Genomic DNA, 57,671 nt, shown 5'->3' with positions numbered 1-57,671 from the left:
TCTTTCTCCATTATTTTTGATTTTCGAAAGTTGTTGCACATCTAATCCACTAGAATAATTTTTCATTTATAAATATTGGCTGACAAATACCATTCGCTCGGCAAATCTCATTCAACTAATTTCCTTGTTGTTGTTCAGACAATATTTTAATAATCTGAACCTCTGTAAAGAAGCTGTTTTTCATATTTCTCCCAAATTAAAGGCTATATTTTTAAATGATCCATTTTTTGGGAAGATTAAAGTTCACTTAAATTCCTAACTCATATTTCTCTTCTAAAAAAACATCTACGATTCTCTGATCTGGTTCATTAATGATATACTGTTTATCTGCTTTTGTAAAGTCGTAAACTCCAAAATTCTTAATATAATTTCTACTCATAGAATAGTAATGAGAGCCATAAGGCTTACTCGTGTTTTTAATATAAAACCAAAATATTTTAGAACTCATGAGTTTTTGTAAAAAGAGCAATTCATTTTCATTTTCAGTGACAACAGCTAAACCATTATGAAATAATAAGTTTTCATCTGTATTAATTACGTAATTTGGTATATCAGGAGTTATATGAGGGAAAAAAAGTTTAAATTTTAATTTTTCTAATGATTGGTTTCTTCCGTAAGCATACCACTTTTCATATTTACCTTCACCTTTATCTCTTTGAGCAAGAACATTTTCTTTGGATTTTAAATACTTGTATGTCAAAGGAAATTTCTTTTTAAAAAAATCTTCTTTTATTAATTGCACTTTACCACTTTCGTGTTTATATGGAAATATTAACTTTCTATTAATTTCTTTTACATTATCAATTCTTGTAAACTTATTTGGATTAATAACGTTTTTACATATTCCTTTTTCAATTGGAAAGACTTCATCATTCATTTTTAAATAATAAAATTTTTTATCTTCATCAACAGGATTAAAAATATAGATATTATTTTTTAGTGTTGCTATACCATTTCTTGTTTTAAATAATTCTCCGAATGGCTTCCCTGTTTTTTCTATCTTATTTATTAAATTTGTTTCTTCTAAATTCCAACCTTTTTTAAACTCCAGCTCATCGTAAATCAATGAATTATATTTATAGTTAATTTTTAAACTATTAGTCTTTATATAATTTAAAAATTCACTTTGATTATTTTCAATTAAACAAATACATGTATATGTAGATTTACTTTTAAAAATTTGTTTTGTTCCAAAGTCAATTATTCTAAACATTAGTTTCTTCTTCTGAAAATATTCTCTTAATGCTCGACCATTTACGCTTTTGAAAAAAGTATTCATTGTTATATATCCAAGTATACCATCTATAGATAAATTTTCAATACCAATTTGAAAAAATGGAATATATAAATCAGGGTGTCCTGTAGAACAAACTTCCCATTTGGAAAGATGATTTTTTGTCGTGTCAGGAATATTTCTTGAGCACACATACGGGGGATTACCTACAATACACATAAATCCGCTAAAATCATTAATGCCATTAGTCCATTTAAATTCTAGTGCATCACCCGTATAAATATTATATTTAAGTAAATCATTGTCCTCTCCATTAAAAATAGCAAGTAATGTCAATACAATTTTTGTTCGATTTGTTGAATAATTTTGTATGTCTAACCCAAATATATTATCTCTGATAATTTCAAAAAAATTTTTGTTTGTGCTTTTGTTAATATATAAAGCGGCTTCATATAAGAAACTACCACATCCACATGAAATATCAGCTATTTTAAAATTTTCGTCAATAACTTTATTATGAAGAGCTTGTTTAACAATGTACTCTCTTATTTTTTTTGGAGTATATATTGCACCGGTTATAATTTTATCATCTGGAGAAATAACAAATTCAAATAACTGAATTAAAGTCTCAAAATCAAACTTTTTTATATGAACTTTTATAATTTCAATAAACTCACCAACAGCCTTATTTTCGTTTAGATCATTATCGAAAATTATATATTTCTTAATAAATTCGTTTTTGTAAACTTCTATTTTATTAAATCTTAAAAACGAGGAAACTATCAACCTATCTACTAGTAAAGTATCGGTAGTATAATTATTTTGTAAGTATTTAAATATTTCTTTATTCATTTTTAAATTATCGTTGGGCATAAATGTTGTTTTGACCAACAAATATTTGCAATATCATATGACCAATTACTGGCAATAGTATGATAGTATGGTTTTAGTATTTTATCTTGATATACTTTGTATATTGATGAAAAATAACCATCATCCATAATATTATCAAAAGCAAACGGAAAAAAATTTGAAGTTAACAGCCCTATTCCTAAAATTAAATCTACTGGATGATGTACTATTCTAGGAGTATCAAGAAACAAAGTATTCCCATATTGAAATTCATCTTCATCAAGTGGGTTACTTGCAATTTGAAGATGATATGTTGGATGTGGTTCTGTTGCTTCTTTTGAAGGATCATGTTTGTCGATATGAAAACAGAAGTAATGAGGTTGAACACCAATACCACGAATTACGGCATTAAAATTCAAATCTATTAAAGGGTCGTTTAAATCATTCCAATTTTTATAATTAGCGACTAATTTCATGTTTAATATTAATTCCACATTTTTATGATTTATACCCTTTGGACGCATGTGTTTTGTTGTGTCAACTGGGATTTTTAAGTCACAAATTTCATAACCCCATAAATCATTATTGGTGGTACCGTCTTTTAAAAAAGGAGCACCTTTTCTTAGTTCTTCTGCGGCTATATAAATTGGAGTAGTTAAAATACTTCCTGAAAAAACGCTTTCAATAATTTTAGCAGCAGTTATCAAGTCGTCTGCTCTCGATTGTCTAAATTGTTCAATTTTCATTTAAAGCTATCTTTCATTAATTGTATCTTTTCATTCTCACTAAAATGGGGTTTTAAACCTTTCCTTTTAATTCCTTCAATTGCTATTGCATAGAAAGATAAATATTTAGGTTCTTGCCATGGTTTTAAATCATCGCTTTGGAAAACTTTAAAACCTTCAATTGGGTCTAATGGTAATTTTGTTTCTTCACAAATAGCCCAAAAATTTGAACTCACACAAGATTCAATAGGTTCAGCTTCTTTTAAATTTTTAAGAGAAAAAAACTCTTTTAAAACTTCTACTCTTTGAACAGCATTGAGGTTTGTTAATCTTTTTCCTTTACTTACTTCTTTAAACAAAGAATTAATTTTATCCATCCACCATCTTTCCCAACCATCATTAAATAATCCTGAAAACCTAAATGCTGATAAATGCTCTTTTAAAGTATTCCAATCATCTCCTGAATCTTCAATACTAACACCAAGTCTAGATGCTAGTAGCCGTTCCTTAATTAATGCTCCGGGATGGTTAAATAGCTCCTTAATTATAAAGTGAGCGTAATCATATGCAATAACTTTGTTATCTGGGTCTTTAAATTTTTCCGTAATTCTTGGGTCAAAATTGTAAATATCTTCTCGTTCTAAAACATCTTCGATTGTTCTAGATTTTTCATTCAGCCATTTATAACCATTTGCTAAAGAATTTAATTTTTTTGAAAATCTTTCCCAATCTGGTTCGTCTCCTTTTAAAAACTTATAATCAAATAAATCATGACTTGTTTTATCAGCATCATAAGTAGCTCGCATTCTTTCGTCCGTTGAACATAAAATTATCGGTAATGATTTTAAATTCATTTCAGGTTCAGAGACAGCCATCCTAAGTTCTTGTGCAATAGAAGGAGCATTATATGCAACATCCAATTGCATATTTTGATTTAATCTGAAATCTAAAATTAGACCATCATAATGTTCCAATTTAGTTGACAAATCTTTTATTTGCTCTTTAAAATTCATTGGCTGTTCAACATCAATATCAATAACACCTTCATCTACAAAACCATCTCTAATAGCGGTAACGGATTGGTCATTTTCATCATCTATATATAAATATTTAAATTTGCTCATTCTTAATGTTTTCAGGGATTTCTACTCTTATTGTTGTACTAAAATTAGTTTCTGTTTCTGCTACATAAATAGCACCGTTATAACTTTCGATAATGTCTTTTAATATTTTAAGCCCAAGACCAGTTCCAGATAATGAATCCGAATCAATATCATGATGACCAGAGGCACTTGAAGTTGTAAAAAAAGCATTAAAAATTTTATCTTCGTCTTTTTCGCTTATTCCATCTCCATTATCAGAAAACTCTAAATAAACATTATTGTTTTCTCTGCCACATTTTATAAATAATTCACCTTTCACTCCCTTTCTTTTTATGGCTTTTTTGGAATTTGTATAAAAATTAAATAAAATTGAAGACCATTCAGAAGGATGCATTGGTATGGTATCTAAATCAAAATCATTATAAACTGGTTTATGAAGTATAATGCCAGATCTCTCTAAATCTTTTCTAACAACATCAGTAAAATCATTTACAGCATTTCTCAATTCAATAGGTTCTAATTCTCTGAAAACATTTCTTGAAATTGCTCTATCAAAATATGATGTATAAGCTGTGAAAGACTTAATATTTGTCTCTAATCTTTCAACTCGATTCAAAGCTTCATCATAATCTTTAACTGCCTTTTTAAGAAATCTAGTATCTGTGTCAAACCCAGGTAAAAATCTTTTTACTTCATGAACAAATTCACCAATAACCAAACCTAGAGCAGCTAATATTCTCAGCATATTAATTTCTTCAATTAATTTTTGTTTTTCTATTTTTTCTTCTTCTCTAGCCTGTTTAAATTCTTCAAATGCCTTATTAAATTTTTCTTTTTTATCCGAATGTTTTTTTGAATCTGAATTTTCATCTTTATTAGGTTCTTCTTCCTCAAAAATTTCTTTTATTTTTTCAATAGCTGTATCGACCTTTTTAGATGGATTTTCTGTTTTTTCCCAATTTCTTTGACCTGTAGTAGATTTTCGGCCTCTTAAATCCGCAATTTTTATCACAGCACTAATTAAACATCGTTGTGTAAAATTAACTAACTCTTGAAAAGCATCATTTTCGAAAAGTCCTTCCCTACTAGAAGTTTCATCAAATAATAATCCTGATTCATCAGTGATTTCTACAAATCCAAAAAAATTAATATTTCGATGAGAAGATAGAATTACTCTTTTAGCAGTTGATTCGTCAAGACCTAGCCAATCATTTAATTTTTCACCATAAGGAGGAACTCTAAAACCATTTCTATACATTCTTATACCTCCTCTTTCATTAGCAACTTCTTTAATGAATGTCATTGTTTGTGAAGGCAACAGAGAAGTCTCATATATAAAATAATAACATTTAAAATGTACTCCTTTTATAAAATTAAATTTTGACTCGGGTAAATCTTTTTCTTTTCCAATTAAAAAAACTTCTTGAGGAAAATTAAGTTTTTCGCTTTGTAATGACCAACATCCTTGTCCATCTTCTAATACATAACCTTCGATTTCTGCCAATGCATTCTTTAAAAAAGCTTCTTCTTCGTCGATAATTAAATTTTCATCTGATACAAACTCTCTGTAATATGAACTTTTAAAACCAGGATCTAATTTATTTTTTTCTTTTTCTTTTTTTTCTTTGGAAAGTGGAAAGGGCTGCAGCAAATCAGAGGTATACCTATATACTTTTTTAATCGTTGCGTTACTCCAACCTTCTCTTAAATTTTCAATAATTAAATTCGTTCCTTGTTCTTTTTGCTTTTCTATAATTTCAATTGAATTTGAAATTGTGGATAAATCTATGTCTGATGCAAATTTATCCCAGTCTATTGAAACTTTTAAGGCATAATCTAAATCTTCTTTTTGAGTAATAATAGTTAATTTATCTCCTAAACGTTGAGTAGCAAATCTTCCAATTCCTTTTCTTCCGGCTCTTATTCGTTGGTAATTATTTGAAATTGGGTTATGAATTTTATCAGATGAAGATAATCTCATAAAACCATTGACCAATTCTTCTTTATTCATCCCAGTTCCATCATCAATAATCTCTAAAGTACCACCTTTATTCCATGCATTTACATAAATCAATTTAACGTTTTTAGCATCTGCATCGTAGGCATTCTTTACTAATTCTGAAACTGCTGTTTCTTGCCGTCCAACAAGTTCTTTACCTAATCTATTTATTATTCCTGCATCAACACTAAATCGAACATTTTGCACATCAAAACTTGAAAGCTTAGAAGATAATTCTAAAATTTTACCATAGTTAGTTGGATCATCTATTAAGATTTTCGATAACTCTTCTCTTATAATTTTTTCTTCCATGATAATTATCTCTAAATTTTGTTGATAATTTTTTCTGTAACTGCTTTATAAGCCAAATCATTATTATATTCCAATCCTGGTCTTAAAATTGTAAAAATATCATTTCTAAATTCGTCGTCCTGCATTTTTTCTTCCATATTGATCTGAAACATTTTACCAGTTGGATTTACGCCGTCTGAAAAATTAATGTACTCTTTGTAGCATTTGATTAAATTCTCTGTATTGATTTCGAGGTTTGATAATGCAATATCCAAATCAAATAAATCTCTTCCTTTTCTTCGTTGATATAATGCTCTTAATTTCGTTCCTAGTAATTCTTCAATATGATAAGTTTTGATCATGCATTCTCCAGTAAACCAACCGTTTTTCATTTTAAAAGGAACTTTTTGAAGTCCTAAAACTGTAAAGTGTTCTCTACAATTGATTTCTATTTTTAATCGCATCTGAATAACTGGCGGAATTTCAGTTTCAAAGCGATAAGTTGCTGTATTATTGTGAATACTGCTTACAATTTTTCTTTTTGTCCCTAAAAATGTAGATAATTTCTCTCTGATTTTTACTAAAATTGGTTTTATAGGACCAGGTATAATCTGCACCAAATCTATATCCTCCGAATATCTTGCTTGTGGTTTTAAAAATAATTTGTGTAAAGCAGTTCCACCACGAAATGCAAGATTTTCATTTAAAAATGGATCAGAAAACAATTCTACAAGTGTTCTTTCTATAATTAAATCTTGTTCTACTTGTCCATTTTCTGGCCAAGGAGCAAATTCTCTCCACTCTTCTATATATCTTCTCGGTATCATAAATCGTTTTCGATATTAATATTATATATAATCCGCCATTTTGCATTTATCATTCCTTCCCTATTTTTTCCGGGCATCAATGGTATGTTTACTCCTTTTTTATTAGCGATTGTTACATAAATTACTTCACTCAACTTTTCATTTTTTAACTCGAATTCCAATAAATAACCCAATCTTTGTAGGGTGGCATTTTGAGAATAATTTTTAGCAGTTTTGGCTAGATGACTTGGTTTTATAACTTCCACTAATTCTTTTAATATTGTCACCACTCTGTTCATTCCTAATTTTTCTACATAGTACAACAAATCCAAAGCGGTGAGTTCTGGAGAAGAAACATTTACATATCCTGCATCTGTTTTCACTTGTATTATATCTTCTTTATTCCATTCGTTTTTTACAAAAAAATTGATTTTTAGTTTCTGGTTTTTTATATCCCTTAACGCTGGTTTTTCTGTTATTACAAAGGTTTCCATAGATTGTTGGTGGGATGCACCGTGAATTGCAGCCGCCGATATTAACCCTAAATAATATTTTTTATTTAGTGATAACATCATATCATCTAAAAACATTGTAGTAGGAATTACTCCATAATTTGAGTATTCTGCAGGAAGAATGGTATAAAAACCTTTTCGAATTTTCACAATCTTCTTTTTAGTTTTTAGCCGATATAGATTTTGGAGAATTGCTTTATCTGTTACATCAAATTTTTCCTTTAATTCTTCCAATGTAAATGCATATTTTCCTTTAGAACGTACAGTATCAATATATTCCTCTAAATAATTATATGTTTTAACTTCTTTTTCCACTTATATTTTATTTGCTATCTACTACACAATGTGTAGTGTTACGCAAATATAATATTTATTATTTCAAATATTACATTTCGTAAAATAAATTTTCAAACTATTGCCATTCTTTTAAATTGCTTAAAAACCACACATTCAGATCCTTAAAACTCCGATACAAAACAGAACAATCCTCCACACTTTCATATTTGTTAATTATCTCTTCAGTTAAATTTTTTCCATTCAAATCGTTATCCAGAAAAAGCACAATTTTTTCATACTCCTTTAATTCTTCTTCAATTTTAAAAAACATTGCAGTCGAATTTAAAATTAAAAAATCGGAATTTGAATTTTGAGCATTTGGCAAACGGAGATAGGTGAGAAAATCAAAATAACCTTCAAAAACGCAAATCTCTTTTTTCACATTATGATTCTTGATAAAAGTGACATCCTTTTTTCCCAAGCAGATTTTCAAATATTTATTTCGGATTTCAATTCCTCCGGAATTATTATAAAAACCAATTCCAAAGTACGGCTTTCCGTTCATTTGATAATGTATTTCTTTAACCAAATGTCTTTGTTCAAAGACTTTTCGAGCTTTTAAATATTGAACTAAAGCAGGATGTTCAATCTCTTTCACTTCTAAAATTTTGTAGTTTTTATTTGATTCATTTCTGTTTATATTTAGAGAATTTACAGGAATATCAAACTTTTTCAAATATTCTAACGCTTCAGAAACCGAACATTTATTCATTTGTTGTACGATAGAAACCACATCATAACTTTTTCCAGTTCCGAAATCAAATGCTTTGTTTTTTACAAAATCTACGCAAAGACTTGGTTTTTTTTCTTCGCGATCAATCGCGAAGTAGAAAGCAGTTTTAGAATTTTGTTTTTCAGGATATAGATTAAATGATTCTAAAACACTTCTAATACTTATTTTTTTCTTGATTTGTTCGCAATTCATTTTTTTCTTTTTTAAAGCAAATTTTTACCCCCAAAATCCTTTTAGATAAAAAAAAACTTTTATTTACTTTTAAATCCCTTTTACTAAACCACTGTATCGACTTATAGAAAGGAGTTTACAACATTTTTGAAATGAGTCCAAATCCGAAAGTTGCACGAGTCCAATTCCGAAAAAGAGATGAGTCCAATTCCGAATAAAAGCACTATTACACATGAGTCCCATTCCGAAAGCATAGATAATTGTCTATAAAGTTATCCACAATATCATTTCTAATCTGCAATGAATGAGTCCAATTCCGAAAAGTAGCACTCAAAATTCATAATTTTAACATTTCATTAACTTCAGCGAGTCCAATTCCGAAATGCGAATGAGTCCAAATCCGAAATTGAATGAGTCCAAATCCGAATTCAAATGATAACAGGATAACCATTTGGAAACAACTCTCCCATTTTTGTATCTGCATAATTCTTTTTGATGATGTTTTGAATTTCATTCAGAAAAGCACGACCTTGATAGTCCGTTGATTTTTTTTTCAGCATTCTGTTTGTTTTTACAAATTCAACAAATGCTTTTTCAATAAAATCTCTTGTTTGTGCAATATTTTTGTAATGATAAAAGAACTGGACCATTTCATCTTCCTTTAAGCCATATCTCTCTTTTAAATAATTCAACCTTTTGTTGATTTTTAAATTCACTTTTGAAACCTTTGAAATCTCTTTAGCAACTATTTTACTTGTATCGTATGGATAAATTGTAATCAAATCTTTGTCACATTTAAAATTGAAAGACAAATTGTTGTATTTATTTAGATTTAATCTTGCTGGTTTTAAAAATTTGAAGCAAAAATCATTGGCTGTTTTATAATTGAGACCAAATTTTTTATTGAGTGTAGAAAGTTTTACAGATGTTCCCATATCAGGGATTTTAGAGAGCCATATTGCAAATATGACGTGTTTATTGTTTCGAATATGATACACCAAATTGTACAGAACGTAATTGTATTCAGGTATAACCATTAATTTTTTCAACCAATAACTGCTGATCAAAAATGTGGTAAAACCTCTAACATCATAACTTGGAAGGGAAATAAGTCCACCAAAAGTTTTAATTTCTTTGCCTTTTGAGTTTTCAGATCTGTACCAAGCCATTTTAAATTTTGTAAGGAATTCGTAAGCAGCAACTACTTGTTTAGTAGATCCGCTTGGAGAAATTTTACTGTTCCTGATTTTTATGGAAGCAAAAGTATTGTTATCTGTTTCAAATTCTTCGTCAAAGAGAGAAAGTTGATGCGGACGATCTGTAGGGCGAAACTGCTCATTCCCAATGATGCTTACAATGTTAAATATCACCCTCAATGCATTGATAGGAATATCCGCAGCCTCACTATTTTCGAAAATAAAATCGTCCACAAAATGGTTTCCCAATCGAATTTTATCAGGCAATCTCTCACTACTATTTTCAATTTCTTTCCGGATGATCCGAAGATCTTTGTTTGGGACCGCCATATATCAAATACTCAAAAAATTATTTCAGTTCTGTTTGTAATTTGATTCCTTCGCTTTCTAAAGTTTTGGTTCCATCTTGTAAACTGAAATATTTATAAATTTCAATATCAATTCCTTTGAAAACACGCTTTTCTACTTTACCAAAACTGGAAACTTTTACTTTCTTAATTCCCTGATATTCGGTAAGCATTCCTTTGATAGTAACTGCCTGACCAACTTTTATCTCACTTATTATCATCTTATAAATTTTAAAAACTTTGCTTTTACCCATTACTATGAATCACCGTCAATCTTTATTCGTTTGATAATCGGGATTGTCTCGATTGATTTTTTATTTTTTAATGCACTATTATATAATTAAGGTAGAGAATTTTTTAATGCGGACTTCCAATTGGTTATAGGTCGATCGAAACTATTTTTCCAACCGTTATTTATCCAGGTTTGATGTTTGTTTTTAATTTCTAATAATAAATTATCATCATAAGTTTCTATCGATTCCGCATACTCGATAAATTCTTCAAGAGTTGGAAAATACATTATTTTCTTTCTTGAAATATCATCAATTTCTGAAACTGGAGTTTTAAAAATTATTGTTTGAACTAAAACCTCTTCATTTTGCTTCTTTGCTTTTCTTTTTTTATTTAAATCATCGTCAAAATGTTGGTTATCAAGAATTAAAGGATAATCTGATATCAATGTTATTTCTGCAGGAATGCCAGATATTGAGCGATAAGAAATAATTCCAAATCTTCGGAGTTTTTCTTTGCAAACTTTTACAGTTTTCCTTGTCATCTTAAGTTGTTTACTAACTTCAGTATCAGAAATAGTAAACTTTAAACTATCAATTTCTACACTTATCTTTAGTAAAAAAAAATAAATCGATAGCGTTGACAATCCTAATGCTCTGCTTTCATTAAACTTCCAAATACGTTCAGAAAGTTCCAGATTATAATTTTCCATGCTTGGCGAACAATTTTAGTGCTTTATCTATTTCTACTATAATTATATTGCCATTTTGCACTATTGCTCTGTCTAATATTCCGGAAGATTTTATTTCATTTGCTTTAGATAGAGAACAGCCAAGAATTTTCGCAATTCCTTTCAAGCCATATTCATATTTTTTTTCAGCATTCAATTTATTTGCAACTTCTAAAAATTCCTCAACAGTCAGTTGCCAGATTGGTGTTTTGGGATTTATATTTCTCATTTTTGATGATCGTTAAAAAGTTTCAAAGCCAACTCTGAATCAATAATAATCGTTCGTCCGTTTTGGCTAATTGCCTCATCAAATATTCCAGTTCTTTTTAATATTCCTGCATAATTTTTTGAGCAACCTATAAGTTTTGCTAATCCAGCTATGCCGTATACATACTTGGTGTTAGTTGTATTTTTTGAAATTGATTCGATTTTATCAACAGGTAATCTGGACTCTAATATTGCTACAAATTCGCCAATTGTTAACTGCCAGATTGGTTTGTCTCTGTCTTCCATATTAGTTAGAATTTATTTTTGGTTGCAGAAAAATCTCTTCCTCTGTAAATCCTTTTTCTTTATAAAATTGAACAGCGATAAATAATGTAAGTTTATTGCTGTTTCTTTTCGCAAGACCTAAAACCGATTGTTGCTGAATGTCAAGTATTTTGGCTAACTCTATGCTGAAATTATTCTCATTCAAAATCTTTTGAACTATTAATACACTCACTTTTTTCATTTCAATTATATTTTTATATAAATAATTTACTATATTTGTATTGCAATTAGATTACAAATATAGATTTATTTCTATATTAAGTGCAAATATATAGATATAAATCAATAAATAAATATTCATGACTATTACTGAAAGGCTGCAAAAGTATATGCTCCATAAAAATTTGAATGCAAATAAGGTTACTGTTGATGCCGGATTATCGGTGGGTTTAATAGGAAGAGCAATTAAGAATGATTCAGGATTAAATTCCGATACCGTCGAAAAAATATTAATTGCATTTACAGATTTGAATCCAGAATGGTTTATATCGGGAACTGGGGAAATGCTTAAACCAGTCAATCAAAATATTCATAGTAATGGATCGCCAAATAGTGTAAATAACAATATTAATGGAAATGTAAACGGTAATGGCAATTTTTCTATTACCCACAGTGAGTTTTCAGGTATGATTGAACTCCAAGCAGAAACGATGAATAGGCTGAAAACAAGTCAAGATCAATTAACTGAAAGTATGAGGCAAGTTAGTTTGCTCATAGAACTATTAAATAAGTAAACATGAGGAAGTTTTTACTTATTGGCTTTTTTACCCTTGGAGTTTCTTTTCATGCACAAAAACAAAAGCAAACTTTAAAGAAAAAAACTTCAACAATTGTTAATAACGCAAAAAATCAGAAATCAAATAAATCTCAACAAAATATAAAAGTTGAAATAGTTAATAGTGGAGATTGGAACCAATACGAGCAATCTTCTTGGTGGCGGATTGTAAAACGGAATGATAAAAATCTCTCTCAAATTTTAAATTTAGATAATTCTCAATTACAAATCAGCGAAAGTGCTATGGGCAATAATAATTGGAGAGATGAAAATGGAAATTTCAGTTTCAGGTCTATTTCTGAACCTTTAAAAATATCACAGGAATTTATTAATAAAAAAAATGAGAAAGGCGAGAACAGAGATTATGTAGCCGAAAATGAAGCATTTGAAACCACTGCACCAATTTCCTCATTATCTTTCAAAATTTTACTACACCCAAAAGACAATAAAGCCGATACATCTAAAGACATTACAAAAACTATTAATTTCTATTCTGATGGTCAACTGATTAAAACTATGATTTATTCGTATGATGATTTAGTTCAAAAAGGAGGTGTCTCCGTAAATAATTTTAATGTAGAAATTGATAAATCAAAAACTTATTACTGATGGAAATTAATTATCATTCTCAATTTTTGCTTGACAAAGAAAAAGACAGCACGACCGGAAAAATCCGATTTAGAATAAAATGGGATAAAAATATAATCGCTTTTGGTGTTGGTTACAGAGCGGAATTTGACAAATGGAGTTTAGAAACTCAACGTTGTAAAACAAACTCTACACATGGTGTAAAGAAAATTCCGGCAAGTGTAATAAATAAAAAAATCACTGATTACGAATTAGCATGCGAACGTGTTTTTAGAAATTTCTTTTATGAAAACAACACACCGGATAAAAAATCTGTAAAAGAGCAATTTAATTTAGAAATTGGTAAAAAGGTTGTGACAGAAGTTGAAATTGAGAAAACGGTGTTTGAAATTTTCGATTTATTCGTAATAGAAGAATCAAGGATTAATCTATGGACAAATACAACTTCCGCAAAGATGAAAACGTTTAGAAAACACCTTAAATCATTCGACCCAAAATTAGATTTCGAAAGCATAGATGAAGAGAAACTACTAAAATATCAATACTTCCTACAGGAAAAATTAGAACTTCAAAACTCAACTACTTTAAAGAATTTTTCATTTTTGCGGTGGTTTTTAAAGTGGGCTACTAAAAAAGGTTATAATTCAAATATGACTTTTCAACATTTTAGACCAAAACTAAAAACTGTTCAAAAGAAGATTATATTTCTTACTCAAGAAGAATTAAAGAGTGTGAAAAATTTAAAGATTCCAGCGAAAAAGAAATACTTAGATAGAGTTCGTGATGTTTTCCTTTTTCAATGTTTTACAGGTTTACGATATTCAGACGTAGAAAATCTCAAACGTAGTGATATTAGTGAAAATTTTATCGAAATCATTACTGTTAAAACATCTGATAGTTTAGTCATTGAATTGAATAATCACAGCAAAGCACTCTTAAATAAATATAAAGATTCACAATTTGACAATTATAAAGCATTGCCAGTAATTAGCAATCAAAGAATGAATGAATATCTACGAGAATTAATGGAATTAGCAAAAATTGATGAACCTATAAGAGAAACTTATTATAAGGGAAATCAGAGATATGATGAAGTTTTTCCAAAGTATGCACTCATGAGTTCTCATGCCGGTAGAAGAACATTTATTTGCAATGCATTATCTCTTGGAATTCCACCACAGGTTGTCATGAAATGGACAGGTCACAGCGATTATTCTGCAATGAAGCCTTACATTGATATTGCTGATCAAACTAAAATTAATGCGATGGAGAAGTTTAATATGCTGTGATGGTTACAAAATAAGTAATTATTTTAAGGCTTTGTACCTGATGCCACGAAAACACCGCCAAAATTAAAAGAATCAACCACTTTAAAATCTGAAACTTTCGTTTTTAAATATTGATAAATCGGTCTGTTCACTTCTCCTTTTCCAATCCATTTTACGAAAGCGCCTTTCAATCCGGGATCTTCTATAAACCAATCTAAAATTACTATTCTACCACCTGGCCTTAAAATCGAAATCATATTATCAATAATATTTTCCCATTCCGGAAGGCCGGAAAGTCCGAGGTCGCAAAATACAGCATCCACTTTTTCCGGAAAATTACCATTAGAAAAATCTTTCATCCAATCCTGGTCTATTTTTGTAGCATTTTCTATTATGAGATGCACATTTTTGTAATTATTTGCCTCTACCTTTTTCCTGGCTTGTGCCAGCATTCCACTTGAAAGGTCTATACCAATAATGTTTCCAGAGTTTTGCAAAAACTTTTGGAAATATTTTAAATTTTCGCCTGTGCCACAAGGCAGGTTTAAAACTGTATTTTCTCTATTAATTTTAAGTTCTGAAATAGCATATTTCCGTGCTTTTTTATAATACCAATTTGAGATGAAATCGTAAATTACAGATAACTTGTCATAATAGGTAATCGCTTTTTTTTGCGCCTCCTCTGTGCCGTCCATTTTAGTTGCCATATTTTATATTAATCATTTATCAAATTTTTCACTGCATTTTTAGAAGAAAAGATGTATTAGAATTTCATCTTCTGAATTCTTACTGCATTCAAAATTGCCAAAAGTGCCACACCAACATCCGCGAAAACTGCTTCCCACATTGTTGCCAAACCTCCTGCTCCTAAAACTAAAACAACGGCTTTCACGGCAAATGCCAGAATGATATTTTGCCAAACGATTTTTTTTGTCTGCTTTCCAATATTTATCGCCATTGCAATTTTACTCGGCTTATCATCCTGAATTACAACGTCCGCGGTTTCAATAGTAGCATCGCTTCCCAATCCACCCATTGCAATTCCAACATCTGAAAGTGCAACAACTGGTGCATCGTTTACGCCATCTCCTACGAATGCAACGCTTTCATTTTTACTTTTAATTGCCTTTAATTTTTCTACTTTATCTTCGGGTAATAGACCTCCGAACGCAGTATCAATTCCTAATTTTTTCGCGACAAGTTGTACAACGTTATCTTTATCTCCACTTAACATTGTTAATTTTACATTTAAATCATGCAGTTTTGATACTGCTTCCTGCGCATCTTCTTTTATAGAATCTGCGATAGTCAAATAGCCGGCAAATTTGTTGTCGTAAGCGATTGCAATCGTGGTGTAAACAATTGAACCTGGGTCTAAATCATACTTAATGGAAAATTTGTCTAATAATTTGAAATTACCAACCAACAATTCTTTGCCATTTACATTTGCTCTTAATCCATGCCCTGCGATTTCTTCTGCATTTTCCAAAGATATTTTTGAATCTATTTCTCCTACAAAATTGTGTATTGCAGTCGCAACGGGATGCGTACTTTGGCTTTCCAATTTGTTGACCATTGCCAAAGTCGTTTTTTCATCAAAACCTGGTTGCATGATAACTTCCTGAACTTTGAACACGCCTTCCGTCATCGTTCCCGTTTTGTCCATCACCACATTTTTTATGGTAGAAATAACATCTAAAAAGTTACTTCCTTTAAACAAGATTCCGTTTTTACTTGCCGCACCAATTCCACCAAAATAACCTAGTGGAATACTTATAACCAAAGCACACGGACAACTGATTACCAAGAAAACAAGTGCTCTATATAACCATTTGCTAAAAGTGTAATCCTGTACGAAAAAGAATGGAACAACCGTAATGAGAACTGCCAATAATACCACGATAGGCGTGTAGATTTTTGCAAATTTTCTAATAAATAATTCTGTGGGTGCTTTTTGTGAAGTTGCATTTTGCACCAATTCTAATATTTTGGAAAGTTTACTATCCTTGTATGCGGTAGTTACTTTCACCTGAACCACGGTGTTCAGATTAATCATGCCTGCTAAAACTATTTCGCCTTTTTCTTTAGAATCTGGTTTGCTTTCTCCTGTGAGTGCCGCTGTATTAAAAGAACCTTTTTCAGATAACAACTCGCCATCTAAACCCAACTTTTCGCCAGATTTTAGTTGGATTACGTCGCCAATCTCTACGGATTCTGCTTTTACGGTTTTTGATTGATTATCTTTAACAACGGTAACTTCATCTGGTCTTTGGTCTAATAGTGTTTTTATATTGGTTTTCGCTCGTTGCACTGCAAGTGTTTGAAAAACTTCACCCACAGCATAGAAAAGCATTACTGCTACACCTTCAGGAAATTCTCCAATGGCGAATGCACCAATCGTAGCGATACTCATCAAAAAAAATTCTGAAAAGAAATCACTCTTTCTTATACTATCAAACGCATCTCTTAAAACTGGTAATCCCACGGGAATATAGGCTGCAACGTACCAGACTATTCTTACCCATCCATTAAACCAATTTTGGGTAATCCAATTATCTAAAGCAATAGCAATTATTAATAATGTGAATGAAATAATGGCGGGCAAAAACATTTGTAACGTTGTTTTGTCCGAATTGTCGTGATTATGTCCATCATCGTGGGAATGCTCTCCGGAATGTTTTTCCTTGCTTAAATCGCGTAGGTCTATTTTCTTTTTTGCCATTTTTTATATTTTAATTTTTGAATATTTCGTTTGTATCTTATTATAATAATTTATCAAGTTTAAATTTTGAACCTAAAAATTTTATTTTAAAATTCATTTTTTGAACTTTACGATTATGCTTATTTTTTTAATCTTAATTGATTTAAACTACCATTCCTACAAGTAGAAATATTAAAAATCCTACAAAAAACATACTCGTCTGCAAAAGTGTTTCTTTTTCTTCGTGCGCTTCTTTCAATAATTCTTCAGTTACCAAAAATAGTAAAGCAGCGAGACCGAAAGACAGCACCAATTCCAGCCATTCCTGTGATAATCCTCCCAATAATGTAATTCCTAGAACGGCTCCTACAAAGAAGCAGGCGCCTAAAACTAATAAAATAATCAAATTTTTTTGTTTAGAAAAATTTGAATCCATACAAGCCAAAACTACTGCTAATCCCAGAGAAAAAGTTTCCAAAGCCAAAGCGATGGAAAGCAGAATTCCTTCGGTGCTTCCAGCCGCAAAACCAACGCCAAGAAGCACGCCATCTATGAGTAAATCTATTGCCAATGCCACCAAAAGTCCCATCGGCAAAGTATTTTTTACTGCCGATTTTTCAGCGTTTTTTTGAAATTTTTCTGAAAAATATTTTACAGCCAACATCGTTGCGATGCCCAGTCCGAAACCAATTCCCACTTCAATAGGCCTGTGATTTTTAATAATATCCGGCAGAAGTTCCACTGCAACAACTGAAAAAACCACTCCGCCCGCAAAATGCAGCACAGAACTTCGAAAACCCGCATTTGGCGTTTTAAACAACCCGGTAATTCCACCTAATAGAATGGAAACAACCGGAATTAAGGCGTATAAATAAATTGAAATCATAGCAATATTTTATTGTTAGTTTTGACAGCCTCTTATTGAAACATTAGTTTGTAAATAAATTTTAATGGTTAAAATTATCCCAATTTTATTCCTCTTCTTCCATATTATTCATTTTAGAAAGCAAGTCATATGCGCCTTTTAAAACTACTTTACTGGATTCATTAAATTTTGTGGGCAAAGTAACCGCAGTATAACCGTTTTCACTTACACCGGTTTGCACTTCTACTTTCTTAAAGATATATTGCTTTTCATTTACAGACCCATCTTTATTTTTAGTTTTTTCTAAAGTTTTTTCCAAAATAAAGATAAATTTCTTACCTCCGGAACCTACAATTGCCGCATCTGGCAATGCTGGTGTTTCCACAGATCCAAGTTCTATGATAGCATTGACAAACATTCCCGGCAACAGATTTTGAGATACATTCTGAATTCTTGCCAAAACATCTACAGTTCTGTCTCCGTGTATATCTTTCCCTATCAGATAAACTTTAGCAGTTTTTTCCTCGGCGTCACCAGTAGCCTGAAATCGAATAATTTGACCAACTTTTATTTTTGCAACATCTTTTTCAAAAACCTGCACTTTTACCATCATATTACCTGTATTTGCGATATCTGCGACAACTTCATTAGTTCCAACATATTTACCGATATTGGTATATACTTTTGTTACGTATCCGCTTTGTGGTGCATAAATGTTGGCGCGCGAAGATATGTTACCTCTCGCAACAGAAGCAGGATTGATGTTTGCAACCTGTAATCTTGCCCGTAATCCGGCAACCCGTGCAGACATACTATTATACTCACTTTGCGCCCGCTGTAAAGATTTTCTGGCTGCGATATTTTCTTTTACCAATTCTTTTTGGCGTGCAAGATCCTGTCTTAAATAAGACATCTGACTATTGCTTTCCATATAATCCTGCTGTATCTGCAGAAATTCAGGATTTTCTATCGTTGCCACCACGGTTCCTTTTCCAATATATTTTCCTTCGATTACGTTCATGGATTTTACATGACCTCCAAAAGAAGAGGTGATACTGGTCAGATTTTGCGGTGGAACTTCAATAGCTCCAGAGGCTTTGATATAATTGGAAAGATTAGTATTGGTTATATTTCCCAATTCCATTCCCACACTTTTGTACTGCGCTTCACTAAATTCTACGCTGTTTGCATCGTGCGGAACTTCTACATTTGCCGTGACTGCTGTTTCTTCCTTTTTATCGGAATTACAGGCTGACAACAAAAAACTTAAGACAATGATATATAAATATTTTGATTTATTCATGATTTTGGAACTTTAATTATTTATTATAAACCAGAAATTAATTCCAGTTCGATGGCTGTTTGATTATATTGATTTAAACTTTCGATGTATTGTTTTTTGACTTCAACGGCATTGTTTATGGATTGACTAACCTGGTAATAATCCATTTCTCCGACCTCAAAGGCACGCTGTGATTTTGAAATAAGCAATTTTGCCTGTGGCAATGCTGTTTCCCTATAAAAATTGATCTGGATTTGCAACCGTTTTAGATCCGAAAGCAGTGTAGAACCCCGTTGAGAAAGACTGAAAGAAAATGCATCTACTTTTGCTTCCTGTATTTGCTGGTTAATTTCTGCGGCTTTGATTTTTGCTTTTTGCGCTTTTGAAAAAATGGGTATGCTAATTCCCAATTCTACACCCTGAAATCTTTTACCTACGCCATAAAACTTTGAAACTCCATTTTTTTCGAAGTTACCAACTAGTGACTGATTAAAATAACCCACGCTAAAATCGGGAAGCAACCTGCTTTTTTCAACCCTTATTTCTTCTTTCGCGACCTCTATCTGGCTTTTCAAAGCAAGTAATTCCGAATTGTTATTAAAAATTGCGCTCTGTGGTGATACATCTAAAAACTTTTCGGCAAGCGTTGTTTCGGTAATATCTTCAATGGTTTGATTTCCGGTGTATCTTTTTAATTGCTCCAGATGAATTTTTATATATTCATCAGTTTGCAATTTTTGAGAAATCGCTTCCTGCAATCTGGTATTGGCATTGTATTTTTCTAAAATATTTGTTTCACCTGTCTGAAATCTTATGTCTGCTGCACGAAGTATTTTCTCATAAAGCGCGATTAATTCCTCATTTAATGTTCTTTGCTCCTTTCTGTAGAGTAAACTATAATAAATACTTTTCACCTGATAAGTGATCTGATTTTTATAAATCCCTGCCTGCATTTTGGACGCGTTTATATTTGCATCTGCGAGTTCTGTGAGTCTTTTCAAATAAACCGGATTCGGAATATTTTGGCTTATGGTAATATTGTTATCATAAGCAATAAGACTATTATATTGTCCAAAAGTGAGATTGATATTTGTTTTTCCGTAATCTCTCACAGAACCTTTTAATGCAGACTGATAATCCGCTCCTAATTTTGCAACCCTTGTGTTTGGATTGGACTCCAGGGATGCAGAAATCGCTGAATTCAAATCTATCGTTCCTAAAGATGAAGATGAATTTGTTGTAATTTGACCCTTTACTCCATTATTAAAACCTGAAAGTAAAAACAAAAGAATGATAGTTGCTGATCCTGCAATTTTTGTCTTTTTCAACTTACGTCGGGAAGGTTTTATATTCTCCACATAAGAGTAAAGTATCGGCAATAGTACCAATGTAAGAAATGTTGCAGTGAACAATCCACCAATAACGACTGTTGCTAATGGTTTTTGCACTTCACCTCCTGCTCCGGTTGCTAATGCCATTGGCAAAAACCCAAAAGAGGCAACAGTAGCCGTCATTAAAACCGGTCTTAATCTTATAGCAGTACCTGCGAGAATTATTTGTTTTACATCTTTCATTCCTTGTTTTTTAAGTTGATTAAACTCTGTTATTAACACAATCCCATTTAAAACCGCCACACCGAACAGAGCAATAAAACCTACACCAGCCGAAATACTAAAAGGTAAACCTCTTATCCAAAGGGCAAATATTCCACCTATGGCAGACATCGGGATTGCTGTAAAAATTAATAATGAATATTTTAAGGAACCAAACGCAAAATAAAGCAGCAAAAGAATTAATCCCAATGCAACCGGCACGGCTATAGACAGCCTTTTGTTGGCTTCTTCCAAATTTTTAAATTGACCACCATAAGTTATAAAATAGCCGGTCGGCATTTTTACTTTTTCGTCAATTTTTGCCTGAACATCTTTTACTACAGAGGCAATATCTCTACCCCGAACATTGAAGCCAACGATAATTCTTCTTTTAGCATCTTCACGCTGTATTTGGTTAGGTGCCAATTGATAACTTACATCTGCAACCTGTTCCAACGGAACTTGGTTTCCATTACTTGCCGTAACAAAGAGTCTTTTTACATCTTCGATACTTTGGCGCTCCCCCTGTTCCAAACGAACGACCAAATCAAAACGTTTTTCTCCTTCGAACACCGTTCCGGCTACACCTCCCGCAAATGCAGTGTTGATGGCATTATTTATTTCTTCAACATTTAATCCGTATCGCGCGATATTATCCCGGTTCAATTTGATAGAAATTTGTGGTAGACCACTCACCTGTTCTATATATAAATCTTCTGCACCATCTATTGAGGGAATTAATCCACCTATTTTCTTCGCTAAATCTGAAAGCATCTCTAAATCATCGCCAAAAATTTTGATACCCACATCCTGTCTTACACCTGAAATTAATTCGTTGGTCCGTAATTGTATAGGTTGCGAAAAACCGAACGTAACACCCGGAACCTGTTCTAAAGTTTTCTGCATTTTCTCCGCTAATTCTTCCCGGGTATCTGCACTTGTCCATTCTTTTTTAGGTTTTAATAATATCGTTATATCTGTAGCCTCTATAGGCATTGGATCTGTAGGAATCTCGGATGCTCCAATCTTGCCCACAACTTCCTTCACTTCCGGATAAGTTTTCATCAATAAACTGGATGCCTGTTCTATTTTTTCAATGGTCTGCTCCAGCGAACTTCCTACCAATAATCTTGTTTCTACAGCAAAGTCTCCTTCCTCCAGAGTTGGTAGAAATTCACCACCAAGAGAATTGAAGATAACTGCTGACACTCCGAGAAGCGCAATCGCAACAATCAAGACAGTTTTTTTAAATCGCAGTGCACCTTTGATTATCGGATCATAAATACGCTGAAATTTTTCCATCATTTTATCAGAAAAGTTCTTTTTATGCGTGATATTTTTACTCAGTAGAAGTGAACTGATCATCGGCACATAAGTAAGCGAAAGAATTAATGCCCCAAATATTGCAAAGGATACCGTTTGTGCCATCGGTCGAAACATTTTACCTTCAATTCCTACCAAAGCCAATATTGGTAAATAAACAATTAAAATAATTAGTTGGCCAAAGGCTGCCGAGTTCATCATTTTTTTTGCAGAACCGGAAACCTGCATATCCATTTCTGCCTGCGAAATTTTTCCTGGTTTTTGCCGGGCTAAACGGTGCATGGTTGCTTCCACGATAATTACAGCACCGTCTACGATTAGTCCAAAATCAATCGCCCCAAGACTCATTAAGTTTCCAGATACGCCAAAAACTTTCATTAATGCTACAGCAAATAGCATTGCTAAAGGTATTACAGAAGCCACAATTAAGCCTGAACGAATATTCCCTAGAAAAAGAACTAAAACTAATACTACTATTAGCGCCCCTTCTATTAAGTTTTTTTGCACCGTACTCATTGCTCTGTCTACAAATTCACTTCTGTCCAGAAAAGGTTCTATCTCTACACCGTCAGGTAAAGTTTTCCGTATTTGGTCTATTTTATCTTTTACTCGTCCAACTACTTCAGAAGCATTATTATCTTTCAATAGCATTACAATTCCACCAACTGCTTCTTTATCATTTCTGGTAAGTGCACCGTAGCGTGTAGCGGTACCAAACTGAACTTTTGCAACATCCCTGATGGTAATAGGTAGGCCATTCTCCGAATTTTTAACTACGATCCTTTCGATATCTGCAAGACTAGTGATCAAGCCCTCACTTCTAATAAAATAGGCATTGGGTTTTTTATCAATATAGGAACCACCGGTATTCTGATTATTTTTTTCCAGTGCTGTGAAAATATCAGAAATAGATAAATTGTAACTTCTTAGTTGATTAATATTTAAAGCAATTTCATATTGTTTCAAAAGACCTCCAAAACTATTTACTTCTGCAATTCCCGGCGTACCCAAAAGTTGTTTTCTAATAATCCAGTCTTGTATTGTTCGAAGTTTGGTGGCATCATATTTATCCTCAAAGCCAGGTTTAGCATGAACCGTATATTGGTAAATTTCACCTAAACCTGTAGAAACCGGCGCCATTTCAGGATTCCCAAGACCGGCTGGAATGGAACTTTTGGCTTCAGGTAGCCGTTCAGAGACTTGCTGGCGTGCCCAGTAAATATCTATGTCGTCATGAAAAATGATGGTTACAACTGATAAACCAAAGCGAGAAATAGATCGCACTTCCTGAATTTCAGGAATAGTAGACATTGTCTGTTCGATAGGGTAAGAAATAAACTGTTCTATTTCCTGCGTTGCCAGTGAGGGACTTAATGTTATTACCTGTACCTGATTATTTGTAATATCTGGTACGGCATCTATAGGAAGAGTTCGAAGCGACATAACGCCCCATATAATTAAAGCAAGCGTGAAAATCCCGATCACCAATTTATTATTGATGGAGAATTCAATGATTTTATTTAGCATTGATAAAGAAAATTAGATTAAAGTAAAATTTAGATAACAAAAATTACCAGTTCGCAAAAGAGCACAAACCGTTATTTTTATTGAATAATACTAACCTAATTGAGGAGGTTGCCAGATACTGCCAAAGTAGTTGGAGTATGGATTTGGAATATGAAAAAACTCTGCTGAATAGAATTCGTTTGAAAAATGACCAATAAAGTTTGCAGGAATTTGTTGATACAAAACAACATTCCTACCACAGCAACTGCACATACAAAAAGACGAACAAGAATCGTCTTTATGTTTTTGTGAATGGTTTTCCTGCGCCTTTTCAATTTTAGTAGTAGCCAACTCAAAAGTGCTTTGTTCACTATCAGAACAAGGCATACTAAACAAGACTGCTAAATAAACTGTTAATATGTAGTTGAAAATCTTCACCTTTGCAAAGGTAAATAAAAAATTGCTGCCGGAAATTATATTATTCTTGATTTTTTGACAATCCAAAAAAGAGTGAATCTTTCCACAAATTGTAAAAATTACCTGATATTATTTCATCTTCTCTCATAAATCTGTACTTTTACAATCTTGAAGAAAATAATTTCAATATCATTTCTACTTATTTTTCTGTGTGCCAATACAGAATTGGGTGAAATGTTGAAATTTCCAAACTTGATACAGCATTTTGTAGAGCATATTACGAATAAGACAGAACACTCTCTTTCATTTTTAGGTTTTGTGAAAAATCATTATGATAGTTAGAAATCGCATTCGGATTCTGACCAACACATTTTCCGGTAAGTGGAATCACGGCAAGTTCAAATATTAAAATTGACGGTAATTACTACTCGGTAAGTCCTTTGGCTCTGCGTGAAAAAGCAGAAATCTTCTGGCTGAATAAGCGCGAGTACTGCATTATAAAAAGTCCGGTTTTCGGCAATGTTGTCATGATCGAAGTTGGGGCAACAATGGTTGGAAGTATGATTCAAACTTATCAAGGTACGAATGTAAAAAAAGGGGAAGAAAAAGGTTATTTTAAATTTGGAGGTTTCGACAGTTGTCCTGTTATTTGAGAAAAACAAAATTAAAATCGATCATGATTTATTGGTTAATACCTCGAAAGATTTTGAAACGATCATAAAAATGGGTGAAAGAATTGGAGAAAAATTTTAAAAAACTCCATTTATTTGAAGTATAAAAAATACTCCTCTTAATTTTGTTTTGCTCGTATTTATATTAATCGTAATATTGCAATTAATAAAACATAATGGGAAGTTCAAAAACAGAAAAATTTACGGAAGAGCAAAATAAAATTGCATTATTTGCGAAAGTATTCGGACATCCTGCAAGGGTAGCGATTTTACAACATTTGTTTAAAATTAATGCTTGCATTTGCGGAGATCTGGTAAATGAAATTGGATTAGCCCAACCAACAATCTCGCAACATCTAAAAGAATTGAAGCATTTAGGCTTGATTAAAGGAAATGTGGAAGGAACAAGTGTTTGTTATTGTATTCACGCAGAAAATTGGATAGCAATGAAAACTGTAATGACTGAATTTCTAAACCAAGACTTAACCGAAAGCCAAGATTGCTGTTAAAAAAATTTGAATGTATTGATCATATAATCGCAATAAACAAATAAAGTTATGAAATTATCACAAGTAAAATCAGTATTAAAAGAACTGGAAACTATAGGTTTTCAATTACCAAACGGAGAATTAGTACCAAATCACTTTCACGTTACAGAAGTCGGTAAAATCACAAAACATTTTATCGATTGTGGTGGAACTGAAAGAAAAGAAGAAGTCGTAAATTTCCAACTATGGAATGCAAATGATTACGACCACAGATTGCATCCAGAAAAGTTGTTGAACATCATTGAACTTTCGGAAAAAGTTTTAAAAATAGCAGATTTAGAAATCGAAGTAGAATACCAAGCGGATACAATTGGAAAATTCGGACTTGATTTTGACGGGCAACATTTCTTATTGACATCTAAACAAACTGATTGTTTGGCTAAAGACCAATGTGGCATTCACGCTGAAAAACCTAAAAAGATTTTATCTGAAATTCAAACTGCAACTTCTTGTGCACCCGGAAGTGGTTGTTGCTAAAAAAAATCAAAAAAATGAAGACAACAAAGCGAACTCTATTTTTAGAAATACAAAATTTAATCAAAGAATTAAAACCTCATACCATTTCAAGCGAACGTAAAGCAGTTTTACAACCGCTAACTGATTTTATTCAGGCAGAGGTTTCAAAAAATCAAGAAATCCGTATCAACTTTATCTGCACTCACAATTCACGAAGAAGTCATTTATCACAAGTTTGGGCGCAAACAATGGCAAACTACTTCAATATCAGAAACGTATTTTGTTATTCGGGCGGAACAGAAGCAACCGCACTTTTTCCAATGGTTGCAGAAACTTTGCTAAATTCAGGTTTTCAGATAAACACAATTTCTAAAAATGATAATCCTGTTTATTCCATTAAATATGCAGATAACGAGCATCCAATAATTGGATTTTCAAAGAAATTGAATGATGATTTTAACCCAAAATCTGGTTTTTGTGCAGTTCTTACTTGTGATTCTGCAAATGAAGCCTGCCCAATTGTGTTTGGCGCAGAAAAACGAATTCCTATCACTTTTGAAGACCCAAAAGTATTTGACGATACACCACAACAAGCAGAAAAGTACAATGAAAGAAGTCTGCAAATAGCAACTGAAATGTTTTACGTTTTCTCTCAAATAAATTCATAAAAAATGGCTTCAAAAAAATTAAGTTTTCTAAATAGAAATCTAACGCTTTGGATATTTGTCGCAATGGCAATAGGAGTTGGACTTGGGTATTTTATTCCAACATTTCCAAACATCATCAATTCATTTAGTAGCGGAACTACAAATATTCCGATTGCAATCGGTTTGATTTTGATGATGTATCCACCATTGGCAAAAGTCAATTATTCATTATTGCCAAAGGTTTTCAGAAACACAAAAATCCTTTCTATTTCGCTCATTCTTAATTGGATAATTGGTCCCGTTTTAATGTTTGTTTTAGCAATTACATTTTTGCGAGATTATCCCGAATATATGGTTGGTCTTATTTTAATTGGTTTGGCTCGTTGCATAGCAATGGTCTTGGTTTGGAACGACCTTGCAGAAGGAAGTAGCGAATATGGAGCAGGTTTAGTCGCTTTAAATAGTATTTTTCAAGTTTTTGCCTATAGTTTTTATGCCTGGATTTTTATCACAGTTCTACCTCCATATTTCGGTTTTGATGGTGCAATTGTGGATATTTCAATCGGAACTATTGCAGAAAGTGTCGCCATTTATTTAGGTATTCCGTTTGTAATGGGAATTTTAAGCAGACTTATTTTAGTAAAAATAAAAGGCGAAGAATGGTATACCAACAAATTCATTCCGACAATTTCGCCCATAACTTTAATTGCGCTTTTATTTACCATTGTAGTAATGTTCTCGCTAAAAGGAGAATTGATTGTGAAAATACCAATGGACGTTGTGATTATTGCAATTCCATTATTAATATATTTTACGTTAATGTTTATCATTGGATTTTTCGTTACCAAAGCATCAGGAGCAGAATATGACAAAACGACAGCGGTGGCATTTACAGCAGCAGGGAATAATTTTGAATTGGCGATTGCAGTTGCAATTGCAGTTTTTGGGCTAAATTCGGGACAAGCGTTTGCAGGCGTAATTGGTCCTTTAGTCGAAGTTCCAGCACTGATTTTATTGGTTCGGGTTTCATTCTGGTTGCGGCAAAAATATTTCGCAAAAAATAATATTTAGTTCTGCAGAGTTTAGAGAACTGCATCATAATCATTAGTAGATAAATTTTCTATTTCAGAAAAAGAATAAACCGCAATTAAAGGCCAATCTATAATGAATGAATTAATTATACAACTGGAGTCCACAATATCAAATTATTACCATTCACAGACGACAATTGTTCAGCATCACCTTCAGGAACTAAAATCTTCTTACGATACATTAAGTCTCTTGGAAAAAAAGACGAGAAAATTTTATTTATTTAAAATATTCCTTTTGATGATTGTTCCCAAATCTTTCTCCGAAAACCAAATATCTTCTGGATGAAGATGAAGAACAGGGGCCTGTTGACATCTATTATTACAATCCATTTTTTCAATTTCTATTTTATTTTTCAGATTATATTTCTTTACATAGAAATCTAAAAGTTTTCCTTTTTTCTTTCTACAATTTACGCCATTACACCAATAGATAATAGGCTTGCCGTTGTTAGAATCTTCCATAGTGTTATAGTTTATCGTATTTAATTTTACGATTTTAAATTAATAGTCGTCTTAATAACAAATTTGCACTTTATTTTGCTTAACCTCAAGGCTTTATTTTTAAAATTGCTTTAGTTCTAGATCAACAGAAGAAATAAAATCCGTCCCAGTTTAAAGGAGACGGATTTAAAATTTAAATTGATGCTTTTTTATCTTTAATACATAAAAGTCAGACCGGCTCCAAATCCATATTCACTATCATAATTAGTGGAAACAGCCACCCATTTTTGCAGGATATATTTGAGCCCAAAATCATATTCTTTGTCGGAATTGACTGCAAAACTTCCGCGAATTCTGGGTGAGATCGGAATATTTTCACGTCCCAGTTCCAAGCGTACTTTCCCATTTTGGTCAATATTTGCATCTGCAATAATCAACATGGGTAAAATGTAGCGAATACCGGCAATTGCCACATTTTGATTTTTTGGCATTACATTTTGTCCAAACCATGATTTGGTCGTTTCGTGCATTCTTGCACTTCTAAAACCCACATAAGGCATTGCCCACTGGTATTTTCCTAAAAACCGCCCCACTTTCACAGTACCTTCATAATGTGAAAAATCGTAATTACTGTGCAATTCGTTCACATTCATCCATCTTGGTCCAACCATGGTCATATTTTCAAAATGAAATTTGTTTGACTCTGCGTCCAGCATTGCTGTAGTACTAATCATTCTGTTTTTATTTAAAAACTGTTTGTAAGAAGCCTCTTTATCCGGTAATTGTGGATTTGGCGCTGAATTTTCATAACTGAAAACTCTGCCCATTCCGCTCATCATGTGGTATAAAATATGACAGTGGAAAAACCAGTCGCCATCTTGGTTTGCAGCAAATTCTATCGTTACAGTTTCCATAGGTGCAACATCAATTACATTTTTCAAAGGTGCATATTCTCCTTTAGCATTAACTATTCGGAAATCATGCCCGTGAAGATGCATTGGATGGCGCATCATTGAATTATTATACATAGTAATACGAACAACCTGACCCTTTTTAATTAAGATCTTATCACTTTCTGCCACCGTTTTATTATCTAAAGTCCAGAGGTAATTACGCATGTTACCTTCCAAAGTGAAATTCAACTGTTTCACATTGTCGGTTGGCAAAATAGTTTTGAAAGGAGATTTCAACATGTTATAATTGAGACGTTTGATGGTTTTTTCATCCGATGAACTCATGTCCATCTTGCTGTGATCCATTTCCATTTTTCCATCGTCCATTTTCATGTCAGATTTCATGTCCATTTTGCTGTGATCCATTTCCATTTTTCCAGCGTCCATTTTCATCTCAGATTTCATGTCCATTTTACTGTGATCCATGTCCATTTTACCATCGTCCATTTTCATATCAGATTTCATATCAGATTTCATGTCCATTTTGCTGTGATCCATGTCCATTTTACCATCGTTCATTTTCATATCAGATTTACCGCCCATCATTTCGTTCATGTGCTTCATGGTTTTCATACGCTGGGCTTCAGATAATTCTGGATACATTACTTCGTTCATGTCCATCACCTGGTTACCCATCGTCATATTCATCGGTTTCATATCACCACTCATTAACATCATATCGTTCATCATTTTCATGCCTTCAAACAGGTTCAGTTTTGGTAAATTGGGAGCGTCCACCTTTTCACCATTTCCTAAATAAAGTGAAGCATGACCCTGTCTGTCTTCCGACGTCGCGCGGAATTCAAAACTTTTGTTTTCAGGAACAGTCACTTCAATATCATAAGATTCCGAAACGCCCACAATTAATCGATCTACTTCTACCGGTTCTACTTCATTACCATCACTTCCGATAACTGTGATTTTCCCGCCACCATAATTTAACCAAAAATAAGAAGAGGATGCACCATTGGCGACACGGAGCCTAACTTTATCACCGGCTTTTAGATTTTTATAATCCGAAGAAATTTCACCATTAATAAGAAAATTATTGTAATAAACATCACTCACATCCATCGCTTCCATTCTTTTCCACTCGTTTAGAAGTTTTGTTTTAAAATGTCCTTTTCCAATGGCTTCAGAATAACTTTGCACAGTACCTTTTTTGATGGCGTACCAATCTGTTTGGTCCATGTGAAGTCTTCGCATAATCTGGTTAGGATTTTTGGCTGCCCAATCTCCCAACAAAACAGGAATATCCGCTGCAAAAACTGTTTCTGGCTGACTTTCCCTTTTCTTGAAAACCAAAATCCCATTCATCCCGATCTGTTCCTGCGTGCCTTCATGAGAATGATACCAATAGGTGCCGTTTTGGGAAATTTTAAATTTATAAAGATGGGTTTCTCCAGGTTTTACCTCTTTTGTAGTTAAATACGGAACGCCGTCCATCTCATTGGGCAATATCACTCCGTGCCAGTGCAAACCGGTATTTTCTTTTTTTAACTGATTATGCAAATATATTTCAGCCGTATCTCCTTCTGTAAAATAAAGAGTTGGCGCCTGTAATTTGCCATTTGTGAAGATTGCACGACTCGTATGTCCATTAAAAGTAACAAGGGTATCTCTTACATATAAATCATAGCGCACTGTTTTTCCACCGAAAGAAACTTGGGTATCGTTACTATTTTTTACTGCTTTATTTTCAGACATTTTCATTTCTTGAGAATATCCATTTACATAAAAAAGTAAATACAAGAGCGCAAATGCTTTAAAAATATATCGTTTATAATTATTCATAATTATTTAATTTCAGATTTTACACTTCCACAAGAAAGCATAGAACTGCCGTAGAAAGGATTTTTAACTACTTTTTCTGCACTTAACCAACTTGCATCAACCATTGGGCAATACATTATAAATACAGATTCATCTGCCAGTTTAAATTTTTTGGTTAACCAGATCATATTTTTTGAAAGTTTACCAAAAGATTCTCTTTGGGTTTCAATGCTTCGGCTTTCTGCGATTTTGGTAGCATCTGTTCGCAAAATATCGAGATTACCTTCAGATAAAACTTTGTAATCTACCATTGCGGCAGACTTTAAAAATAAGTCTGCATTTTTTGAGGCTTCGTTGGAGTTATCTGCTGTTAATGCAGTTGTGATACTTAAATAATTTTGATACAATTTTGAAATAGACGCATCATTTGTTTGAGCAGATAAATTAAAAATTGAAAATATGGATAATACGGATGTGAAAATTAATTTTTTCATTATAATAAATTTTAGATTTTTTGAATTAAATAATTGTTGGAAATAGAATTCCAAGACATGACTTTTCATCCTTTAAATAAAAAAAAGGATGCAATAAATTCTAAATTCTAAAATTACAATGGCTAATGAAAAGAGCAACTCCCCTAAAATTAGGCGGTGCGTTGATAAGAACCGAAGAATCGTACGCAAGAGACTTTTGAAAAAGAGGATTTAAATAAACTGTTTCAGGAAGTAAAGCACGATATTTTAAGAAATCAATTTTCAGAAGATCGGCGTGATGCGCAGGATCTGTCTTAACTATTTTAAACGTTGTTTTACAGCAATCTCCTTTCTTTTTAGTTTTACAAAGCGGACAGTTCTCATTCGAGTTCCCCGCATATATTGAAATATTTTCAAAACATTGGTGCAACTTGTAAACCATCCCGGAAGAAGTCCCGAAATAGAAGAAAGTGAGCAATATGATTAGAAATTTTTTCAATAGAAAATTTTTACAAAGATACTTGAAACTGAATGTATAATTAACATACGAAAAGTAATAAATATCAGTTTTTTAATTTAACAAGATATAGTAGTAATTAATTGACATTTTAACTCTAATTTTTCTGAAAATATTCCTTATAATTTGTTTCATTTTCAAAATAAACTACGGCATCGTTTTCGTCAGATTTAGCAATAATGGCTAATGATTTATCCACGGGTTTTTTAGAAATTGGATCGTATGCTGTTCTTGCAGTTTCTTCTGTCGGGACTTTTTTCTGGCAATCTGCGCAACAGCCGTAGTACGTTTTTCCGTCATATTTTACTTCTAACTGTTTTTTGCCCATATAGGCATTGTTTACCATAAAGCCTAAAAACATGATTTTGCTATTTTGTCCATTATAGAATGGTCGGTTCCGAATTTGCAGATGGCGTCGCAGTTGGTTTTTAATTCCGTAAAAAGGATGTATTTAATGATAATTTTTGAATTTTTTATCGATGGTCTATTTAATTGCTGTATGACGTCTTTTTCCCGGCTGTTCGGAATTATAATATAAAAAACTTCTTCACCATCGGAAATACTGAAATACAAATCTGACAGACGCAAAATTCCAGAATAAATGCTCGTGCTTTTTTCGACTTCGAACGCACCGATAATTTTGTTGGTTCCTTTTTTAAACCACAAAACATCTATTAATTTAATGGTATTTTGTGTTTCCTTATCACAATTGAGTTCAGGAAATTTATTGAGGGAAATAAAGGAAAAACTTTGCCCGCCAAAAGATTTGCTCTTATCATTACTTGCAGGCGTAACGTCAAAACCGAGAGAAATTCCAATCTTAAGCAAATGGTATTGCATCTCATCGTGTAGATTTTCTGCTAATTTTTCTTCCTGATTTTCTTTTTGCCTTTTAAGAATATTTTTTTCAAATTTTGTGCGTTCTATTTCACTTAAATATTCATCATTTCCAATCAACATTTTCTGCGAACCAACCTCAAAACACAATCCTGCGATCGCGCCCAAATCATTCGAAAGTTCATCCTTGTGTTTAATATTGGTTTGCTTTAAAATTTCCCTGATCTTTAAATATTCCGTCCAACTTCCCAATTTCTTTTTGTCATTAAAAAGATAATTAAACCCGTTAAGAATCGCCGTATTAAATGGCGGAAACCACGTTGGATGCAGGAAATACAAAATACTTCCAACTGCGGGACCAAGTCCTTTTATTTTGAGTTCATCTAATTTTACTATTTCTTTTAAAGCCTGTTCTTCGGATTTTGCGTTGATGCAGTTTTCCAGAAATTGTCCAAAGGCGATCTTGTTATTCTGATTTTCATAAATATCGGGAATCCTTAATTTTGGCTTCCAGTAAAACGGATGGGAAATACCGACAAAAACCTGTTTTTGTTCCGCGATGCAACTCAATACAAATTCTAAACTACTTCCTTTAAAATCATTGGGGAAAGTTTTGTTTTTAATATCTTCTATCACCTGCAAAACGCCACGTCTAATGGTACGGAAGGCTTTTAATCTTTCGTCATTTTCTATAAACCAAGTATTGTAAACACTTTCGCTATCGGCTTTATATTGGTGGATTATTTGAGAAAGATTATTCATTATTAATGGTTTTATATACAGTCTATTTTCTTTTTAATCAATTGTTAAATTGGCATTTTTATGATTAACGGTATTTTATTTAGATCGATTATTAACAGTTATTTTAAAACTTGTTTTGTACTACCGCAAGTCAGCATTTTCTTACCGAGATAAGGATTTACAATTTCTTTTTTATCGCTTAACCAGGTTGCGCCTTTGTTGTTATTTGCCATCGGGCAGAATTGAACGTAAGTGCTTTCATCCAGTGGTTTGAAGGCTTTTGTTAAATCAATCATCACGTTAGCGATTGCTTCAAACTTTGTTCTTAATTTTTCAATATCTTTCAATTTCACGGCATATTTCGTCTCGTTGTTTAGTTTACTTTTATAATTATTCCAAACTTTTAAGGAACTTGTAGAAAAAACTTGACTATCGACTTGGGCAATTTCTTTATCAAATTTTAGAAGCGCCACTTTAGCCCTACTAAAATCATCTTTAGTCAAAGCATCTGTCAAAGCAAAATAATTTCTGTAAAGTGGTTGCAGATTTTTATTAATTTCTGCATTATCCGCTACTTTATCATTTTTTAAAACTACTTTGTCGGTATCAACGGTGTGACCTTTCACTTCCTCTTTTTGATTCATCATACTTGGTTTTCCCGCTAATTGCGCGGCCGCATCAACATTAAAAGTTCCGTTTTCTACCACTTCTTCACCTGCAGATAAACCGTCTTGGATGATGTAATCGTCTCCCAATTGCGGTCCTAACGTTACTTCGCGTAATTTGAAAGATGAGCCTTTATCTGTATTGGTTTGAACATATACCACGGAACGTTTTCCCGTCCACATCACGGCGGTTTTTGGCACGCTAATAATGGCTTTGTTGCTTGCAATTTTTGCCTCAACATTTCCGGAAACAAACATCGCGGGTTTAAATTTTAATCCGGGATTTGAAATTTCAACACGAGCATTCGCCACTCTTGTGGTTGGATTGATGAATGGGTCAATAAAGGATATTCTGCCAGAAAATTTTTCACCTGGCAAAGAAGCGACGGTATAATTAACGACATCTCCCTTTTTAATCCAATTCATATCCGATTCATAAATTTCAAATAAAACCCAAACCGAAGATAAATCTGCCACATCAAATAATGTTTGTCCTCGCTGCACATAATCGCCCAACTCAACATTTTTTTTCACCACATAACCTGAAACATCTGCGAAAATTGGGAAAGATTCCCGAATTTTTCTAGAAGAAATAATGGCATTAATGGAAGCGTCAGAAATTTTCCAGTTTTTTAATTTTGTCCGCACAGATTGGTACAACTGCGGCTGCATATCTTTTACAGAATAGGCTTCCAATAATTCCTGCTGTGCGCTGGATAATTCCGGTGAATAAACGTTTGCCACCAACTGGCCTTTCTGCACATATTCGCCTTCATAAGTCACCTGAATTTTTTCTATCCGACCAGGAATATGGGACGATTGGCTGTACACTTTTTTGTCGTTTACTTCAATTTTTCCATTTAATGGAATATCTTTTATTCCATCTGAAAAACCAACTCTGTACGTCGAAATTCCGGCTAAAATCATTGCAGATGGCGACATTGTGATAGCGTCTGGATCGACGAGATTATCTGATGATTCTAATGGAATTAAATCCATTCCGCAAATCGGGCAATGTCCCGGTCCGGACTGTCTGATTTGTGGATGCATAGAACATGTCCACACTTCCGCTTTTTTAGTTTCTGTGGTAGATTTTACGGTAGTTTCTTCTGTTTTAGAACTTCCACCGAAAAATAACGCACCTAAAAGTAAGCCTACCAAAAGGGAAACAACCAGTAATATTTTTGTTCTTCTGTCTAAATTTTTCATTTTTAAAATTGTTTCGCTGTTAAATAATCCAATTCAGCCAATTTCATATAATACGTACTGATACTTGCCAATTTCAATTTCTGATATTTTAAAAGTTCCTGCTGCATCCGCAATAATTCTACGAAATCTAAACTTGCGTTGCTATAATAGGCGTATTGAATATCTAGACTTTTATTCAGCGTTTTTACCTGATTATCATATAATTCTAATAAATCTTTTTCTTTTTCCAGTTCAAAAAGAAGTTTATAATAATTACCGTTCAATTTGTTTTCCAGCGCTTCTTTTTGAAGTGAATAACTGTCCTGCATTAATTCTGCTTCTTTAACGGCTGCGTCATATTTTTTTCGGAAAATGGGTAAACTTACCGTCAACATTGGCATTATCGCATCTTTTCCAGAATTTGAAAAATTATTCATTCCTGTTCCGACAACCACGTAATCCAAACCAAGACCGATTTTCGGCAAACCTTGTCTTTTCGCAACTTCTATTGAAGCACCAGAAGATTGTTTTTTTAATTCAATTTCTTGTAACAAAGGATTTTTTGCGATAGAATCTTTTCGATATTCTAATGGCAAATCAATGATTTGTAAATCTTTTGAAATAACAACTTTTTCATCAAATCTTCTATTTAAAATGCTGTTTAACCAAGAAGTTAAGGCAGGTTCTTTTGCTTTCAAAATTTTCAAATTGGTTTCTGCATCTTTTATCATAATGTCCACGCGCAAAACATCAACTACATTTCCCCTGCTATTAGATAATTTTGCATTGGCAATTCTTTTATAAGACTCCAAAATCTTAATATTTTCCTGCTCTATTTCCTGCAAATGTTGCAATTCATAAAGCGGATAATAAGCCGAAGCGACTTGCGAATAAATCTGATTTTTAGTATTTAAAAAAGTCTGAAATTTACTTTCTGCCATTAAACTTGCAGCGTTTTTCTGTGCTTTCAAAGTTCCAAACCAAGGAAACATCTGCGAAAGCGAAAACTTCAAATTTTGCGGACCAACTCTGGTTTCCACCGGGGAAATAAAATAACCGATAGAAAGATTTGGATCCGGCAAAGAACTCACTTGTGGAATTCTTTGCATCGCAGATTCAAACTCTTTGTATTTTGCCTTTAATTCCGGATTATTTTCCGCCGCGATTTTATAATAATCATTGATAGACTGCGATTTTGCAGTGTAAGCAAAAATTAAAACCGATAATATTAATATTTTACGCATTTCTTCTTTCTTTTTTTAACTGATTTTTAATAACCGTTTCTCTCCAATAGGCTTGCAAGACCGGCACTACGAACATCGTCATAATCTGGATTGTCATTCCGCCAAAAGTGGGAATTGCCATCGGAATCATAATTTCCGACCCTTTTCCGGTGGAAGTTAAGACGGGAAGCAGCGCAATAATCGCGACTGCGGCGGTCATCATTGCAGGCCGAACTCTTTGTTTTCCGGCTTGCACCACGGCTTCTCTAACTGCTAAAACCGTTTGCGGATTTTTTCTTTCAAAAACCTGATGGATGTAGGTTCCCATAATTACGCCGTCGTTCGTCGCAATACCAAATAGAGCGATAAAACCGACCCAAACTGCGACACTTAAATTTATCGGATGGATCTGAAATAAATCCCGCATATTAACGTCTCCAACAGAAAAATTCAGGAACCAACCTTGTGAATAGAGCCAAAGCATTATAAATCCGCCCGCAAAAGCCACAAACACACCCGAAAAGTGAATAGTTGAGGCAATTAAAGTTTTAAACTGAAAATATAAAATGAGGAAAATGGCCAATAAACAAATTGGAATTACGATTGATAGGCGTTTCATCGCTCTAATTTGATTTTCATAAGTCCCGGAAAATTTATAACTAATTCCTTGCGGTACTTTTAATTCGCCCGAATCAATTTTTGTCTGAATCGCTTTTTGGGCATCATTCACCACATCTACTTCCGCAAAACTTTCATTTTTATCAAATAAAACAAAACCGACTAAAAATGTATCTTCACTTTTAATGGATTGTGGGCCTTGTTTATATTCAAAACTCACCAATTGCCCGAGCGGAATTTGCGCGCCGGATGGCGTTGAAACTAAAATTTTAGCCAAAGTTTCCGGGCTGTCCCGCAATTCCCGTGGATAACGGATTCTGATCGGATAACGCTCTCTGCCTTCAACGGTGGAAGATACTTTCATTCCACCGATGGAAGTTTCTATCGCCTGCTGAATATCTTCTATATTTAAACCATAACGCCCGATTTTTTCACGGTCAATATTTAAATTCAAATAAGGTTTGCCCACGATTCTATCGGCGAAAACGGCGTCTTTTTTTACTGAAGGAACAGTTTTCAGAATGCTTTCTAATTTTAAACCAAAATCCTGAATTGTTTTTAAATCCGGTCCGAAAACTTTAATTCCCATCGGTGAACGCATCCCGGTTTGAAGCATTACCAAACGAGTCTGAATCGGTTGCAGTTTTGGCGCTGAAGTCACACCTGGAATTTTTGTGGCTTTCACAATTTCATTCCAAATATCATCTGGTGAATGAATCATATCCCGCCAGTTTCTGTAATATTTTCCGTCTTTATCTGCAATTAAATTTTTAATGGAAATATGTTCTTTTAAAGCATTTTCGTGCGTCAGACTATCGCCAGATTTTGTGACAAATCTTCCTTTATTATCGGTTTTGAACCTCATTCGATGTCCATTTCCATCCAATATAAATTCAGGTTTATACTCAATCATATTTTCATACATTGAAATCGGCGCGGGATCGATCGGGCTATCTACCCTGCCCAATTTACCGACGGACATATCTACTTCCGGAATTTGGCTGACAATCATATCAATCTGCCCGACCACTTTTCGGTTTTGCTCAATTCCTGCGTGTGGCATTGAAGTTGGCATTAATAAATAACTTCCCTCATTAAGTGTCGGCATAAATTCTGATCCAATTCCGGGGAACGTTTTTGAAGGAACTGTCCACACTTTAGATTCCTGGATATTCCAACCCAATTTATTAAAGCCTTTTGCGACGAAGCCAAATGTTGTGGCAAAACCGATCCAAATCATTACCCCAAAAAGTAAGGTAAACAAAGGAATCAGCATAAACTTTCCCTTATTTTTTAAACACCAGCGAAGCGTTCTTTCATAAGTGTTTACAATGCTTAACAAGGCAAAAAGTATAATTCCTAAAAGTACAATGATGAAAATATAATTTCCGAAAATACTGGTTTGCACACCCAAAGGCATCCATTCTTCGGTTAAGAAATAAGAAACAATAAATAATAAGACGACTAAATTAAAATGTTTGGTGTAATGGTGGTATTTTTCAGGGATTTTGTGATTCAACAAGTCGTATAAACCAATCAATGTTAAGGCTAAAGGAAGCCACATTTTAAAGTAAATACTCAATAAAATTCCGCCGGAAATAAATACGAAAGACCAAAACCTTCGTACGCGTTTTTTATTATAATTAACCCCAAAAATGAAGTAAGATAAAGTAGGCAAAACCACCAAACCTAAAATAAATGAGGCTAAAAGCGCGAAACTTTTGGTAAAAGCCAAAGGTCTGAATAGTTTTCCTTCCGCAGATTGCATTGCAAAAACTGGAATAAAACTCACGATCGTCGTTGCCAAAGCAGTTGTAATCGCCGAAACAACTTCCGTGGTTGCGTCATAAATAACGTTCAATAATTCCTTGCCTTTTACGCCGTGATTTTCCGGCATCTCCAGATGCCTTATAATATTTTCCACGAAAATAATCCCGACGTCGATCATTACCCCAATGGCAATAGCGATTCCAGACAAAGCCACAACATTGGCATCGACGCCTGCGTAACGCATCACAATAAATGTGATTAAAACGCCGACCGGCAATAATCCTGAAATTATTAACGACGCACGAAGATTTAAAACTAAAATTAAAACAACAATGATGCTTATTAAAACCTCATGAGAAAGTGCCGTTTGCAAAGTGCCGATGGTTTCGTGAATTAATGCCGTTCTATCATAAAATGGAACAATTGTCAACTGACTTACCGTGCCATCTGCCAAAGTTTTTTTAGGCAAACCTGAAGCAATTTCATTAATTTTTGATTTTACACCATTAATTACTTGTAAAGGGTTTGAACCGTAACGTGCAATCACAACACCACCAACGGCTTCTGCGCCACCTTTATCTAAAACACCACGCCGTGTTGCCGGCCCTAAATTAACGACACCGATATCTTTCACCCGAATCGGAACATTATCTTTAACTGCAACAACAGCCTGTTCAATGTCGCCCACTTTTTTTACATAACCAAGACCTCTCACCAAATATTCTGCCTGATTTATTTCTATGGTTTTTGCGCCAACATCTTTATTTGATTTTTGAACGGCGGTCATCACCTGCATCAAACTAATATTGTAGGCTTTCAAAGCATCTGGATTTACATCAACCTGATATTCTTTAATATAACCACCGATTGAGGCGACTTCAGAAACGCCTTGGACGGCATTTAATCCATATTTTACATAATAATCCTGCGCTGTCCTGATTTCCTGTAAATCCCAACCACCAGTTGGATTGCCGTCTTTGTCCCGACCCTCAATCGTGTACCAATATACTTGTCCCAACGCCGTTGCATCTGGACCTAATGTTGGATTCACGCCATCGGGCAATAAGTTGCTCGGCAAAGAACTTATTTTTTCTAAAATCCGTGTTCTAGACCAATAAAATTCTACACTGTCATCAAAAATGATATAAATGCTCGAAAATCCAAACATAGAATTGCTTCGAATGGATTTTACACCCGGAATCCCCAAGAGATAAGTCGTCAAAGGATAAGAGATTTGATCTTCCACATCTTGCGGCGATCTTCCCTGCCATTGCGTAAAAATAATCTGCTGATTTTCACCAATATCTGGAATCGCATCCACAGAAACGGGATCCGAAGGAATAAAAGGCAGTTTCCAGTCAAAAGGTGAAGTTGCAATTCCCCAAACGATTAGGATGGCAAGAATTAGGATGGTGACTAATCTATTTTCTAAAAAATATTTTACTATTTTATCTAACATCTATTTTTGAAATTATTCCGTGCTGGTTTTAATACTTTGCCATTAAAATCCTGCAAAAATGTAAACTTTAATTTATTTATTTTCTGGAAGAATTATGGCTTATCATAATTTTCCATTTCCCATTTATTTTTTTTAAAACAGATGTGGTAACGCCTTTTCTCTTCACAACCCGATCGTCCTTTTTAACTGTAATTACATAATCATAAGTTTCCGTTGCGAAACTATATTTCCCGTCAACATCAATTTTCACCTTATAATTATTGTAGACAAAAGATTTGAATTCCATTAATTCAGGCACTAAATGGTGTTCTTTATAATGTGCATAACTACCTTCTACACCACCAGATTCAAACAATTGGGAATCTTCTGTAAATAAGTTTTCAGTATTGGATACATCTAAATTTTGCACGGCTTTATTATATTGCATCAATACAGATTTTATTTTTTCTTGATCACTACTGGTTGCTTTTTGAGCGAGCGCACCGATGTAAATACCGAAAATCAGAAAACTTGATAAAATAAATTTCATTTTTTAAATATTAATTATATTTAAAGTAAATTGTCACAGAATTTGAAAATTTAGATTAAAATTAAGTGTTTATTTTACCTAATTTTTCTGAAAATATTCTTTATAATTGGCTTCATTTTCAAAATAAAGTACTGCATCATTTTCATCAGATTTTGCAATTATTGCCACTGATTTATCTACAGGATTTTTGGAAATCGGATCGTAGGCTGTTCTCGCAGTTTCATCTGTCGGGATTTTTTTCTGGCAATCTGCACAACAGCCGTAGTATGTTTTTCCGTTATATTTTACTTCTAATTGTTTTTTGCCCATATAGGCATTATTTACCATACAGACTTTTTCGTTGGGTACAATATCTCCAACTTTTGGTTGCTCGTTACTTGCAGAAGCCATTTCCGTTTTTGCAGGCGTTGCAGTTTCAGATTTTTTGCAAGAGGTTAAGAATAACGCAAATATTGCCATTATTCCAAAGATTAAATTTTTCATTTAAATTAAATTTTAAAAGATTGATAATAAGGGTAGATGCTTCAAAAAAAAGAAATTCTACCCATTTTTTATTTTGTTGAATGTTTCAGTTCTATTTTTAACCAAAACTAAATACTTTGAATTACGCTATTTTGTAAAATAATAATCGCAATTCCTTTTTAAATTTTATTTAGCGTTTTCCAGTCTTTTTATCATCGCTTTCATTTCTCCAATTTCTTTTCTTTGCGCGCTGATAATACTTTCCGCTAATTTCTTTACTTCAGGATCTTTAATATCTGCTCGTTCGCTGGTAAGAATCGCAATTGAATGGTGCGGAATCATTGCTTTCATCCAAAGTACGTCGCCAATAATGGGACTTTGAGTACGAACCAAACCTAAAGCAGCAAAAAATAAACCTACACTTCCGACGATAATTCCAAGATTTTTCTGCTTATTTTTATACATTTTACGCATAAATAAAAACATAATAATTGCCATTGCCGAGATTCCGAGACAACTCATATAAAATCTCGTCAGACTGAAATAAACGTGATCAAGTTCATACGTATTGAGATACATCGTGATGTACATCGCCACAAAAGAGGCGGCAAGCATCAGCATAAAAGTAGTGTAAGAATTGCTTTTTGAATGTTCCATTGAGTGATCCATTGAATTTTCCATAAGTTTAATTTTAAGTTTATTATTGTTTGTTGTAATTTAATAGGTGATTGATGTTAGAATGCTGCATTTAGTATTTTTGTTTGGCTTCAATATGAACGATTTGAGATTTTAATTTTAATTACTAAATTTTTAAAACATCAGAATACTTCAGCAACACTATTCCATAGTGCTAAACTAAATTTTTTTTCATAATTATAATTTCACATTCTTTAATCTTAATGCATTCCCAATTACCGATACAGAACTGAAACTCATTGCTAAAGCCGCGATCATCGGTGATAAAAGTATTCCAAAAACAGGGAATAAAACGCCTGCCGCAATTGGAATTCCTAAAATATTGTAACCTAATGCAAAAAATAAATTTTGCTTAATGTTTTTCATCACGGCTTCACTTAAATGACGTGCTTTCACAATGCCGTGCAGATCACCTTTTACCAAAGTGATCATTGCACTTTCTATGGCGACATCAGTTCCAGTTCCCATTGCAATTCCAACATCACTTTTTGCTAAAGCAGGTGCATCATTAATTCCATCACCTGCCATTGCCACAACTTTTCCGCTTTTTTGAAGTTTTTCAACTTCCTGCAATTTATTTTCGGGCAACATTCCTGCTTTGAAATTAGTAAGATTTAATTCTTTTGCAACCGCTTGAGCAGTATCGTGATTATCACCAGTTAGCATAATAACCTGGATTCCTTTATCAAGAAGTTCTTTGATGGCTTTTGCACTTGTTGGCTTAATTTTATCAGCAATTACTACCAAACCTGCAACTTTTCCGTCCACAGATAAATAAGAAACTGTTTTGCCCTGTTTTTGAAAGTTTTGCGCTTCGTTTTCCATTTCTGCTGAAAGTTTCGCCTTGGCGTATTCCATCATTTTCTCATTTCCCAGATCTACTTTTTTACCGCTAATGCTTCCTTCCACACCTTTTCCAGTAACTGCACTAAAATTGTCAGTATTTAAAATCTCCGTTTTTTGCTCTTTTCCATATTTTACAGTGGCTTCTGCCAATGGATGTTCACTCATTTTATTTAAAGAAGCAATGAATTGTAAAACTTCTTGTTCTGAATATTCTTCTCCGAAAGTCCCGATTTTTTCAACCGTTGGTTTTCCTTCCGTAATAGTTCCGGTTTTATCAATGATCAAAGTATCTACTTTGTCCATTCTTTCCAGGGCTTCAGCATTTTTAATTAAAACACCATTTTGCGCGCCTTTTCCAACACCAACCATTATAGACATTGGCGTAGCCAAACCTAATGCGCATGGACAGGCAATAATTAAAACTGCGATTGCGTTTACAAATGCAAAAACATAAGCAGGTTCGGGGCCGAAAATCGCCCAGATTGCAAAGGTTAATACTGAAATAAAAACCACGATCGGCACAAAATAGCCGGAAACGGTATCTGCCAATTTCTGAATAGGTGCGCGACTTCTGCTCGCATTATTCACCATTTCAATGATTTGCGAAAGCAAAGTATCTGATCCCACTTTTTCGGCTTTCATTAAAAAGGATTGGTTACCGTTGATGGTTCCGCTGCTTACTTTATCTTCCACAGTTTTACTTACAGGAACGGGTTCGCCGGTGATCATTGACTCATCAACTGTTGTTTGTCCTTCAGTAATTGAACCGTCAACCGGAATTTTATCGCCAGGTTTTACCCGAAGAATATCACCTAAAACGATGTTTTCGATGGTCACTTCTTCTTCAACGCCATCCTTAACTCTGATAGCACGGTTTGGGGCGAGTTTTAATAATTCTTTAACGGCAGAATTGGTTTGGCTGTGTGCTCTGGCTTCTAAAACCTGACCTAATAAAACCAAGGTTAAAATTACTGTGGCTGCTTCAAAATAGACATGCACGGCACCTGTGTGCGATTTAAATTGCGCTGGGAAAAAACCCGGGAAAAACATTCCGAAAACACTAAAAAGGAAAGCGGCACCTGCACCAATTCCGATGAGCGTAAACATATTCAATTTCCAGGTGATAATGCTTTTGTAAGCACGTTCAAAAAACATCCATGTCGCATAAAAAACCACCGGAATGGACAATACAAACTGTACCCAGTTCCAATTTTTTTGTTCCATTACTTTATATAATGGATTGTTTGGGATCATTTCACTCATTGCCATTATTAAAATGGGAACAGTAAATATTACGGCAATCCAGAATTTTTTTAATAATTTCTTGTAGGTTTTTTCCTCTGCCGAAATATCCACGGCCATTGGCACGAGATCCATTCCACAAATCGGGCACGCTCCAGGTTCATCTCTAATAATTTCCGGATGCATCGGGCAAGTCCATTGGTCAGCATTTGAGGTGCCCGCTTTTTGTTCTTCTACGAGATCCATCCCGCAGACCGGACAATCGCCCGCTTTGTCGTAGGTTTTTTCTCCTTCGCAATGCATTGGGCAGTAGAATGTACCATTGCCTTTTTCTTTTTTAATTGCTTTTTTCTTGGTTTCTTCCTCTGCTTTTGGCAGATCATCAATATTATGAATACTGTAAGTTCCACCATCCTTTTTTAAGGCTTCCTGATATTTTTCGATATGTAAGTGACCATCGGTTTCAATGACTGCTTCCTGTTTTGCAAGATCGACCGTCACTTTTGAGACGCCTTCAATTTTTGAAAGTGTTTCTTCAACGTGTTTTCGGCAACCGTCGCAGGTCATTCCGTGTATGTGATATGTATGTTTCATAATTTATTTATAATTTTTCCAAGATTTTTATCTCGTTTTTTTATTTTTAATTTTTCTATTGCATGCCATGTTTCCAACCTATCGAAACGAGCCACCAATTCATTGGGTAAGTTACAATAGTTCCTATTAAAAGTCCAAACCAGGCAACACCCCAGAATGCATAAGTATCTGGCATTGGCATCGGCATATCCATTGATGTCATCGGCATTGGCATTGAGGATAAAACGTGGGGAATGATCACTAACATTGTAAAAAGCATTCCACCCATCATCGTAATCATGGAGAAAAATTCTGCACGACCACCTTTCCACAAAGCATCTGAACTGGAAAGACCCATAGCGCGCATCGCAGGATATTGAAAAAGAAGCCATCCGAAGAGAAATCCGATAATATATTCCGCAATAAACTCATTCCAAAACCCAAGACCAATATAAGTTCCGACAACCATTGCAGTCAAAATTCCCAAACCATCACCTGCCGTACAGTGCATCACCGAACCGGTAACTTTACTAAATGTATTGGATACGTATTTACTGTGGTATTTCGCTTCAAAATCTTCCGTGCTAATTTTTGGTTTTAGTAAGGGCATTTTTTTTGGGCGACAGGTTACTAGATACATAAGTAGACCGATTATTGAAAAAAAGATGATAATAATGGGAAATGCCGTTTTTAGAGGTTTACTTACAGCGGTATTTACATAATAAACATCATATAAGACCCAAATTGCTAAAATCAAACCAGCCGAATACCAGGACACCACGAAAAATCCGTTTGTTAAAAAACTCCATGCGTTTAAATTTTCCATTTTAAATATTTTTCAGATTAATTTGTAGAAATCCTAGTTCCCGTTTTTAGTAATTTAATTTTTTAAAAAATTTTGTTTTACGACGTTTATTTATTTACGCGGATCTGATTAATATTAGCAATACCAAAGACCAAGACAAAGAATCTTAAGCCAATCTCCAGCATTACTACAAATTTCGCAAGGGAAGATATTGGCGTAATGTCTCCAAATCCAACAGACGAAAAAGTAACGGTACTCATGTATAAATAATTAAAAAATAGGGAAAAGAATGATTGGTTGGTTTGAACATCGACTTTAAAACTGTGATCATCCAATAAATGAAGTGCCGTGAAATCTGCTGCGAAAGAAAAGACTATAATACCGATCAACACTGTAAACAATACAAGAATATGGCTTAATAAATGACTGTGACCAATTATTTTAGTTAACTGATTAAATGATAGCGCTACAATACTTACCACTTTTGCAATAATGAGAATTAATAATATTTCTTTGCTAAAAGATAAATTAAATTCCCCCAAAAATAATTGCAGGACTGAAGCCGCAACAATTATCAGTAAAACATATTTTAGCCTTTTAAATAACTGCCAATAAAATGCAACGGTGTTTTCTATACTATTTTCTTCTTTCATTAAAATTTAAATCTGGATAAATTATCTCACTTTTTTTAAAATTGCTTTTATTTCCGATTAAATTTTGTGAAATAATTTTATCAATTAAATCTTATTTTCCCAATAATTGCAATGCAATCACACCGATAATAATTGCACCGATGAATGCGTATAAACCGTAGTTGAACCATTTTTTCAAACCACTTTTTTTCTGTTCATCTTCATTCCCTGTTTTGCAACAATCTTTCATAATAATTTTTTTTGTGCCTAACAAAGAGAAAAGGTTCGTTTAATTAAATTATTACCTCTTCTCTCATTAGGACTTAAATTTTTCATCTGATAAATCTGCGCTTTCTTTTTTTTATTTAAAAAAGAACAAGTTTCAGAATAAGTGATTTTATTGAATTGTTCTTTGCACTTTGCCACAAGTCAGCATTTTGCTTCCATAAAACGGATTTTTAACCTCATTGCTTTTACTCAACCAAGTGCTTCCTTTTTGATACATTGGGCAAAACTGCTCGTACATTTTTGTTTTGGTTCCGGTAATAGCAACAAGATCTGAAATGTCTTTGCTTAATGTTTTAAAGTGCTCACGCTGATGGTCTATCGCACTTTTTGAAATGTGTTCCGCGTGCTCTGTGGCATCATCTATAATATCTGCCAATTCTTTTTTATCCGCTGCAGAATATTTTGCAGCGCTGAAAGCCTTCAACGAAACGGCGAGTTTAGCACCTGCAGCGCCTGCTTTCTTACTGTCGTCTCCCACTAAAGCATCTTTCAGAGTAAAATAATCACTCAATATGGCTTCTGCTTTTGCATCGCTTTTCATAGACATCATTTTACCGTTGTCCATTTTCATATTCATTTTGCCGTGATCCATCTTCATATCCATTTTGCAGTGGTCCATCTTCATATCCATTTTGTTTTTCTGTTGCGCGTTTGCAAAAGAAACGGCAAAAATCATTACTGCTGCTATACTTATTTTTAAATTTTTCATTTTAATTTTTTTTTAAATTTTATAAACTATCTTTTTTTTGGGTCATCCATTGTATCATTTCCTGCTTTTCAGCCACTGTGAATTTTGCATCTGTGTGGATGATGGTGTACGAACTCAAAGGCATTTGATCATCTTTTAATTGATTGATTATCGCTTTCAATTTGCTTTTTTTCCTCCTTACAGATAAGGAATCCCATTCACTGAAATTAAGTTCTTTTTTTCCACCTTTCACGTGATTTTCTAAAAACATTGCGGCGGGCTGGATTTTATTATACCACGGATAACGGGTATTATTACTGTGACAATCATAGCAAGATACCTGCAATTTATTTTTGATATTTGCCGGAACCTTATTGACGACCAAAAAGTCTGCTTTTGAAGTGGTCTCGCTTTTATTAATTTGCTTTGGCAGAAACTGTATTCCAATAAATGCAATTAATAAAACCACCGCTATGATCTTCAAAATTTTCATTTTAGTTTAATTCCTTTTTCATACTTCCACAAGTCATCATTTTACTGCCTAAATATGGGTTTTTAACTTCTTTACTTTCACTTAACCAATTGCTACCACCATCGTACATTGGGCAGTTCATTTGATACACTTTACTGTCCGCACCGGTGATTGCGATCATATCAGTAATGTCTTTTGTTAATATTTTAAAATGTTCTCTTTGATGGTCTATTTCACTTTCGCTGATATGCTCCGCATTCTCTTTCGCATCTGCGATAATATCTTTCAGATCTTTCTGCTGCGGTGCAGTATATTTACTCATATCAAAACTGTTCAAAGAAGCGCCTATCGCAAGTCCTGCTTTTGCAGCATCTTCTTTATTTGTTGCTACTAATGCGTTTTTTAGCGTCATATAATCTGCTACAATCTGTTTTGCACTGGATGATTCCGCACCGGTTTTTGCCATTTCATTGTTATTCATAGCCGTACTTTCTACTGCAGTTTCTTTCGTAGATTTATTTTTATTACACGAAAACGCGGAAAAACTTAATAAAACTGCTGTTGCAACTGTTGCTGTAATTTTTAGATTTGTCATTTTTTAAAATTTAATTATTAATATATATTTGATTTATTTAAAATCTGATGGAAAGTCCACCACCTGCGCCATAGCGATTATCATAATTTCCCATTAGAGAAAAGTTTCTGGAAAGGAAATACTCGGCACCAGCACTCCAAACTGTTTCTGACTCGAAATTTTTACCTGCTGGAAATTTATTTACAAAACCGAAATCCATCTGATATTCATAATAGCCAAAAACTGCAAAGCGTGGAAAAATCATTATACTTCTGCCAATGGATATTTGTGGTCTCAAATCACTGTCCACTCTTGCATCAAGGCTGAAGAGGTAAGGCGTTAAATATCGCACTCCGATAACAGCCGTTGTTTTGAGATCTTTCACACTGTTTCGGGTCTTATTTTCAACATTTACTCCACCGAAAACTCTTAAATAATCGTGCAGGTAACGCTCGTAAGTAATTTCTCCCTCAAGATTTTTATTCCATCCGTACTCAAAAGAGCCATTGAGCTGGTTTCTGATATTTGAACTTGTGAATCTGTATGAAGCCATATTAGATGCAACGTCAAGCAAAGACCACGTGTAGAATTTATCTGTTTCATTAACAGCAGTTTTCAAGGGGAAATTTTTCATTTTTGGATCACGGGGCGTATCATAACTTACAACCCTCGCCATTCCTCCCATCAAATGATATAGTATATGACAGTGTAAAAACCAGTCGCCGTTTTCATCTCCGTTGTTGCCACTAAATTCTATGGTTACTTGCTGCATCGGTGGCACATTTACGGTATGCTTCAAGGGTGAATAGTCTCCGTTTTTATTTATTACTCTAAAAAAGTGACCGTGCAGGTGCATCGGGTGATGCATCATGGTTAAATTATTAAAGGTAATTCTGGTAACTTCTCCACCGCTAATTTTAATTTTATCGGCTTCACTCAATGGTACTCCGTTCATGCTCCAGATATAGCGGCTCATATTTCCAGTAAGATTTAGCAATACTTCTTTTACAGGAAGATTTTTATCGAAATTTGTTTTTGTGGGAGATTTTAGGAAATCATAATTGTATTCGGAAAACATGTCCATTCCTTTCATTTTCATTCCGCCCATTTTAGAATCATTCATTGAATCTCCGGACATATCCATACCTGCCCGTCCGGCAGGCGGGTTCATTTTGTCACCATCCATTTTCATTTTGGAATGATCCATTTTAGAATCTTTGGACATATTCATCTTCATTTTACCATTTCCCATCTTCATATTTGAATTCATTTTTTTGTCTCCCATCTTCATTCCTGAATCCATTTTAGAACCGTCCATCTTCATATCTGGATCCATCTTCATATCTGAATCCATCTTCATATCTGAATCCATCTTCATATTCGGATCCATTTTTTTGTCATCCATTTTCATATCGGAATCCATCTTCATATTCGGATCCATTTTTTTGTCATCCATTTTCATGTCGGAATCCATCTTCATATCGGAATCCTTTTTTTTATCGCCCATATTCATTCCATCCATCTGCATTCCGTATTCCGCTTTCATTTTATAGCGTTCATCTTTGTTTGGGCGGTATTTTAAAGCGTGCGCACCCATTTTCATATCCATTTTCGCCATTTTCTGCATCATCTCGATTTTATCTGGTTTTGGAAGTACTTCCGCGGGAAGTATTTTTCCCGCTCCGAAATAGGCAGAAGTTATTCCTGATCCATCCTGCGCCATTGCTCTTAACTCGATTTTTCCATTCTGCGGTACCGTGATGATAAAATCATAAGTTTCAGCGATTCCGATAAATGTTTTGCTGTGTGCAACGGGAACGACATCATTTCCGTCTGCAGATACCAGCATCGGTGCCTTTCCACCGAAAGTCATCCAGAATTGTGTAGATGCGGAACCATTAATTATCCTTAATCGTATTTTTTCTCCGGGTTTATAATCAGAATAATCTACGGATTTTTCTCCATTAATTAAAAATGCGGGGTAATAAACATCTGCAATATCAGCACCTTCCATTCTTTGTCTCCAGAAATCCAATTGTGCTCCTAAAGCACCGCGCGCAATTACTTTATTTAAAGGTGTTGCAGTTCCTTTTTTCATTTGATACCATTCATTGCCACGTTTCAAATTACGCAGAACGTTCATTGGTTTTTCATTTGTCCAGTCAGAAAGCATTAAAACTAAATCTTTGTCATAATCCAAAACTTTCTTTTTAGGATTGATGACTATTGACCCAAAAACACCGCTTTGTTCCTGCAACATGGTATGGGAATGGTACCAATACGTACCGGATTGTTTTAACGGAAATTCATACTTAAACGTAGTCCCAGGTTTAATAGGTGGCGTAGTCAAGTAAGGTACACCATCATAGAAATTAGGAAGCAATATTCCGTGCCAGTGCACAGAAGTTTCCTTATCCATTTCATTTTTCACGTAAATTACGGCGTATTCTCCTTCCGTGAATGTAAGTGTTGGACCAGGAATTGTACCGTTGACGGTCATTCCCTTCACCTCTTTTCCTGCTTTGTTCACCATTTCTTCTTTGATGGTCAAAGTGTATTCATGAACCGGCAGATGGTCCACATTTCCTTTTTGCTGTGCAAAAACTGTGTTTAAGCAACCTAAAAAGATGATGAGTAAGTAATTTAATTTTTTCATTGATATTTTGATTTCATCCGTAAATTTAATCTTAAACTGAAATTTGTTATGTAATAATTAGGTTTAAGATTGGTACAATTCGGTTGTGCAGATGGATTTTTTGAGACTTAATATTGAGTAATTAATAAGGAAGATATTTGCAATTTCTTTATTAAAGTAGAACCTACTCTTTGGAATAAATCCTACTTTAATTCAGAAATTATTAAGGCTTTTTTTTAAATTGATTAAAAAAAACCTTAATTGAATTATTTTAATTCAGACTTCACGCTTCCGCAAGTAAGCATCGCACTACCGTAAAAAGGATTTTTAATTTCCTTTTGTTCGCTTAACCAAGAAGCGTCCTGCATTGGACAATAGAGAACGAAAACAGAATCTGCCAATTTAAAGTTTTTGGCCACAGCAATCATATTTGCAGATAATTTTGCGAAAGATTCCCGCTGGGTTTCTATACTTCTGCTTTCTGCAATGGTGGATGCATCTTTTCGAAGAACGTCCAGATTTCCTTCAGACAAAACTTTATAATCTACCATAGAAGCAGATTTTATAAACTCGTTTGCGGCTTTTGAAGCACCATCGGAATTGTCTGTTACCAAGGCGTCTTTGATGCTGATATAGTTTTGATAAAGTTTGGAAATTGAGGCATCAGTTGCTTGTGCTGATAAAGTAAAAACTGAAAATATTGAGAATAGTGCGGTGAAAATTAATTTTTTCATTGTAATAATTTTAGATATTTTAAAATAAGGGAAGTCCAAAATTCTGGACATGATTAATCGTCATTCTTCAAAAGAAAAATGAGGTCTATATTTTAAATTCTAAAATTACAGTAGGAAATGAAGAGCGGTAATTCGGGCCTATCGGGTGGCGCATTTACCAAAATCGAAAATTGATTGCGCTCTAAAACAGGCAGTAAAAAATCTGCATAGAAAACTTGCGGAATAATGGCTGCAAAAGGTGCATCAGCAATAAAAGAAATATCTGCCTTCTGCGCGGTATCTGTTTTTAAAACTTTAACCTGGTCTTTGCAGCAGTCTTTCATCTTCTTTTTACCACAGAGTCCGCAGGTGTTGGTGGAATTTGAAAACGATGTAAAAACCTTATCCATACAATAATGGACATTATAAACCATTCCGGATGAAAATCCGAAATAGAAAACTGTGAACATTATTGCTAAATACTTTTTCATGAGGTTGTACAAAGATACAAAACAGAAAGAAAATGATTTATATAATTACATATTTTATTGGTAAAATTCGGTATTTCCTATTTTAAATGTGAGTGATGTAATATGTTAAGACAACAATCAAATTCATATAAAAGTGGCGTGCCGGTTCCGATCTCAACTTTCTCTATATTACTATGAGGAAATCTTGCATGTTGATCGCATCGACTACTCTTTTACCAATGACGTCATATCCTATTAGTCCTATATTCTTCATTTTGTTGTGTTTAAAATTTAACTTTACAATAATTTGATCTGATAAGAAAGCATATTAAGTAAACAGGAAAAATAAATTTTCACCTTCTTCAACCTGCCTACTTCACATACTTTTAAAATTTTTTACGGATTCTCATTAGCCACAACCACAGCCACCGGATTTTTTTGGTGCACTTTCATCCTCGGATTTTCCAGCAATACTGTAATTTCCCGCTTCAGACAAAGCATGCATTAAATCTGCGTCACTTACGGAGTGATTGGTCTCTAAATTGGCAACGGGCGGATTAAGAGTAACATTTACTGATTCTACGCCATCAATTGATTGAAGCGCTTTTTCTACAGATTTTACACAACCTCCGCAGGTCATGCCGTTAATTTCTACTAATTGGTTCATAATGATGTATTTAAATTGTTAAAAAATTGTTTTATTATAAATTTGTCTTTTTAATTTGATTAAAGAAATCTCTGCGATTTCAGTTTTGTACCCTTGTAACTCATTCTATTTTTCTGCATCTGCTTCGTCTTCCATTCCCATTGCCATTTCCCCTCTATCATTGGTGTGGGAAGCCATAAATAATCGCTCCGCAATTAATATTAAAACAATCCCAATCGCTGCCACAATTAGTATGAAAGCATCACTCAAATATTTTATATAGAGAAAAGCAGAAAGTATGGCGACGTCCATTACAATTGCAATTAGTGGAATAGCAGGTTGAAATTTCACTTCCTTCCTCAAATGCTTAAACAAACCCCAGTGAATCGCAATATCCATGATTAAATAAAAGATGGCTCCTATCGATGCTATTCGCGTTAAATTGAGCAACATCGTGAGCAAAATTGCGAGCGCCACAGTAAAGATGAGTGAAGGGTTTTTAAAATTTCCCATCCGTTTTAATGATGGCACCTGTTTCATACTGCTCAACATTCCTAATAATCTGGAAGAGGAAAAAACGCTGGCTATCACTCCTGAAAATGTTGCTATAATGGCAAGTAAAATGGTGATCCAGGAACCCCAAACTCCAAAAACCGGTTTTGCAGCAGCAGCCAAAGCATAATCTTTTGCTTCGATAATTTCAGGGATACTTAATCCGCCTGCCACAGAGAGAGCCAACGTGACATAAATAAAAGTACAAAGCACAATAGAGATTATTATGGAACGTCCGACATTTTTATGTGGATTTACAATATCCCCACCTTGATTAGTAATGGTGGTAAAACCTTTATAAGCAAGAATGGCTAGCGCTAACGCTGCGATAAAACCAAAACTTTGCGGCAATTCTGCAGCATTTTTAGCAACATAATCGCCTTTAATATCTACAAGTCCTGAAACGATGAGTCCTGCAACTGCGAGTAATGCAATACCTGCGACCTTTATGATTGCGGTAAAAGTGGCGGTTGCGCCAATTACCTTATTTCCTAAAATATTAACGATGTACGCCGTTACCAAAAGTAAAACACCAAGAATCGAAGCGTAACCCGAAAAACTATCCGGAAAGAGTCGAAGTGTGTACGCTCCAAAAGTTCCTGCAACTAAACTTTCTGAAACAACCATTGAAACGTACATCAAAAGAGAAAAAACTCCTGTAGTCGTTCCGGGTCCATAAGACTTATTTAAAAATTTCACCACGCCACCTGAAGAAGGAAACGCATTAGAAAATTTCACGTAAGAATAAGAACTAAATCCGACCACTATTGCACCCGCGACGAAAACTATGGGAAATAAATCTCCTACTAATTCTGCAATTTGTCCCATCAATACAAATATCCCCGCCCCAATCATGACTCCCGTTCCCAATGAAATGGAACCTATGAGTGAGAGTTTATTTTTTTCTGTGAGGGCATTTTTCATATTTAAAATCTGTTTTTATTTGATTTAAAGAATTGGTGAAAACAATTGAGATTTCCAATTATGTCGTTGATTAGGAATCTTAATCTAGCAAACTTATTAGAACTTAAAAACTCTCTGTTGATTTTATATCGTGTGTTTTGATCTGCGCGTTGTAAAAAGCCGCAATGAAAGCACCCACAATAAATCCTAAAATAAATGTTTGTAAGATTCCAAGTAAGGCTTCCGATAAAGACACGTTCATTCTAATGATGGTCGAAACATCAAGGCCGTGCAATAAACTGTTGAAAAATACAATTGAGCCTTCTTTTCCGGCCGTTGCCATAACCAGCATACAGCCCAAGTAAATAATTGCACCTGTAAGCCCTAAAGCAAATCCCAGTTTTTTTACATTTAATTTGTACATAATATTTTTTTAAAGGTTAAGTAGCCGAATTGATAATTGTTTTCGCCTCATTAAATTCCTCTTTACTTATCTCACCTTGGGCAAATCGTTTTTTCAAGATGTCTAATGGACTTTCTTTTTTACTTTTTTGGTAAGGAATATCTGCAGGAATAAAAAATATCCAGGCGATAAAGAAGAACCATAAAATCCACCATATTAGGTGCATACCTCCAAAACTTCCGTCGTAATAATTCATAATTTTTGTTTTTGTTTGTTAATAATTTGTTTCTGTTATTTTTGCAAGTGATAAATGTTTATTCTATACTTAATAAAGTTGTTGCTTTTCCCTAAATATAGTGGTGTATGTTTGCAATAAACCAGTAGTTCAATGTGCGGCGAAGTAAACTGCAATTTGGCTACAGTGTAGAATTTTGATTAATTTTGATGTCACGGATAAAAAGAATCTTGATAGAACTGCCGAAGACAATGTTTATCGTATCAATCTTGAAGAGAACTTTTAGCGTCGAAATATAACATCAACTCTTCTTTGATGCCTTTCTCCTCTTAAAAGTTTGCTGAATAATGTCGGAGCATAGATGCTCAATGCAACTTGGGTTTTATTACTTCCAAGATTTACTTTTGTTTGGAACAAAATCGACTTTACAAAATAATTTGCAGAGATTTTTTACATTGCTTTCAAAGGAAACCCTTGAAAATTAAATGTTTAAGTCTTTAGATAATTATTTCTTACTATACAAATGTAGGTACTATAATTTCTAATTCTTGGTAGAATTCGGTTTATTACTTACACAATATCATCAATAGATTTTCTGTTCCATTTTCGCAGGTTTTTAAATTCCGTCATAGACATGCCTGTTTCGTGTTTAAATTGTTTCGCCAGATGTCCGCTATTATTATAATCTAGACTGTAGGCTATCTCTGAAAAATTCATTTCTCCCAACTGGATCATTTCCTTTACTTTTTCCATCTGTAAATTAATTCGGTATTTTTCAATGGTTATGCCTTCATTTAAACTAAATAATTTACTTAATACAGGATAAGACTTATTAAAAATGGCACTTAAAAATGCAGAAAGATTGGAATGGTCCTGTTTGTCGACTTTATTAATAATTGCTATTTTTATTTCTTCTACCAATACGTCTGTTTCTTCTTTGAGCACTTCAAAGCCCAATTTATTTAAAGAAATTGTAAGTTTTGCAATATCAAAAGACGTAATATTATTTAAAACTGCCTGTCCTAATTCAAGAGAATCAATATCAAAACCTAAAGTTTCAATTTCCTTTTGTACGGCTGTTTTGCAACGGTAACAAACCATATTTTTAATATATAATGTTGTTTTCATAGATTTTTTTTATAATTGGGATCACGATCTAATGCCTTTGAATAATATGAAAATATCCTATACTGGATAAATTCTTCAAAAAATTACATTATGAATTTTGGTTAGAATAGATTGAATAAGAAATTATACAGGAAAATTGAATAGTTTAGAATAACTATTTATAATTCGAAACATCTCATTTAAATAGTTGAAGTGTTAAATTCAAACCTATTTAAAACAAATAATAAGAATACAGATATTTCTGTACAAAACGCAATTTTGGCTGTAAGGAGAAAAATCTATCATATTTTTGGCGGTTGCCAAATTGGGTAAATTCCTGCTAAATAGTTAGAGTTTATGTAGAAAAAGAAACTTTTTTCTAAAAGCGACAAATCAGTATTATTATTTTGCACTTTGAAATTTTCCAATGTGCCTGATGCGCCTGAACCACCAGTAAAACAAGAACTTACATTGCAATTACCATTGCAATCAGCATGACCACAACCTTTGGTTTTTTTGTCGCAACATCCTTCTATGCACGTTCCACTTTCACATGAACTTTCTAATTTAGAAAAAGTGGCAATGATATGAGTTTTTACTTTCTTCAACTCTTTAGTTGCTTGATAACTTTCTTTTTGGCAAGCATCAATACTAGTTGGAACTAAAAAAAGTCCTAATAGAAATATAAAAGATATCGATTTGAAATAATTCAGCATCATTATTTAAGAGATATGCAAATTTAACTATTTATTTATATAAAAAAACAATAATAGCCTAATGTTTGACAATTCACTTTTTTAATATTCTAAAACTGTTTAAATAAATATTTGAAGTTATCTTTATATTGTTAATTTTCATTCTATAGCCGCTCAACTTACATATGCGTTTAAGTTTTGAGAAACTATGGTGTAGAATCATTTTTCAACAAGGCAAATTTTTTTATTATCTGAAAGTTTTTAAATTTAAACATTCTCCTGTAGTTGTTTTTTTAAAAATATAATTTAAACAACCTCTAATTTTTAGTCCCCGTTTTCAAAATCGGGGACTAAATTTGGTTTCGTTCAGAGTGTTTTATAGATATGTAGTGTTGTTTTAATTTTTGTAAAACATTCAATATCAGTAAAATAGTTGTGTAGTGTTGTGTACTGTTGTTTAACTTTAATCCCTGTGGGTCTGCAATTTTATATACAACGCCTTGATTTTCAGGGCGTTTTTTCGTTATATACCTTATTCGAAAGAAGCACGAGATAATTTATCATTAAGAACACGTCCTAAACCGGTATCAGGAAAGGGTTGCGAAATAATAACTTCAAGATTCATTTCATCCATCAAATGCAAAGATTCATAAAATCTAAAGGTGGCTTCCTCTAAATTCTCACTTTCAGATAAAATTATTTGTTGAAAATTATCTGGTAATTTTAAGTTAGATTGACCAAAAAGTAAAATACCCGCTTTTTTATTTTTATTTTTTGAAATTTCTTCGGCAATATTTTTAGTAAAAATTAAAGGCGTTTTGGGGGCGTAATGTTTTAGAAGCATCCCTGGTGCTTCTGGGCTATCATTATTTTTATTAAAAATAGTAACTTTTTTAGTTATTTTTTTTATTTCTTCAACAGAAATTCCGCCAAGGCGATAAATAATCACTTCACTATTATCAAACCCAACAATTGTAGATTCTACCCCAGTTTTACAAATTCCACCATCCAAAACCATTTCAATGTCGCTCCCAAAATAATTCTCAACATGTTGTGCTTTTGTCGGGCTTATCCTTTTGAAAGGATTCGCACTTGGTGCTGCCAAAGGAAATTCTAAACGTCTCAAGAGCGATAGTGCCATCGGATGATTTGGTATCCTTACTGCTACAGTTGGTTTTCCAGCAGTGATTAAGTCTGGTATGCAATCTTTTTTAGGTAATAAAAGCGTTAACGGACCTGGCCAAAATGCAGTTGCCAATTTTAAAGCAATTTCAGGAATTTCAGAAGCAACATTTCCTA

General features: G+C 33.5%; 56 protein-coding genes and 1 pseudogene (2 of these 57 cut by a window edge). 8 read left to right on the top strand and 49 right to left on the bottom strand.

The features are described from left to right. The 14 genes from C4S29_RS06845 to C4S29_RS06780 all read right to left on the bottom strand — a co-directional run. Nucleotides 1-11: the beginning of a hypothetical protein gene (locus C4S29_RS06845; protein ID WP_103913387.1), read on the bottom strand. Its footprint begins 769 nt before the window's first position; 11 of the gene's 780 nt are visible here — the first part of the coding sequence; its start codon is at nucleotides 9-11; the stop codon falls past the left edge of the window. 236 nt (nucleotides 12-247) lie between these two features. Further along, on the bottom strand, nucleotides 248-2,086 hold the full coding sequence (locus C4S29_RS06840; RefSeq protein ID WP_103913449.1) for an Eco57I restriction-modification methylase domain-containing protein: 1,839 nt from the start codon (nucleotides 2,084-2,086) through the stop codon (nucleotides 248-250). Nucleotides 2,087-2,088: 2 nt separating this feature from the next. After that, complete coding sequence (locus C4S29_RS06835) at nucleotides 2,089-2,832, bottom strand: hypothetical protein (protein ID WP_103913386.1); 744 nt, start codon at nucleotides 2,830-2,832, stop codon at nucleotides 2,089-2,091. Further along, nucleotides 2,829-3,935 carry a hypothetical protein gene (locus C4S29_RS06830; protein WP_103913385.1) on the bottom strand — a complete coding sequence of 369 codons (1,107 nt, stop codon included), beginning with the start codon at nucleotides 3,933-3,935 and terminating at the stop codon, nucleotides 2,829-2,831. The genes C4S29_RS06835 and C4S29_RS06830 overlap by 4 nt, the downstream gene beginning before the upstream one ends. After that, entirely contained in the window at nucleotides 3,922-6,225 is a 2,304-nt protein-coding gene (locus C4S29_RS06825; protein ID WP_103913384.1) for a sensor histidine kinase, read from the bottom strand. The genes C4S29_RS06830 and C4S29_RS06825 overlap by 14 nt, the downstream gene beginning before the upstream one ends. 11 nt (nucleotides 6,226-6,236) lie before the next feature. Next, the gene (locus C4S29_RS06820) at nucleotides 6,237-7,031 is read right to left on the bottom strand and encodes a nucleotidyl transferase AbiEii/AbiGii toxin family protein (RefSeq protein ID WP_103913383.1); all 795 of its coding nucleotides are present in this window, start codon (nucleotides 7,029-7,031) and stop codon (nucleotides 6,237-6,239) included. Further along, on the bottom strand, nucleotides 7,028-7,837 hold the full coding sequence (locus tag C4S29_RS06815) for a type IV toxin-antitoxin system AbiEi family antitoxin domain-containing protein (protein WP_103913382.1): 810 nt from the start codon (nucleotides 7,835-7,837) through the stop codon (nucleotides 7,028-7,030). The genes C4S29_RS06820 and C4S29_RS06815 overlap by 4 nt, the downstream gene beginning before the upstream one ends. A 97-nt stretch (nucleotides 7,838-7,934) precedes the next feature. Beyond that, on the bottom strand, nucleotides 7,935-8,783 hold the full coding sequence (locus tag C4S29_RS06810; RefSeq protein ID WP_103913381.1) for a toprim domain-containing protein: 849 nt from the start codon (nucleotides 8,781-8,783) through the stop codon (nucleotides 7,935-7,937). A 407-nt stretch (nucleotides 8,784-9,190) separates the two neighbouring features. Next, entirely contained in the window at nucleotides 9,191-10,288 is a 1,098-nt protein-coding gene (locus tag C4S29_RS06805; protein WP_103913380.1) for a hypothetical protein, read from the bottom strand. 19 nt (nucleotides 10,289-10,307) lie between these two features. Then, nucleotides 10,308-10,526, bottom strand: coding sequence for a hypothetical protein (locus C4S29_RS06800; RefSeq protein ID WP_146063272.1), 219 nt, complete (start codon nucleotides 10,524-10,526; stop codon nucleotides 10,308-10,310). Between the two features lie 119 nt (nucleotides 10,527-10,645). Continuing rightward, nucleotides 10,646-11,248 carry a hypothetical protein gene (locus C4S29_RS06795; RefSeq protein ID WP_103913378.1) on the bottom strand — a complete coding sequence of 201 codons (603 nt, stop codon included), beginning with the start codon at nucleotides 11,246-11,248 and terminating at the stop codon, nucleotides 10,646-10,648. Further along, entirely contained in the window at nucleotides 11,235-11,495 is a 261-nt protein-coding gene (locus tag C4S29_RS06790; RefSeq protein ID WP_103913377.1) for a DUF3853 family protein, read from the bottom strand. Before C4S29_RS06790 ends, C4S29_RS06795 begins: the two co-directional genes overlap by 14 nt. After that, complete coding sequence (locus tag C4S29_RS06785) at nucleotides 11,492-11,779, bottom strand: DUF3853 family protein (protein WP_103913376.1); 288 nt, start codon at nucleotides 11,777-11,779, stop codon at nucleotides 11,492-11,494. The genes C4S29_RS06790 and C4S29_RS06785 overlap by 4 nt, the downstream gene beginning before the upstream one ends. A 1-nt stretch (nucleotide 11,780) precedes the next feature. Then, on the bottom strand, nucleotides 11,781-11,999 hold the full coding sequence (locus tag C4S29_RS06780) for a hypothetical protein (RefSeq protein ID WP_103913375.1): 219 nt from the start codon (nucleotides 11,997-11,999) through the stop codon (nucleotides 11,781-11,783). A 118-nt stretch (nucleotides 12,000-12,117) separates the two neighbouring features. Between C4S29_RS06780 and C4S29_RS06775 the strand changes: the two genes are divergently transcribed. The 3 genes from C4S29_RS06775 to C4S29_RS06765 are packed head-to-tail and all read left to right on the top strand — an operon-like array spanning nucleotide 12,118 to nucleotide 14,470. Continuing rightward, nucleotides 12,118-12,552: a hypothetical protein gene (locus tag C4S29_RS06775; RefSeq protein WP_146063271.1), complete on the top strand. Its 435-nt coding sequence runs from the start codon at nucleotides 12,118-12,120 to the stop codon at nucleotides 12,550-12,552. Between the two features lie 2 nt (nucleotides 12,553-12,554). Next, on the top strand, nucleotides 12,555-13,202 hold the full coding sequence (locus tag C4S29_RS06770) for a hypothetical protein (protein ID WP_103913373.1): 648 nt from the start codon (nucleotides 12,555-12,557) through the stop codon (nucleotides 13,200-13,202). Beyond that, nucleotides 13,202-14,470, top strand: coding sequence for a site-specific integrase (locus C4S29_RS06765; RefSeq protein WP_103913372.1), 1,269 nt, complete (start codon nucleotides 13,202-13,204; stop codon nucleotides 14,468-14,470). The genes C4S29_RS06770 and C4S29_RS06765 overlap by 1 nt, the downstream gene beginning before the upstream one ends. Before the next feature lie 23 nt (nucleotides 14,471-14,493). Here C4S29_RS06765 and C4S29_RS06760 read toward each other — a convergent pair whose 3' ends face one another. From C4S29_RS06760 to C4S29_RS06735, 6 genes are all read right to left on the bottom strand, one after another. Continuing rightward, nucleotides 14,494-15,156 (bottom strand): class I SAM-dependent methyltransferase, encoded by a 663-nt coding sequence (locus C4S29_RS06760; protein WP_103913371.1) that lies wholly within the window; start codon nucleotides 15,154-15,156, stop codon nucleotides 14,494-14,496. Between the two features lie 56 nt (nucleotides 15,157-15,212). Then, nucleotides 15,213-17,171 carry a heavy metal translocating P-type ATPase gene (locus C4S29_RS06755; RefSeq protein WP_103913370.1) on the bottom strand — a complete coding sequence of 653 codons (1,959 nt, stop codon included), beginning with the start codon at nucleotides 17,169-17,171 and terminating at the stop codon, nucleotides 15,213-15,215. A gap of 142 nt (nucleotides 17,172-17,313) precedes the next feature. Then, nucleotides 17,314-18,036, bottom strand: a complete 723-nt coding sequence (locus tag C4S29_RS06750; RefSeq protein WP_103913369.1) for a ZIP family metal transporter — start codon at nucleotides 18,034-18,036, stop codon at nucleotides 17,314-17,316. A gap of 85 nt (nucleotides 18,037-18,121) precedes the next feature. After that, the gene (locus tag C4S29_RS06745) at nucleotides 18,122-19,318 is read right to left on the bottom strand and encodes an efflux RND transporter periplasmic adaptor subunit (RefSeq protein WP_103913368.1); all 1,197 of its coding nucleotides are present in this window, start codon (nucleotides 19,316-19,318) and stop codon (nucleotides 18,122-18,124) included. A 23-nt stretch (nucleotides 19,319-19,341) separates the two neighbouring features. Then, nucleotides 19,342-23,739, bottom strand: coding sequence for a CusA/CzcA family heavy metal efflux RND transporter (locus C4S29_RS06740; protein WP_103913367.1), 4,398 nt, complete (start codon nucleotides 23,737-23,739; stop codon nucleotides 19,342-19,344). Between the two features lie 90 nt (nucleotides 23,740-23,829). Beyond that, entirely contained in the window at nucleotides 23,830-24,105 is a 276-nt protein-coding gene (locus tag C4S29_RS06735; RefSeq protein WP_146063270.1) for a hypothetical protein, read from the bottom strand. 410 nt (nucleotides 24,106-24,515) lie between these two features. On the opposite strand from C4S29_RS06735, the pseudogene C4S29_RS15025 reads away from it, so the two are divergent. The 5 genes and pseudogenes from C4S29_RS15025 to arsB form a co-directional block, all read left to right on the top strand. Next, nucleotides 24,516-24,788: pseudogene (locus C4S29_RS15025) on the top strand (phosphatidylserine decarboxylase); the annotation flags it as partial. A gap of 194 nt (nucleotides 24,789-24,982) precedes the next feature. Next, nucleotides 24,983-25,315: an ArsR/SmtB family transcription factor gene (locus tag C4S29_RS06725; RefSeq protein ID WP_076387906.1), complete on the top strand. Its 333-nt coding sequence runs from the start codon at nucleotides 24,983-24,985 to the stop codon at nucleotides 25,313-25,315. Nucleotides 25,316-25,363: 48 nt separating this feature from the next. Then, the gene (locus tag C4S29_RS06720) at nucleotides 25,364-25,831 is read left to right on the top strand and encodes a DUF6428 family protein (RefSeq protein WP_076387908.1); all 468 of its coding nucleotides are present in this window, start codon (nucleotides 25,364-25,366) and stop codon (nucleotides 25,829-25,831) included. A gap of 14 nt (nucleotides 25,832-25,845) precedes the next feature. Further along, nucleotides 25,846-26,478 carry an arsenate-mycothiol transferase ArsC gene (locus C4S29_RS06715; RefSeq protein WP_103913448.1) on the top strand — a complete coding sequence of 211 codons (633 nt, stop codon included), beginning with the start codon at nucleotides 25,846-25,848 and terminating at the stop codon, nucleotides 26,476-26,478. 3 nt (nucleotides 26,479-26,481) lie between these two features. Further along, complete coding sequence (gene arsB / locus C4S29_RS06710) at nucleotides 26,482-27,528, top strand: ACR3 family arsenite efflux transporter (protein ID WP_076387910.1); 1,047 nt, start codon at nucleotides 26,482-26,484, stop codon at nucleotides 27,526-27,528. A gap of 233 nt (nucleotides 27,529-27,761) precedes the next feature. Here arsB and C4S29_RS06705 read toward each other — a convergent pair whose 3' ends face one another. From C4S29_RS06705 to C4S29_RS06570, 29 genes are all read right to left on the bottom strand, one after another. Beyond that, nucleotides 27,762-28,010, bottom strand: a complete 249-nt coding sequence (locus C4S29_RS06705) for a (2Fe-2S) ferredoxin domain-containing protein (protein WP_103913365.1) — start codon at nucleotides 28,008-28,010, stop codon at nucleotides 27,762-27,764. Between the two features lie 194 nt (nucleotides 28,011-28,204). Beyond that, nucleotides 28,205-30,649, bottom strand: a complete 2,445-nt coding sequence (locus tag C4S29_RS06700) for a multicopper oxidase domain-containing protein (protein WP_233740506.1) — start codon at nucleotides 30,647-30,649, stop codon at nucleotides 28,205-28,207. A gap of 89 nt (nucleotides 30,650-30,738) precedes the next feature. Further along, complete coding sequence (locus C4S29_RS06695) at nucleotides 30,739-31,209, bottom strand: DUF3347 domain-containing protein (RefSeq protein ID WP_103913447.1); 471 nt, start codon at nucleotides 31,207-31,209, stop codon at nucleotides 30,739-30,741. Between the two features lie 100 nt (nucleotides 31,210-31,309). After that, entirely contained in the window at nucleotides 31,310-31,687 is a 378-nt protein-coding gene (locus C4S29_RS06690; RefSeq protein WP_146063269.1) for a hypothetical protein, read from the bottom strand. Nucleotides 31,688-31,802: 115 nt separating this feature from the next. Next, a complete protein-coding gene (locus tag C4S29_RS06685) occupies nucleotides 31,803-32,066 on the bottom strand; it encodes a hypothetical protein (protein ID WP_103913362.1) in 264 nt (87 codons plus the stop codon). After that, nucleotides 32,057-33,304, bottom strand: coding sequence for a hypothetical protein (locus C4S29_RS06680; RefSeq protein WP_103913361.1), 1,248 nt, complete (start codon nucleotides 33,302-33,304; stop codon nucleotides 32,057-32,059). The genes C4S29_RS06685 and C4S29_RS06680 overlap by 10 nt, the downstream gene beginning before the upstream one ends. A 98-nt stretch (nucleotides 33,305-33,402) precedes the next feature. Further along, nucleotides 33,403-35,157 carry an efflux RND transporter periplasmic adaptor subunit gene (locus tag C4S29_RS06675; protein WP_103913360.1) on the bottom strand — a complete coding sequence of 585 codons (1,755 nt, stop codon included), beginning with the start codon at nucleotides 35,155-35,157 and terminating at the stop codon, nucleotides 33,403-33,405. A gap of 2 nt (nucleotides 35,158-35,159) precedes the next feature. Continuing rightward, nucleotides 35,160-36,380 (bottom strand): TolC family protein, encoded by a 1,221-nt coding sequence (locus C4S29_RS06670; protein ID WP_103913359.1) that lies wholly within the window; start codon nucleotides 36,378-36,380, stop codon nucleotides 35,160-35,162. Further along, nucleotides 36,373-40,206: an efflux RND transporter permease subunit gene (locus C4S29_RS06665; protein ID WP_103913358.1), complete on the bottom strand. Its 3,834-nt coding sequence runs from the start codon at nucleotides 40,204-40,206 to the stop codon at nucleotides 36,373-36,375. Before C4S29_RS06665 ends, C4S29_RS06670 begins: the two co-directional genes overlap by 8 nt. 76 nt (nucleotides 40,207-40,282) lie before the next feature. Then, a complete protein-coding gene (locus C4S29_RS06660) occupies nucleotides 40,283-40,735 on the bottom strand; it encodes a nuclear transport factor 2 family protein (protein WP_103913357.1) in 453 nt (150 codons plus the stop codon). A 78-nt stretch (nucleotides 40,736-40,813) separates the two neighbouring features. Beyond that, nucleotides 40,814-41,218: a hypothetical protein gene (locus C4S29_RS06655; RefSeq protein WP_103913356.1), complete on the bottom strand. Its 405-nt coding sequence runs from the start codon at nucleotides 41,216-41,218 to the stop codon at nucleotides 40,814-40,816. Nucleotides 41,219-41,383: 165 nt separating this feature from the next. Further along, nucleotides 41,384-41,866, bottom strand: a complete 483-nt coding sequence (locus tag C4S29_RS06650; RefSeq protein WP_103913446.1) for a DUF305 domain-containing protein — start codon at nucleotides 41,864-41,866, stop codon at nucleotides 41,384-41,386. A 204-nt stretch (nucleotides 41,867-42,070) separates the two neighbouring features. Beyond that, complete coding sequence (locus C4S29_RS06645; protein WP_103913355.1) at nucleotides 42,071-44,575, bottom strand: heavy metal translocating P-type ATPase; 2,505 nt, start codon at nucleotides 44,573-44,575, stop codon at nucleotides 42,071-42,073. Nucleotides 44,576-44,630: 55 nt separating this feature from the next. Further along, nucleotides 44,631-45,380 (bottom strand): DUF4396 domain-containing protein, encoded by a 750-nt coding sequence (locus C4S29_RS06640; protein ID WP_103913354.1) that lies wholly within the window; start codon nucleotides 45,378-45,380, stop codon nucleotides 44,631-44,633. Between the two features lie 86 nt (nucleotides 45,381-45,466). Further along, on the bottom strand, nucleotides 45,467-46,012 hold the full coding sequence (locus C4S29_RS06635) for a potassium channel family protein (RefSeq protein WP_103913353.1): 546 nt from the start codon (nucleotides 46,010-46,012) through the stop codon (nucleotides 45,467-45,469). 91 nt (nucleotides 46,013-46,103) lie between these two features. Further along, nucleotides 46,104-46,241: a hypothetical protein gene (locus C4S29_RS14825; protein ID WP_185116949.1), complete on the bottom strand. Its 138-nt coding sequence runs from the start codon at nucleotides 46,239-46,241 to the stop codon at nucleotides 46,104-46,106. Between the two features lie 147 nt (nucleotides 46,242-46,388). Next, on the bottom strand, nucleotides 46,389-46,988 hold the full coding sequence (locus tag C4S29_RS06630) for a DUF3347 domain-containing protein (RefSeq protein WP_103913352.1): 600 nt from the start codon (nucleotides 46,986-46,988) through the stop codon (nucleotides 46,389-46,391). Nucleotides 46,989-47,007: 19 nt separating this feature from the next. Further along, complete coding sequence (locus C4S29_RS06625; RefSeq protein ID WP_103913351.1) at nucleotides 47,008-47,460, bottom strand: heme-binding domain-containing protein; 453 nt, start codon at nucleotides 47,458-47,460, stop codon at nucleotides 47,008-47,010. A 1-nt stretch (nucleotide 47,461) separates the two neighbouring features. Then, entirely contained in the window at nucleotides 47,462-48,034 is a 573-nt protein-coding gene (locus tag C4S29_RS06620; protein ID WP_103913350.1) for a DUF3347 domain-containing protein, read from the bottom strand. A gap of 37 nt (nucleotides 48,035-48,071) precedes the next feature. Further along, complete coding sequence (locus tag C4S29_RS06615; RefSeq protein WP_103913349.1) at nucleotides 48,072-50,669, bottom strand: multicopper oxidase domain-containing protein; 2,598 nt, start codon at nucleotides 50,667-50,669, stop codon at nucleotides 48,072-48,074. Nucleotides 50,670-50,914: 245 nt separating this feature from the next. Further along, complete coding sequence (locus C4S29_RS06610) at nucleotides 50,915-51,382, bottom strand: DUF3347 domain-containing protein (protein ID WP_103913445.1); 468 nt, start codon at nucleotides 51,380-51,382, stop codon at nucleotides 50,915-50,917. Between the two features lie 92 nt (nucleotides 51,383-51,474). After that, complete coding sequence (locus tag C4S29_RS06605) at nucleotides 51,475-51,852, bottom strand: HYC_CC_PP family protein (RefSeq protein WP_159969832.1); 378 nt, start codon at nucleotides 51,850-51,852, stop codon at nucleotides 51,475-51,477. Between the two features lie 388 nt (nucleotides 51,853-52,240). Continuing rightward, nucleotides 52,241-52,498: a heavy-metal-associated domain-containing protein gene (locus C4S29_RS06600; protein WP_103913347.1), complete on the bottom strand. Its 258-nt coding sequence runs from the start codon at nucleotides 52,496-52,498 to the stop codon at nucleotides 52,241-52,243. A gap of 105 nt (nucleotides 52,499-52,603) precedes the next feature. Then, the gene (locus C4S29_RS06595; RefSeq protein WP_103913346.1) at nucleotides 52,604-53,953 is read right to left on the bottom strand and encodes an APC family permease; all 1,350 of its coding nucleotides are present in this window, start codon (nucleotides 53,951-53,953) and stop codon (nucleotides 52,604-52,606) included. Nucleotides 53,954-54,056: 103 nt separating this feature from the next. Continuing rightward, nucleotides 54,057-54,356 (bottom strand): DUF5676 family membrane protein, encoded by a 300-nt coding sequence (locus C4S29_RS06590; RefSeq protein ID WP_103913345.1) that lies wholly within the window; start codon nucleotides 54,354-54,356, stop codon nucleotides 54,057-54,059. A gap of 16 nt (nucleotides 54,357-54,372) precedes the next feature. Continuing rightward, nucleotides 54,373-54,591 carry an SHOCT domain-containing protein gene (locus C4S29_RS06585; protein ID WP_103913344.1) on the bottom strand — a complete coding sequence of 73 codons (219 nt, stop codon included), beginning with the start codon at nucleotides 54,589-54,591 and terminating at the stop codon, nucleotides 54,373-54,375. Nucleotides 54,592-55,140: 549 nt separating this feature from the next. Then, the gene (locus tag C4S29_RS06580; protein WP_103913343.1) at nucleotides 55,141-55,698 is read right to left on the bottom strand and encodes a helix-turn-helix domain-containing protein; all 558 of its coding nucleotides are present in this window, start codon (nucleotides 55,696-55,698) and stop codon (nucleotides 55,141-55,143) included. 281 nt (nucleotides 55,699-55,979) lie between these two features. Further along, nucleotides 55,980-56,396 carry a hypothetical protein gene (locus C4S29_RS06575; protein WP_103913342.1) on the bottom strand — a complete coding sequence of 139 codons (417 nt, stop codon included), beginning with the start codon at nucleotides 56,394-56,396 and terminating at the stop codon, nucleotides 55,980-55,982. A gap of 508 nt (nucleotides 56,397-56,904) precedes the next feature. Next, on the bottom strand, nucleotides 56,905-57,671 hold the 3' portion of the coding sequence (locus tag C4S29_RS06570) for an L-threonylcarbamoyladenylate synthase (RefSeq protein ID WP_103913341.1). 190 nt of this gene lie beyond the right edge of the window; the window shows 767 of its 957 coding nt (coding positions 191-957); the start codon falls outside the window, past its right edge — the gene reads right to left on this strand; it ends in the stop codon at nucleotides 56,905-56,907.

The organism is Halpernia humi, from assembly GCF_900108025.1.
In the GTDB taxonomy this organism is placed as follows: domain Bacteria; phylum Bacteroidota; class Bacteroidia; order Flavobacteriales; family Weeksellaceae; genus Halpernia; species Halpernia humi.
This window is presented reverse-complemented; position numbering and strand designations above follow the sequence as displayed.

Excerpts from the sequence above, each read along its gene's own strand:
- C4S29_RS06840 (WP_103913449.1), bottom strand. The coding sequence starts at position 2,086 with ATGAATAAAGAAATATTTAAATACTTACAAAATAATTATACTACCGAT.
- C4S29_RS06835 (WP_103913386.1), bottom strand. The coding sequence starts at position 2,832 with ATGAAAATTGAACAATTTAGACAATCGAGAGCAGACGACTTGATAACT.
- C4S29_RS06830 (WP_103913385.1), bottom strand. The coding sequence starts at position 3,935 with ATGAGCAAATTTAAATATTTATATATAGATGATGAAAATGACCAATCC.
- C4S29_RS06825 (WP_103913384.1), bottom strand. The coding sequence starts at position 6,225 with ATGGAAGAAAAAATTATAAGAGAAGAGTTATCGAAAATCTTAATAGAT.
- C4S29_RS06820 (WP_103913383.1), bottom strand. The coding sequence starts at position 7,031 with ATGATACCGAGAAGATATATAGAAGAGTGGAGAGAATTTGCTCCTTGG.
- C4S29_RS06810 (WP_103913381.1), bottom strand. The coding sequence starts at position 8,783 with ATGAATTGCGAACAAATCAAGAAAAAAATAAGTATTAGAAGTGTTTTA.
- C4S29_RS06805 (WP_103913380.1), bottom strand. The coding sequence starts at position 10,288 with ATGGCGGTCCCAAACAAAGATCTTCGGATCATCCGGAAAGAAATTGAA.
- C4S29_RS06800 (WP_146063272.1), bottom strand. The coding sequence starts at position 10,526 with ATGATAATAAGTGAGATAAAAGTTGGTCAGGCAGTTACTATCAAAGGA.
- C4S29_RS06795 (WP_103913378.1), bottom strand. The coding sequence starts at position 11,248 with ATGGAAAATTATAATCTGGAACTTTCTGAACGTATTTGGAAGTTTAAT.
- C4S29_RS06790 (WP_103913377.1), bottom strand. The coding sequence starts at position 11,495 with ATGAGAAATATAAATCCCAAAACACCAATCTGGCAACTGACTGTTGAG.
- C4S29_RS06785 (WP_103913376.1), bottom strand. The coding sequence starts at position 11,779 with ATGGAAGACAGAGACAAACCAATCTGGCAGTTAACAATTGGCGAATTT.
- C4S29_RS06780 (WP_103913375.1), bottom strand. The coding sequence starts at position 11,999 with ATGAAAAAAGTGAGTGTATTAATAGTTCAAAAGATTTTGAATGAGAAT.
- C4S29_RS06775 (WP_146063271.1), top strand. The coding sequence starts at position 12,118 with ATGACTATTACTGAAAGGCTGCAAAAGTATATGCTCCATAAAAATTTG.
- C4S29_RS06770 (WP_103913373.1), top strand. The coding sequence starts at position 12,555 with ATGAGGAAGTTTTTACTTATTGGCTTTTTTACCCTTGGAGTTTCTTTT.
- C4S29_RS06765 (WP_103913372.1), top strand. The coding sequence starts at position 13,202 with ATGGAAATTAATTATCATTCTCAATTTTTGCTTGACAAAGAAAAAGAC.
- C4S29_RS06760 (WP_103913371.1), bottom strand. The coding sequence starts at position 15,156 with ATGGCAACTAAAATGGACGGCACAGAGGAGGCGCAAAAAAAAGCGATT.
- C4S29_RS06755 (WP_103913370.1), bottom strand. The coding sequence starts at position 17,171 with ATGGCAAAAAAGAAAATAGACCTACGCGATTTAAGCAAGGAAAAACAT.
- C4S29_RS06750 (WP_103913369.1), bottom strand. The coding sequence starts at position 18,036 with ATGATTTCAATTTATTTATACGCCTTAATTCCGGTTGTTTCCATTCTA.
- C4S29_RS06745 (WP_103913368.1), bottom strand. The coding sequence starts at position 19,318 with ATGAATAAATCAAAATATTTATATATCATTGTCTTAAGTTTTTTGTTG.
- C4S29_RS06740 (WP_103913367.1), bottom strand. The coding sequence starts at position 23,739 with ATGCTAAATAAAATCATTGAATTCTCCATCAATAATAAATTGGTGATC.
- C4S29_RS06735 (WP_146063270.1), bottom strand. The coding sequence starts at position 24,105 with ATGCCTTGTTCTGATAGTGAACAAAGCACTTTTGAGTTGGCTACTACT.
- C4S29_RS06725 (WP_076387906.1), top strand. The coding sequence starts at position 24,983 with ATGGGAAGTTCAAAAACAGAAAAATTTACGGAAGAGCAAAATAAAATT.
- C4S29_RS06720 (WP_076387908.1), top strand. The coding sequence starts at position 25,364 with ATGAAATTATCACAAGTAAAATCAGTATTAAAAGAACTGGAAACTATA.
- C4S29_RS06715 (WP_103913448.1), top strand. The coding sequence starts at position 25,846 with ATGAAGACAACAAAGCGAACTCTATTTTTAGAAATACAAAATTTAATC.
- arsB (WP_076387910.1), top strand. The coding sequence starts at position 26,482 with ATGGCTTCAAAAAAATTAAGTTTTCTAAATAGAAATCTAACGCTTTGG.
- C4S29_RS06705 (WP_103913365.1), bottom strand. The coding sequence starts at position 28,010 with ATGGAAGATTCTAACAACGGCAAGCCTATTATCTATTGGTGTAATGGC.
- C4S29_RS06700 (WP_233740506.1), bottom strand. The coding sequence starts at position 30,649 with ATGTCTGAAAATAAAGCAGTAAAAAATAGTAACGATACCCAAGTTTCT.
- C4S29_RS06695 (WP_103913447.1), bottom strand. The coding sequence starts at position 31,209 with ATGAAAAAATTAATTTTCACATCCGTATTATCCATATTTTCAATTTTT.
- C4S29_RS06685 (WP_103913362.1), bottom strand. The coding sequence starts at position 32,066 with ATGTTTTTAGGCTTTATGGTAAACAATGCCTATATGGGCAAAAAACAG.
- C4S29_RS06680 (WP_103913361.1), bottom strand. The coding sequence starts at position 33,304 with ATGAATAATCTTTCTCAAATAATCCACCAATATAAAGCCGATAGCGAA.
- C4S29_RS06675 (WP_103913360.1), bottom strand. The coding sequence starts at position 35,157 with ATGAAAAATTTAGACAGAAGAACAAAAATATTACTGGTTGTTTCCCTT.
- C4S29_RS06670 (WP_103913359.1), bottom strand. The coding sequence starts at position 36,380 with ATGCGTAAAATATTAATATTATCGGTTTTAATTTTTGCTTACACTGCA.
- C4S29_RS06665 (WP_103913358.1), bottom strand. The coding sequence starts at position 40,206 with ATGTTAGATAAAATAGTAAAATATTTTTTAGAAAATAGATTAGTCACC.
- C4S29_RS06660 (WP_103913357.1), bottom strand. The coding sequence starts at position 40,735 with ATGAAATTTATTTTATCAAGTTTTCTGATTTTCGGTATTTACATCGGT.
- C4S29_RS06655 (WP_103913356.1), bottom strand. The coding sequence starts at position 41,218 with ATGAAAAATTTAATCTTTGGAATAATGGCAATATTTGCGTTATTCTTA.
- C4S29_RS06650 (WP_103913446.1), bottom strand. The coding sequence starts at position 41,866 with ATGGATCACTCAATGGAACATTCAAAAAGCAATTCTTACACTACTTTT.
- C4S29_RS06645 (WP_103913355.1), bottom strand. The coding sequence starts at position 44,575 with ATGAAACATACATATCACATACACGGAATGACCTGCGACGGTTGCCGA.
- C4S29_RS06640 (WP_103913354.1), bottom strand. The coding sequence starts at position 45,380 with ATGGAAAATTTAAACGCATGGAGTTTTTTAACAAACGGATTTTTCGTG.
- C4S29_RS06635 (WP_103913353.1), bottom strand. The coding sequence starts at position 46,012 with ATGAAAGAAGAAAATAGTATAGAAAACACCGTTGCATTTTATTGGCAG.
- C4S29_RS14825 (WP_185116949.1), bottom strand. The coding sequence starts at position 46,241 with ATGAAAGATTGTTGCAAAACAGGGAATGAAGATGAACAGAAAAAAAGT.
- C4S29_RS06630 (WP_103913352.1), bottom strand. The coding sequence starts at position 46,988 with ATGAAAAATTTAAAAATAAGTATAGCAGCAGTAATGATTTTTGCCGTT.
- C4S29_RS06625 (WP_103913351.1), bottom strand. The coding sequence starts at position 47,460 with ATGAAAATTTTGAAGATCATAGCGGTGGTTTTATTAATTGCATTTATT.
- C4S29_RS06620 (WP_103913350.1), bottom strand. The coding sequence starts at position 48,034 with ATGACAAATCTAAAAATTACAGCAACAGTTGCAACAGCAGTTTTATTA.
- C4S29_RS06615 (WP_103913349.1), bottom strand. The coding sequence starts at position 50,669 with ATGAAAAAATTAAATTACTTACTCATCATCTTTTTAGGTTGCTTAAAC.
- C4S29_RS06610 (WP_103913445.1), bottom strand. The coding sequence starts at position 51,382 with ATGAAAAAATTAATTTTCACCGCACTATTCTCAATATTTTCAGTTTTT.
- C4S29_RS06605 (WP_159969832.1), bottom strand. The coding sequence starts at position 51,852 with ATGAAAAAGTATTTAGCAATAATGTTCACAGTTTTCTATTTCGGATTT.
- C4S29_RS06600 (WP_103913347.1), bottom strand. The coding sequence starts at position 52,498 with ATGAACCAATTAGTAGAAATTAACGGCATGACCTGCGGAGGTTGTGTA.
- C4S29_RS06595 (WP_103913346.1), bottom strand. The coding sequence starts at position 53,953 with ATGAAAAATGCCCTCACAGAAAAAAATAAACTCTCACTCATAGGTTCC.
- C4S29_RS06590 (WP_103913345.1), bottom strand. The coding sequence starts at position 54,356 with ATGTACAAATTAAATGTAAAAAAACTGGGATTTGCTTTAGGGCTTACA.
- C4S29_RS06585 (WP_103913344.1), bottom strand. The coding sequence starts at position 54,591 with ATGAATTATTACGACGGAAGTTTTGGAGGTATGCACCTAATATGGTGG.
- C4S29_RS06580 (WP_103913343.1), bottom strand. The coding sequence starts at position 55,698 with ATGAAAACAACATTATATATTAAAAATATGGTTTGTTACCGTTGCAAA.
- C4S29_RS06575 (WP_103913342.1), bottom strand. The coding sequence starts at position 56,396 with ATGATGCTGAATTATTTCAAATCGATATCTTTTATATTTCTATTAGGA.